This window comes from Streptomyces sp. NPDC050997 (assembly GCF_040660135.1).
Classification (GTDB): Bacteria; Actinomycetota; Actinomycetes; order Streptomycetales; family Streptomycetaceae; genus Streptomyces.
In genome coordinates this window covers 225,989-283,659 of sequence record NZ_JBFAGK010000009.1, presented here as the reverse complement: position 1 = coordinate 283,659, position 57,671 = coordinate 225,989, and the positions used below count along the sequence as shown (strand labels likewise).

50 protein-coding genes (2 of these 50 running past the window's edge) are annotated in these 57,671 nt (G+C 71.1%); 40 read left to right on the top strand and 10 right to left on the bottom strand.

Going from position 1 to position 57,671, the window contains the following annotated elements:
• The 10 genes from AB0H86_RS22540 to AB0H86_RS22495 all read left to right on the top strand — a co-directional run.
• Nucleotides 1-397, top strand: the 3' portion of a protein-coding gene (locus AB0H86_RS22540) for an ABC transporter substrate-binding protein (RefSeq protein ID WP_362441595.1). 698 nt of this gene lie to the left of the window's left edge; only the last 397 of its 1,095 coding nucleotides appear in the window; its start codon lies off the left edge, out of view; its stop codon occupies nucleotides 395-397.
• A complete protein-coding gene (locus tag AB0H86_RS22535; RefSeq protein ID WP_362441377.1) occupies nucleotides 390-1,574 on the top strand; it encodes an ABC transporter ATP-binding protein in 1,185 nt (394 codons plus the stop codon). The genes AB0H86_RS22540 and AB0H86_RS22535 overlap by 8 nt, the downstream gene beginning before the upstream one ends.
• Before the next feature lie 3 nt (nucleotides 1,575-1,577).
• A complete protein-coding gene (locus AB0H86_RS22530) occupies nucleotides 1,578-2,513 on the top strand; it encodes an ABC transporter permease (RefSeq protein ID WP_362441374.1) in 936 nt (311 codons plus the stop codon).
• A complete protein-coding gene (locus AB0H86_RS22525) occupies nucleotides 2,510-3,376 on the top strand; it encodes an ABC transporter permease (RefSeq protein ID WP_362441371.1) in 867 nt (288 codons plus the stop codon). The genes AB0H86_RS22530 and AB0H86_RS22525 overlap by 4 nt, the downstream gene beginning before the upstream one ends.
• Nucleotides 3,373-4,764 (top strand): aminotransferase class III-fold pyridoxal phosphate-dependent enzyme, encoded by a 1,392-nt coding sequence (locus AB0H86_RS22520; RefSeq protein WP_362441369.1) that lies wholly within the window; start codon nucleotides 3,373-3,375, stop codon nucleotides 4,762-4,764. Before AB0H86_RS22525 ends, AB0H86_RS22520 begins: the two co-directional genes overlap by 4 nt.
• A gap of 37 nt (nucleotides 4,765-4,801) precedes the next feature.
• Nucleotides 4,802-5,755: a M14 family metallopeptidase gene (locus tag AB0H86_RS22515; RefSeq protein ID WP_362441366.1), complete on the top strand. Its 954-nt coding sequence runs from the start codon at nucleotides 4,802-4,804 to the stop codon at nucleotides 5,753-5,755.
• Nucleotides 5,752-7,425, top strand: coding sequence for an aldehyde dehydrogenase family protein (locus AB0H86_RS22510; protein WP_362441363.1), 1,674 nt, complete (start codon nucleotides 5,752-5,754; stop codon nucleotides 7,423-7,425). Before AB0H86_RS22515 ends, AB0H86_RS22510 begins: the two co-directional genes overlap by 4 nt.
• Nucleotides 7,426-7,491: 66 nt before the next feature.
• Complete coding sequence (locus tag AB0H86_RS22505; protein WP_362441360.1) at nucleotides 7,492-8,430, top strand: aldo/keto reductase; 939 nt, start codon at nucleotides 7,492-7,494, stop codon at nucleotides 8,428-8,430.
• A 45-nt stretch (nucleotides 8,431-8,475) separates the two neighbouring features.
• Nucleotides 8,476-9,141 (top strand): haloacid dehalogenase type II, encoded by a 666-nt coding sequence (locus tag AB0H86_RS22500; RefSeq protein ID WP_362441358.1) that lies wholly within the window; start codon nucleotides 8,476-8,478, stop codon nucleotides 9,139-9,141.
• A 41-nt stretch (nucleotides 9,142-9,182) separates the two neighbouring features.
• A complete protein-coding gene (locus AB0H86_RS22495) occupies nucleotides 9,183-10,466 on the top strand; it encodes an FAD-binding oxidoreductase (RefSeq protein ID WP_362441355.1) in 1,284 nt (427 codons plus the stop codon).
• 59 nt (nucleotides 10,467-10,525) lie between these two features.
• Here AB0H86_RS22495 and AB0H86_RS22490 read toward each other — a convergent pair whose 3' ends face one another.
• Together AB0H86_RS22490 and AB0H86_RS22485 are read right to left on the bottom strand one after the other, a co-directional pair.
• Nucleotides 10,526-11,107, bottom strand: a complete 582-nt coding sequence (locus tag AB0H86_RS22490; protein ID WP_362441352.1) for a carboxymuconolactone decarboxylase family protein — start codon at nucleotides 11,105-11,107, stop codon at nucleotides 10,526-10,528.
• Entirely contained in the window at nucleotides 11,104-12,429 is a 1,326-nt protein-coding gene (locus AB0H86_RS22485; protein ID WP_362441349.1) for a hypothetical protein, read from the bottom strand. Before AB0H86_RS22485 ends, AB0H86_RS22490 begins: the two co-directional genes overlap by 4 nt.
• Nucleotides 12,430-12,637: 208 nt before the next feature.
• Here AB0H86_RS22485 and AB0H86_RS22480 point away from each other — a divergent pair, with 208 nt between their 5' ends.
• The 9 genes from AB0H86_RS22480 to AB0H86_RS22440 all read left to right on the top strand — a co-directional run bounded on the left by AB0H86_RS22480 (nucleotide 12,638) and on the right by AB0H86_RS22440 (nucleotide 21,752).
• Nucleotides 12,638-13,462, top strand: coding sequence for an SDR family oxidoreductase (locus AB0H86_RS22480; RefSeq protein ID WP_362441346.1), 825 nt, complete (start codon nucleotides 12,638-12,640; stop codon nucleotides 13,460-13,462).
• Complete coding sequence (locus AB0H86_RS22475; protein ID WP_362441343.1) at nucleotides 13,455-14,369, top strand: amidohydrolase family protein; 915 nt, start codon at nucleotides 13,455-13,457, stop codon at nucleotides 14,367-14,369. The genes AB0H86_RS22480 and AB0H86_RS22475 overlap by 8 nt, the downstream gene beginning before the upstream one ends.
• 99 nt (nucleotides 14,370-14,468) lie before the next feature.
• Nucleotides 14,469-15,836 (top strand): FAD-binding oxidoreductase, encoded by a 1,368-nt coding sequence (locus AB0H86_RS22470; protein ID WP_362441340.1) that lies wholly within the window; start codon nucleotides 14,469-14,471, stop codon nucleotides 15,834-15,836.
• Nucleotides 15,837-15,869: 33 nt separating this feature from the next.
• On the top strand, nucleotides 15,870-16,877 hold the full coding sequence (locus AB0H86_RS22465) for an ABC transporter substrate-binding protein (RefSeq protein WP_362441338.1): 1,008 nt from the start codon (nucleotides 15,870-15,872) through the stop codon (nucleotides 16,875-16,877).
• A 2-nt stretch (nucleotides 16,878-16,879) separates the two neighbouring features.
• Nucleotides 16,880-17,647 carry an ABC transporter permease subunit gene (locus tag AB0H86_RS22460; RefSeq protein WP_362441335.1) on the top strand — a complete coding sequence of 256 codons (768 nt, stop codon included), beginning with the start codon at nucleotides 16,880-16,882 and terminating at the stop codon, nucleotides 17,645-17,647.
• Between the two features lie 4 nt (nucleotides 17,648-17,651).
• Entirely contained in the window at nucleotides 17,652-18,470 is an 819-nt protein-coding gene (locus AB0H86_RS22455; RefSeq protein ID WP_362441332.1) for an ABC transporter permease, read from the top strand.
• The gene (locus AB0H86_RS22450; protein WP_362441329.1) at nucleotides 18,467-19,273 is read left to right on the top strand and encodes an ABC transporter ATP-binding protein; all 807 of its coding nucleotides are present in this window, start codon (nucleotides 18,467-18,469) and stop codon (nucleotides 19,271-19,273) included. Before AB0H86_RS22455 ends, AB0H86_RS22450 begins: the two co-directional genes overlap by 4 nt.
• Complete coding sequence (locus AB0H86_RS22445; RefSeq protein WP_362441327.1) at nucleotides 19,270-19,683, top strand: VOC family protein; 414 nt, start codon at nucleotides 19,270-19,272, stop codon at nucleotides 19,681-19,683. The genes AB0H86_RS22450 and AB0H86_RS22445 overlap by 4 nt, the downstream gene beginning before the upstream one ends.
• An 80-nt stretch (nucleotides 19,684-19,763) precedes the next feature.
• On the top strand, nucleotides 19,764-21,752 hold the full coding sequence (locus AB0H86_RS22440; protein WP_362441324.1) for a hypothetical protein: 1,989 nt from the start codon (nucleotides 19,764-19,766) through the stop codon (nucleotides 21,750-21,752).
• 150 nt (nucleotides 21,753-21,902) lie between these two features.
• On the opposite strand, the gene AB0H86_RS22435 is transcribed toward AB0H86_RS22440, so the two are convergent.
• Together AB0H86_RS22435 and AB0H86_RS22430 are read right to left on the bottom strand one after the other, a co-directional pair.
• Nucleotides 21,903-22,682: an SDR family oxidoreductase gene (locus AB0H86_RS22435; protein WP_362441321.1), complete on the bottom strand. Its 780-nt coding sequence runs from the start codon at nucleotides 22,680-22,682 to the stop codon at nucleotides 21,903-21,905.
• A gap of 52 nt (nucleotides 22,683-22,734) precedes the next feature.
• Nucleotides 22,735-23,472: an SDR family oxidoreductase gene (locus tag AB0H86_RS22430; RefSeq protein WP_362441318.1), complete on the bottom strand. Its 738-nt coding sequence runs from the start codon at nucleotides 23,470-23,472 to the stop codon at nucleotides 22,735-22,737.
• Between the two features lie 107 nt (nucleotides 23,473-23,579).
• Between AB0H86_RS22430 and AB0H86_RS22425 the strand changes: the two genes are divergently transcribed.
• Genes AB0H86_RS22425 through AB0H86_RS22405 form a run of 5 tightly spaced genes read left to right on the top strand, consistent with a single transcriptional unit; the run spans nucleotide 23,580 to nucleotide 28,497 of the window.
• Nucleotides 23,580-24,476 (top strand): fumarylacetoacetate hydrolase family protein, encoded by an 897-nt coding sequence (locus tag AB0H86_RS22425; RefSeq protein ID WP_362441315.1) that lies wholly within the window; start codon nucleotides 23,580-23,582, stop codon nucleotides 24,474-24,476.
• Between the two features lie 6 nt (nucleotides 24,477-24,482).
• Entirely contained in the window at nucleotides 24,483-25,301 is an 819-nt protein-coding gene (locus AB0H86_RS22420; protein ID WP_362441312.1) for a fumarylacetoacetate hydrolase family protein, read from the top strand.
• On the top strand, nucleotides 25,298-26,518 hold the full coding sequence (locus tag AB0H86_RS22415) for an amidohydrolase family protein (protein ID WP_362441308.1): 1,221 nt from the start codon (nucleotides 25,298-25,300) through the stop codon (nucleotides 26,516-26,518). Before AB0H86_RS22420 ends, AB0H86_RS22415 begins: the two co-directional genes overlap by 4 nt.
• On the top strand, nucleotides 26,515-27,978 hold the full coding sequence (locus tag AB0H86_RS22410; RefSeq protein ID WP_362441305.1) for a carboxylesterase family protein: 1,464 nt from the start codon (nucleotides 26,515-26,517) through the stop codon (nucleotides 27,976-27,978). Before AB0H86_RS22415 ends, AB0H86_RS22410 begins: the two co-directional genes overlap by 4 nt.
• A gap of 27 nt (nucleotides 27,979-28,005) precedes the next feature.
• On the top strand, nucleotides 28,006-28,497 hold the full coding sequence (locus AB0H86_RS22405; protein ID WP_362441302.1) for a carboxymuconolactone decarboxylase family protein: 492 nt from the start codon (nucleotides 28,006-28,008) through the stop codon (nucleotides 28,495-28,497).
• Nucleotides 28,498-28,503: 6 nt separating this feature from the next.
• On the opposite strand, the gene AB0H86_RS22400 is transcribed toward AB0H86_RS22405, so the two are convergent.
• On the bottom strand, nucleotides 28,504-29,475 hold the full coding sequence (locus AB0H86_RS22400; protein WP_362441300.1) for an alpha/beta hydrolase: 972 nt from the start codon (nucleotides 29,473-29,475) through the stop codon (nucleotides 28,504-28,506).
• A 194-nt stretch (nucleotides 29,476-29,669) separates the two neighbouring features.
• On the opposite strand from AB0H86_RS22400, the gene AB0H86_RS22395 reads away from it, so the two are divergent.
• Complete coding sequence (locus AB0H86_RS22395) at nucleotides 29,670-30,413, top strand: GntR family transcriptional regulator (protein WP_362441297.1); 744 nt, start codon at nucleotides 29,670-29,672, stop codon at nucleotides 30,411-30,413.
• Between the two features lie 20 nt (nucleotides 30,414-30,433).
• Here AB0H86_RS22395 and AB0H86_RS22390 read toward each other — a convergent pair whose 3' ends face one another.
• Together AB0H86_RS22390 and AB0H86_RS22385 are read right to left on the bottom strand one after the other, a co-directional pair.
• The gene (locus tag AB0H86_RS22390; protein WP_362441295.1) at nucleotides 30,434-31,207 is read right to left on the bottom strand and encodes an SDR family oxidoreductase; all 774 of its coding nucleotides are present in this window, start codon (nucleotides 31,205-31,207) and stop codon (nucleotides 30,434-30,436) included.
• A 211-nt stretch (nucleotides 31,208-31,418) separates the two neighbouring features.
• A complete protein-coding gene (locus tag AB0H86_RS22385; protein ID WP_362441292.1) occupies nucleotides 31,419-34,271 on the bottom strand; it encodes a M4 family metallopeptidase in 2,853 nt (950 codons plus the stop codon).
• 373 nt (nucleotides 34,272-34,644) lie between these two features.
• On the opposite strand from AB0H86_RS22385, the gene AB0H86_RS22380 reads away from it, so the two are divergent.
• The 13 genes from AB0H86_RS22380 (at nucleotide 34,645) to AB0H86_RS22320 (ending at nucleotide 53,205) form a co-directional block, all read left to right on the top strand.
• Entirely contained in the window at nucleotides 34,645-35,172 is a 528-nt protein-coding gene (locus AB0H86_RS22380; protein WP_362441289.1) for a hypothetical protein, read from the top strand.
• A gap of 407 nt (nucleotides 35,173-35,579) precedes the next feature.
• Nucleotides 35,580-37,727, top strand: a complete 2,148-nt coding sequence (locus tag AB0H86_RS22375; RefSeq protein ID WP_362441287.1) for a hypothetical protein — start codon at nucleotides 35,580-35,582, stop codon at nucleotides 37,725-37,727.
• 98 nt (nucleotides 37,728-37,825) lie between these two features.
• Complete coding sequence (pelF, locus tag AB0H86_RS22370) at nucleotides 37,826-39,334, top strand: GT4 family glycosyltransferase PelF (RefSeq protein WP_362441284.1); 1,509 nt, start codon at nucleotides 37,826-37,828, stop codon at nucleotides 39,332-39,334.
• Nucleotides 39,331-40,746, top strand: a complete 1,416-nt coding sequence (locus AB0H86_RS22365) for a hypothetical protein (protein ID WP_362441281.1) — start codon at nucleotides 39,331-39,333, stop codon at nucleotides 40,744-40,746. The genes pelF and AB0H86_RS22365 overlap by 4 nt, the downstream gene beginning before the upstream one ends.
• 88 nt (nucleotides 40,747-40,834) lie before the next feature.
• Nucleotides 40,835-41,836 carry a GDP-mannose 4,6-dehydratase gene (locus AB0H86_RS22360; protein WP_362441278.1) on the top strand — a complete coding sequence of 334 codons (1,002 nt, stop codon included), beginning with the start codon at nucleotides 40,835-40,837 and terminating at the stop codon, nucleotides 41,834-41,836.
• Between the two features lie 43 nt (nucleotides 41,837-41,879).
• Nucleotides 41,880-42,593, top strand: a complete 714-nt coding sequence (locus AB0H86_RS22355; protein WP_362441275.1) for a nucleotidyltransferase family protein — start codon at nucleotides 41,880-41,882, stop codon at nucleotides 42,591-42,593.
• Between the two features lie 7 nt (nucleotides 42,594-42,600).
• On the top strand, nucleotides 42,601-43,494 hold the full coding sequence (locus AB0H86_RS22350) for an NAD-dependent epimerase/dehydratase family protein (protein ID WP_362441272.1): 894 nt from the start codon (nucleotides 42,601-42,603) through the stop codon (nucleotides 43,492-43,494).
• Nucleotides 43,491-44,153, top strand: coding sequence for a spherulation-specific family 4 protein (locus tag AB0H86_RS22345; RefSeq protein ID WP_362441269.1), 663 nt, complete (start codon nucleotides 43,491-43,493; stop codon nucleotides 44,151-44,153). The genes AB0H86_RS22350 and AB0H86_RS22345 overlap by 4 nt, the downstream gene beginning before the upstream one ends.
• Entirely contained in the window at nucleotides 44,150-45,091 is a 942-nt protein-coding gene (locus tag AB0H86_RS22340; RefSeq protein WP_362441266.1) for an endo alpha-1,4 polygalactosaminidase, read from the top strand. The genes AB0H86_RS22345 and AB0H86_RS22340 overlap by 4 nt, the downstream gene beginning before the upstream one ends.
• Before the next feature lie 136 nt (nucleotides 45,092-45,227).
• Nucleotides 45,228-46,577 carry an alpha/beta hydrolase gene (locus tag AB0H86_RS22335; protein ID WP_362441263.1) on the top strand — a complete coding sequence of 450 codons (1,350 nt, stop codon included), beginning with the start codon at nucleotides 45,228-45,230 and terminating at the stop codon, nucleotides 46,575-46,577.
• A 71-nt stretch (nucleotides 46,578-46,648) separates the two neighbouring features.
• Nucleotides 46,649-47,683, top strand: coding sequence for a trypsin-like peptidase domain-containing protein (locus tag AB0H86_RS22330; RefSeq protein WP_362441260.1), 1,035 nt, complete (start codon nucleotides 46,649-46,651; stop codon nucleotides 47,681-47,683).
• A 4-nt stretch (nucleotides 47,684-47,687) separates the two neighbouring features.
• A complete protein-coding gene (locus tag AB0H86_RS22325) occupies nucleotides 47,688-48,815 on the top strand; it encodes an effector-associated domain EAD1-containing protein (protein WP_362441257.1) in 1,128 nt (375 codons plus the stop codon).
• On the top strand, nucleotides 48,793-53,205 hold the full coding sequence (locus AB0H86_RS22320; RefSeq protein ID WP_362441255.1) for an AAA family ATPase: 4,413 nt from the start codon (nucleotides 48,793-48,795) through the stop codon (nucleotides 53,203-53,205). The genes AB0H86_RS22325 and AB0H86_RS22320 overlap by 23 nt, the downstream gene beginning before the upstream one ends.
• A 26-nt stretch (nucleotides 53,206-53,231) precedes the next feature.
• Here the strand turns inward: AB0H86_RS22320 and AB0H86_RS22315 are convergent, their stop codons facing one another.
• Nucleotides 53,232-53,459: a YbdD/YjiX family protein gene (locus tag AB0H86_RS22315; RefSeq protein ID WP_362441252.1), complete on the bottom strand. Its 228-nt coding sequence runs from the start codon at nucleotides 53,457-53,459 to the stop codon at nucleotides 53,232-53,234.
• 30 nt (nucleotides 53,460-53,489) lie between these two features.
• Here AB0H86_RS22315 and AB0H86_RS22310 point away from each other — a divergent pair, with 30 nt between their 5' ends.
• Complete coding sequence (locus AB0H86_RS22310; RefSeq protein ID WP_362441249.1) at nucleotides 53,490-54,422, top strand: YihY/virulence factor BrkB family protein; 933 nt, start codon at nucleotides 53,490-53,492, stop codon at nucleotides 54,420-54,422.
• An 88-nt stretch (nucleotides 54,423-54,510) separates the two neighbouring features.
• Here AB0H86_RS22310 and AB0H86_RS22305 read toward each other — a convergent pair whose 3' ends face one another.
• Nucleotides 54,511-55,977 carry a glyceraldehyde-3-phosphate dehydrogenase gene (locus tag AB0H86_RS22305; protein WP_362441246.1) on the bottom strand — a complete coding sequence of 489 codons (1,467 nt, stop codon included), beginning with the start codon at nucleotides 55,975-55,977 and terminating at the stop codon, nucleotides 54,511-54,513.
• 222 nt (nucleotides 55,978-56,199) lie between these two features.
• Between AB0H86_RS22305 and AB0H86_RS22300 the strand changes: the two genes are divergently transcribed.
• On the top strand, nucleotides 56,200-56,601 hold the full coding sequence (locus AB0H86_RS22300; RefSeq protein WP_362441243.1) for an SseB family protein: 402 nt from the start codon (nucleotides 56,200-56,202) through the stop codon (nucleotides 56,599-56,601).
• Between the two features lie 160 nt (nucleotides 56,602-56,761).
• Here the strand turns inward: AB0H86_RS22300 and AB0H86_RS22295 are convergent, their stop codons facing one another.
• On the bottom strand, nucleotides 56,762-57,671 hold the 3' portion of the coding sequence (locus AB0H86_RS22295) for an FAD-linked oxidase C-terminal domain-containing protein (protein ID WP_362441240.1). The gene runs 467 nt beyond the window's last position; the window shows 910 of its 1,377 coding nt (coding positions 468-1,377); its start codon lies off the right edge, out of view; it ends in the stop codon at nucleotides 56,762-56,764.

The window sequence follows — 57,671 nt, the reverse complement described above, 5'->3', positions numbered from 1 at the left end:
CGGCGTCCTGCTGGGCCGCCAGGAGGTCGTCGCCTCCAGCGTCTGGCACGGCCGCCTCGACGACCTGATCAAGGGCGGTTCGCCGCTCGCCTACCAGTGGAACGGCGCACGTCGGCAGAGCAACGCCCTGGGCATCCCCAAGGGCACGGCGAACCTCGACGCCGCCTACCAGCTCGTCGACTTCGCGCTGCGCCCCGAGGTGCAGGCGCACTTCGCCGAGCTCTACCCGATGGGCCCGAGCGTGCCCGCCGCCTACAAGAAGCTCTCCGCCACCACCGCGGCCAACCTGGCCAGCTCTCCCGGGCACCTGGACTCCGGCTTCGACCTGGACGTCGACTGGTGGATCAAGAACCAGGACGCCGTGTCGAAGCGCTGGCAGGAGTGGACGCATGCCTGAGCTGAACGTGATGTCCGAGCCCTCGGTGCGCCCCCCGATGACCACCGGTACCGGGAAACCCCTCTCCGTGACCGCGCTGCGCAAGACCTACGGCGGGGTCACCGCCGTGGACGAGGTCTCCATGGAGATCGCGGCCGGCGAGTTCGTCACCTTCCTCGGGTCCTCCGGCTCCGGCAAGACGACCACCCTGATGATGATCGCCGGATTCTGCGAACCCGACTCCGGGAGCATCGTCGTCGGCGGCCGAGACGTGACCCGGCTGGCCCCGCAGAAGCGCGGACTGGGCTTCGTCTTCCAGCAGTACCTGCTCTTCCCGCACATGTCGGTGTGGGAGAACGTCGCCTTCCCGCTGCAACTGCGCGGTGTGCCCAAGGCGGAACTGCGCCGCCGGGTCGGCGAGACGCTGGAGATGGCCGGGCTGTCCGCCATGTCCCGCCGGCGTCCACGCGAACTGTCCGGCGGCCAGCAGCAGCGTGTCGCGCTGTGCCGGGCCCTGGTCTACCGCCCGCCGGTGATCCTCATGGACGAGCCGCTCGGCGCCCTCGACAAGAAACTGCGCGACCAGCTCCAGACCGAGATCAAGCGCATCCAGCGCGAACTCGGCCTGACCGTCATCTATGTGACGCATGATCAGGAAGAGGCGCTCGTCCTCTCGGACCGGATCGCGGTGATGCGGGACGGCCGGATCGACCAGTTCGACACCCCGCAGGAGCTCTTCGAGCGCCCCCGCACCCCGTTCGTCGCCGACTTTCTCGGTGCCGCCAACTTCCTCCCGGGACGTGTGGAGGAGCAGACCGCGGACCACACACTCGTCCGGCTCGACAGCGGCGGCCTGCTGAAGGCCCGCCCCCAACCCGCGCCGCCGCCCCCGCCCCAGGCCGCCTCCCGGAGCGCGTCCCAGGCCGCCCGGGTACGCGCAGCCGTCCAGCCCGGCCGACTGGCCCTGTGTCCGCCCGAGCACGGGTTCTGTACCGGGACCGTGGAGGCGGTCACCTACGTGGGCACGCTCGTACGGGCCACCGTCCGCCCCCTGGGCGGCGCACCCGGTGACCTCGTACGGCTGGAACTCCCCGCCGGACACGCCCCGGCCCTCGGCGAGCGCGTCGGCGTGACCGCGGCCCCCGCGAACGTCAGCGTCTTTCCCGACGTCGTTCCCGACACGGAAAGCGGTGGGTGAACCATGGCCGGATCCGTACTCGCACCGAACCCGGCGCCCGCCGCGCCCCCCACACCCGCACGGCGCCCACGTCGCCTGGCACGCGGGCTCTCCGACCGGCGCACCCGCTTCGGACTGCTCAACGCCACCCCCGTCATCGTCTACCTGCTGATCCTGTTCGTCTACCCGATCTTCAGCACCCTGCTCCTCAGCCTCAAGGGCGAGGACGGCGCCTTCACCCTGCACTGGTACGCCGACGCCCTCCGCGGCGCCAACCTGGAGATCCTGCTCACCACCCTGCGCATCTCCGCCGAGACCTCCCTGCTCAGCCTCGTCATCGGCTTCCTGCTGGCGTCCGCCGTCTCCCGTCTGAAGCCCCTGTGGGCCGGCCTGGTGATGCTGGTGGTCGTCGTCCCGCACTTCATCAGCGCGCTGGTGCGCACCTACGGCTGGATCATCCTGCTCGGTGAACACGGCGTCATCAACAACGTCCTGACGGACCTTCATGTCCCGGGCGCGCCCTTCCCGTTGCTCTACAACGAGCTCGGGGTCGTCATCGGCACCACCTCCGTGATGCTGCCGTACACCGTCCTGCTGCTGTACGCCGTGATGCGCGGCATCGACCGGCGACTGCTCGCCGCCGCGGCCGGCATGGGCGCCGGACGCGTCACCATCTTCCGTCGGATCTACCTGCCACTGGTCGCCCCCGGCCTGGTCAACGCGGGCGTCCTCTGCTTCATCCTCTGCCTCGGCTACTACCTCACCCCCGCCCTGATGGGCGGCCCGAAGCAGACCATGGTCGCCTCGCTCATCGACGAGCAGGTGATGAAGCAGAACCAGTGGAACGGCGCCTCCGCGCTCGGCATCATCCTGCTGCTGCTCACCTTCGCCGGACTGCTGCTCCTGCGGCTGCTGAAGTCCGCCGGCGACGCGTACCGCGAGCGGGGTGCCACCTCGTGATCCAGCTCCGCTCCACCCTCGCCGGACGCATCGCCCTCACCGTCTTCGCCACGCTGATCCTGCTGTTCCTGGCCCTGCCGATCGTCGTCATCGTCGTCACCTCCTTCGGCAAGGACGCCTTCGGCGACTTCCCGCCGGACGCCTGGACGCTCGGCTGGTACCAGCGGCTCTTCGCCACCGGCAGCAAGTGGCCGGCCGCGCTGTCACTGAGCGCCCTGGTCGCGGCCCTGACCACGCTGTTCTCCCTCATCCTCGGCATGACCGCGGCCACCGCCCTGGTCCGCAGCGAACTGCCGCTGCGCTCGGCGGTCTACGGCCTGGTCCTCGCCCCCCTGGTGATCCCGCAGGTCGTCATCGCGCTCGGCCTGTTCCTCCTCTTCGAACCGGCCTCGATGCTCGGCAGTCCGGTCGCCATCGCGCTCGGCCACACCGTGCTGGCCTCACCGATCGCCGTGATGATCCTCGTGGCCGCCCTCAAGGGCATCGACGAACGGCTGGAGGACGCCGCCGCCAGCATGGGCGCGAGCCGCTTCACGGTCGCCCGGCGCATCACCTTCCCGCTGGCCATGCCCGGACTGGTGGCCGCCGCGATCTTCTCCTTCATCACCAGCTTCGACGAGTTCTTCATCTCGCAGTTCCTGTCCTCCGTGGACACCGTGACCCTCCCGGTCGAGGTGTTCAACGTCCTTCAGTACGACGTCGATCCGTCGGTGACGGCCGTCAGCGCCATCCTCATCGCCGTGGCCGTCGTGGCCCTCGCGCTGGTCGGCGTGGCGCGCCGGCTCAGCGGCTTCGGCAAGCAGGACGGCCTGCTGCCGACCGAGCCAGCCGTGGGCCTCCCCGCCGGAAGTGAGACCCCATGACCACCAGCACCCGCACCCCGTCCGGCGCGCTCTCCGCCACCGCGGCCAGACACCTCCTGCTGAACATGACCCCCAACGGCTCGCTCGGACCGGAGGGCGAGCACCTCTTCGTCGTCCAGCGAGGAGAGGGCCCGTACGTCGAGGACACGGACGGCAGACGCTACATCGACGGTCTCTCCGGCCTGTACTGCTGCCAACTCGGCTATTCCTACGCCCCCGAGTTCGCCGAGGCCGCCGAACGGCAGCTGCGCGACCTGTGCTTCAGCCCGCTGTGGTCCTCCTCCGCGCACCCGACGGCCATCGACCTCGCCGAACGGCTGTCCCGGATCGCCCCCGTGGACGTCGAGCACACCTTCTTCTCCGGCGGCGGTGCCGAAGCCGTCGAGACCGCCTGGAAGGTCGCCCGCCGTTACCACGCCCTGCGCGGCGAGCCGGGCCGCGTGAAGGCCATCGCCCGCCGCGGCGCCTACCACGGCCTGACCATCGGCGCCCTGGCCCTGACCGACGACCCGGGCCTGAAGGAACCGTACGGCCCCCCGGCGATCGACACCCGGTTCGTGTCCAACACCAACCGCTTCGGCCTGGCCCCCGAGTACGTCGACGACGACGTGTACACCACCCACCTGCTCGCCGAGCTGGAGGCCGCGATCCTGGCCGAGGGCCCGGAGTCGATCGCCATGCTGATCGCCGAGCCGGTGCAGAACCGGGGCGGCTGCATCGCCCCGCCCGACGGGTACTGGCCGGGTCTTCGGGCTCTGGCCGACCGCTACGGTTTCCTGCTCGTCGCCGACGAGGTGATCACCGCTTTCGGGCGGCTGGGGGAGTGGTTCGGCGGCGACCGCTACGGCGCCCGCCCCGACATGGTCACCGTCGCCAAGGGCATCACCGCCGGATACGCCCCCATGGGCGCCACCCTGGTCAGCAACCGGGTCACCGAGGTCATCAACCGGCCCGGGGCGGTCCTCAACCACGGCTACACCTTCGCCGGGCACCCGCTGAGCGCGGCCATCGCCCTGCGCAGCCTGGAGATCATGGAACGCGACCGGATCCTGGACCACGTCCGCGGACTCCAGGACCACCTCGCCCGGCGGATGGCCTCCCTCGCCGACCTGCCGATCGTCGGCGACGTCCGGGGCGCCGGGTTCTTCTACGCCTGCGAGCTCGTCGGCGACCTGGAGGGCGGCGGCTTCAGCGACACCGCCCGCGCGGCCCTCGTCGCCGACCTGGTCCCGCGCCGCCTTCGCGAGGCCGGGCTGCTCGCCCGCGTCTACAACCGCGCCGCCCCGCTGGTGCAGATCGCGCCGCCGCTGATCAGCGACCGCCCACTCCTCGACCGTATCGCCGACATCCTCGCGGAGACCCTCGACGAGGCGTCCGCCCGCCTGTGAACCCCCGCACTTGTCCAGCATTGAAGGGAACCACCGCATGTACTCCATCGGTCCGCTGACCGTCGCCCCCGGCGAGCGCGCCCAGGGCCTCATCGCCGTCGGCACCAGCAGCTACGGAGTGGAGCTCGGCATACCGCTGATCGTCGTCAACGGCGCTGAGCCCGGCCCGGTGCTGTGCGTGGACGCGGGCGTGCACGGCGACGAGTACGACGGCCAGGAGGCGATCCGGCGCGTCCTCGCCGAGACCGACCCGGCCACCCTGCGCGGCACCGTCGTCGGCATCCCCTGCCTGAACACCCCCGCCTTCGAGGCCGCCGCCCGCACCAGCGGCCTGGACCACCTCAACCTCAACCGGATCTTCCCGGGCGACGCGGACGGCTCGTACTCCCTGCGCCTGGCCGCCACCTTCGTCGAGCAGGTCGTCCCCGCCGTCGACGCGCTCGTCGACCTGCACACCGGCGGCACCTTCGGTGAGATCGCCCCGCTCGTCATCCTCCAGGGCGGCTATGAGGAACTGGCCACGGACCTCGCCCTCGCGGCCGGGCACGAGCTGGTCTGGAAGGGCGGCAAGTGGGGCGGCACGGTCCGCCACCCCACCCTCGCGGCCGGCAAGCCCGCCATCACCATCGAGGCCGGCGGCGGCACCTACCGCGAGGCCAACGTCGAGCTGCACATCGGCTCGATCCGCAACATCATGCGGCAGCTCGGCATGACCGACGGCGAGCCGGAGCTGCGCGAGACGTACACGACGGTCTCCGGCACCTTCGCCCGCTCCGCCGCCGGCGGCTTCTTCGTCGGGCACGCCGATCCGGGCGAGACCTGCAAGGAAGGCGACCTGATCGCCCACATCGTCGACCACTACGGCAACACGCTGGAGGAGGTCCGCGCCCCGCAGGACGGCATCGTGCTCTGGGTACGCAGGATCCGCACGGTCCATCCGGGCGACGAGGTCGTCATCTTCGGCGAGGTGCAGGGAGAGATCCAGCCATGAACGGCGAAGCCCCGCGGACCGAAGCCCCGCGGACCGAAGCCCCGCGGACCGAAGCCCCGCGGACCGAAGCCCCGCGGACCGAACCCCTGCGGACCGAACCCCTGCGGACCGAAGCCCCGCGGACCGAACCCCTGCGGACCGAAGCCCCGCGGACCGAACCCCTGCGGACCGAAGCCCCGCGGACCGAAGCCCCGCGGACCGAACCCCCTCTGGCCGAACGCCCGTTGACCGTGCTGCTCATGATCGACGGCAAGCAGGTCCCCGCCGCCGACGGCCGCTCCTTCACCGTCCTCGACCCGTCCGACGGCACGGCCCTCGCCGAGGTCGCCCTGGCCGGTGAGGCGGACGTGGACCGTGCCGTCGCCGCGGCCCGGACGGCGTTCACGGCACCCGAGTGGGCGCGGCTGCGCGCCGCCGACCGGGGGCGCCTGCTCCATCGCATCGCGCAGGCGATCCGGCGCGAGGGCGAGTGGCTGGCCCGGCTGGAGAGCCAGGACGTCGGCAAGCCGCTCAGCCAGGCGAAGGCCGACGTCGAGTCCGCCGCCCGCTACTTCGAGTTCTACGCGGGCGTCGCCGACAAACTCGGCGGCACCACCATCCCGCTCGGCCCCGGCCTGATCGACTACACCGTGCGCGAGCCGATCGGCGTCTCCGGCCAGATCATCCCCTTCAACTACCCGCTCCAGAACACCGCGAGGGGCTCCGCCCCGGCACTGGCCGCGGGCTGCACGGTGGTGCTCAAGCCCTCCCCGGAAGCTCCGCTCACCCCGCTGGAGATCGCCAGGATCGCGCTGGAGTGCGGACTGCCGCCAGGGGTGCTGAACGTCGTCCCCGGCGACGCGGAGACAGGGGCGGCCCTCGCCGGACACCCGGACATCGACCAGGTCACCTTCACCGGCTCGGTGCCGACCGGCATCAAGGTCGCGCAGGCGGCCGCCGCCAACGTGGTGCCCTCGGTGACGGAACTCGGCGGCAAGTCGCCGTTCACCGTGTTCGCCGACGCCGACTTCGACCTGGCACTGGGCGCGGTGCTCGGCGCGTCGTTCAGCAACGCCGGGCAGATGTGCTCCGCGGGAACACGGCTGCTGCTCCAGCGCGGCGCCGAGGGCTTCCTGGACCGGCTGGTCGAGAAGGTCGCCGGCCTGCGTGTCGGTCCCGGGCTCACCGACCCGGACATCGGTCCGCTGATCTCCGCCCGGCAGCGCGACCGGGTCCTCGGCTACCTGGACCTGGCCCGGCAGGAGGGCGCCACGGCCCGGACCGGGGGCGGCGCGCCGTCGGATCCCGCGCTCGCCGACGGCTACTACGTCGAGCCGACCGTCCTCACCGGCCTGACCAACCAGGCCCGTTGTGCCCGCGAGGAGATCTTCGGCCCGGTCGTCACGGTCATCGGGTTCGACGACGCCGACGAGGCCCTGGCGATCGCCAACGACAGCCCGTACGGCCTCGCCTCGTACGTGTGGAGCCGGGACATCGACAAGGCGATGCGGATGGCCGAGGGCATCAGGGCCGGCCAGGTGTATGTCAACGCCACCGGCGTCGGCACCGGCGTCGAACTGCCCTTCGGCGGCTACAAGCACAGTGGCTGGGGCCGGGAGAAGGGCCTGGAGGCCCTCGCCAGTTACACCCAGACCAAGAACGTGTGCATCGGATTCGGGGACCGGTCATGAGTTCGCGGAGAGCGGCGACAGGAGCTCGGTCATGAGGTACCGGAGAGCGGCGACAGGAGCCCGGCCATGAGGTACCGCACCCTCGGCGAGCGCGGTCCCACCGTCTCCGTGGTCGGCCTCGGCGGCAACAACTTCGGCTCCCGCCTCGACGAGGACGGCACGAAGGCCGTCGTGCACGCGGCCCTCGACGCGGGGATCACCCTGTTCGACACCGCCGACACGTACGGCGGGTTCGGCGAGTCGGGCGGCTCGCGCGGCGACGGCGAACGCCTCCTCGGCGCGGCGCTGAAGGGACGCCGTGAGGAGGTCGTGCTGGCCACCAAGTTCGGCATGGAGATGGGACCGGAAGCGGACCTGTACGGCCGACGTGGCGCGCGCCCCTACATCCGGTACGCCGTCGAATCCTCACTGCGCCGGCTCGGCACCGACCGGATCGACCTGTACCAGTACCACGAGCCGGACGGTGTCACCCCGTTGGAGGAGACCCTCGCCGCCCTCCGGGAACTCGTCGCCGAGGGCAAGATCGGGTACATCGGCTGTTCCCACCTCCCCGCCGAGGACCTGTCCGACGCCTTCGTGTCCACGCAGGCCCGCTACCACCTGCTCGACCGCGGTGCGGAGCACGACGTGATCCCGGCCTGTCTGCGCGCCGGCGTCGGTCTCCTGCCGTTCTACCCGCTCGCCAACGGCCTGCTCAGCGGCAAGTACCGGCGCGGCGAACCGCCGCCGCCCGGCAGCCGGCTGTCCTGGCGGCAGGGCTGGCTGACCGACGCCGCTCTCGACCGCGTCGAGGCGCTCACCGCGTACGGCACCGAACGCGGTCTGACCCTCCTGGAGGTCGCCGTGGGCGGGCTGGCCGGCCTGCCCGCCGTCGGGTCCGTGATCTGCGGAGCCATGAGGCCCGAACAGGTCACCGCCAACGCGGCGGCGGCCCACTGGACACCCGACGCGACCGACCTGGCCGCCCTCGACGCCATCGTGGCCCCCGGCGAGCAGGTCGTCTGACCTCCCCAACTCCCTTATCGGCACCCGGAAACGAGGCTGAACACCATGCGAGAGATCGTCACCTTCGACGCCTACGGCACCCTGGTCGACTTCCAGCTCGGCCCCACCACCCTGAAGGTCCTGGCCGACCGGCTGGACCTGGACGGACTGGACGTCGACGAGTTCCTCGACGACTTCCGCGTCATGCGCTTCCAGGCCGTTCTGGAGGCCTACCGCCCCTACCACGAGGTCCTGCACTCCAGCCTGCGGACGGCGATGCGTCTGCACGGTCTGGAGTACCGCCCCTCGGACGGCGACGCCCTGGTCGAGGCCGTCCCCACCTTCGGCCCCTTCCCGGAGGTCCCGGACGCCCTGCGCGCGCTGAAGAGCAGGTACGAGATCGCCATCATCACCAACAGCGACGACAACCTCATCGCGCGCAACGTGGGGAACATCGGCGTCGAGTTCGACCACGTGATCACGGCCGAGCAGGCGGGCGCGTACAAGCCGGACCGCCAGACCTTCGAGCACGCCTTCAAGACGATCGGTGTCGACGCCTCCCAGGTCATCCACACCGCACAGGGCTGGGAGTACGACCACATCCCGACCCGCGACCTCGGCCTGCGGCGCCGCGTGTGGATCAACCGCTACGGTCGCCGCGGCAGCGCGGACTACCAGCCGTACGACGAGCTGCCCGACCTGTCCGGGCTGCCGGACCTGCTCGGCTGCTGAACCACGGCGACACAGGACAGAGAACGCAGAGGACGCACGCCATGAAGCAGATCCCGTACTGGCTCGACACCGCCCCGCCGCTGCCCGACCGCTCCGGAAGGGAGCTGCCCGACGAGGCGGACGTGGTGGTCATCGGCGGCGGACTCACCGGCCTGTCCACCGCGTACCACACCGCCCGCAAGGGCGCCCGGGTCGTCCTCGTGGAGAAGGACAAGATCGGCTCGGGCGCCTCAGGCCGCAACGGCAGCATGTGCACCCAGGGCCTCACCATCGGCGTCGGCGAGGCCCGCAAGCGCTACGGCCAGGAGCGCGCCCGCGAGCTCTACGACTCCTTCCGGGAGGCCGTGGACGTGGTCGAGGAGCTGACGCACAAGGAGCGGATCGACTGCGACTTCCACCGCTCCGGCCGCCTGGGCGTGGCCTTCAAGCCGCGGCACTTCGAGGCGATGAAGGCCACCCGGCGGGATCTCGCCGAGAACTTCGGCCACGACACCGAGCTGCTCTCCCGGGGCGACCTCAGGTCGGAGCTGGGCTCGGACCACTACCACGGCGCCCTGCTCGACCCGCTGAGCGCGGGCCTGCACGTGGGCAAGTACGTGCACGGCCTCGCCGAGGCCGCCGAACGCGCCGGCGCCGACATCCACGAACGCAACGCGGCCACCGGCCTCACCCGCCTGCCGGACGGCGGTTTCCTGGTCGAGACACTGCACGGCACGCTCCGCGCCAAGCAGGTCATGGCCGCCACCGACGCCTACACCGACAAGGCGATGCCGTGGTTCCGCAAGCGGCTGATCAACGTCGGCAGCTTCATCATCGTCACCGAGCCCCTGGGGGAGGAGCGGGCACGGGAGTTGATCCCCCGCGCCCGCCTGGTGGTCGACTCGAAGAACATCGGCCACTACGTCCGCCTCACCCCCGACCATCGCCTCGCCTTCGGCGGCCGGGCCCGCTTCGCCCCGTCCAACCCGGCCTCCGACCTCAAGAGCGGGGACGTCCTGAAGCGGGAGATGACGGAGATCTTCCCGCAGCTGGCGGACGTCCGGGTCGACTACGTGTGGGGCGGCATGGTCGGCTTCTCCTGGGACCGTCTCCCGCACGCCGGTGAGGCGAACGGCCTGTACTACTCCATGGGTTACTGCGGCCACGGCGTCCAGATGGCCACCTATATGGGCCGGGCCGTCGCCGAGATGATGGACGGAAAGCCGGAGGCCAACCCGCTGCGCGGCCTCGGCTTCCCCAAGGTCCCCGTCCCCTTTTACAACGGCACGGCCTGGTTCCTGCCGTTCGGCGGCGCCTACTACAAGGCCAAGGACCGGCTGCGCTGAGGCGCCGGGGACGCGCACGCGTCGCGGGGCCCTCCGCCTACGGCGGAAGGCCCCGCCCCTCACCCAGGCGTGGCATGGACCGGCACCTCGAACAGCCGCAGTTGGAGGGCGAGGGTGCTGTAGTAGCCCACCAGCGTGGACAGTTCGAACAGGGTCCGCTCACCCAGTGCGTCCCGCGCCGCGCTGTACTGACGCTCGTCGAACACGCCGGACCGGCCGATCAGTGCGCGGACGAACGCCCAGGTCGCCCGTTCGACGGGATCGGAGAACCCCGGATCCCGCCCCTCGCGCAGGGCCAGCAGCTCGTGGTCCGTCAGTCCGGCGGCGGCGCCGACACGTTCGTGCGCGTGGCGTTCGAAGGCACTCTCCCAGACCTGGGCCACCACCAGGATCGCGATCTCCCGTTGCCGTGCCCCGAGACCGGTGCGGTAGCGGATGGCGGCGCCGAGCTCCTGGAGGGCCCGGCCGAGGCCGGGGCTCAGCAGCATGGCGTTGAACGGGCCACGCAGGGACCCCTGTTCGTCGGTGAGGGGGAAGTGACGCGGGCCCTCGGCGCGTGGCCCGCCGGTGATCTCCTCGTACAGCGCCCGCTGTTCGGCGTCGAGTTCGGCCGGGACGAGCGGCCGCAGGCGGGGGTTCACCGCTCCGGCTCGGTCAGCGCGACCAGCTCGGCGTCCGTGAGGAGACGGCCCTCGCGCTCCATCAACTCGCGTGCCCGGCCGAGTACGGCGTCGACCTGGGCGGGGCTGATCTCGATCCCCAGGGCCGTCAACTTGTCGGCCAGGGTGTAGGGGCCGCTGTCGGGTGTGAAAGGAACGTTGCGGGAGTTGCCGACCGCGGTGGGCTCCAGGCAGTTGTGGAGAAGCGGGTCGATCTCCGCCTCCTGGGTGATGAGATCCATGCCGCCCCAGCAGAAGGCGTGGGTGCCGGTGACCGGATGGTTCCAGGGAATGTGATAGCCCGTCAGGTCCTGTCCGGCGCGGGCGAGTTCGGTGAGTTTTTCGGTGCTGATGCCGGTCCGTACGCCGTACAGGGCCTCGAAGGCGAGCGCGGTCGCCGCGAGGTCGGCGTTGCCGGGTCCTCCGCAGTAGCCGTTGACCGACAGTTCGACGACGGTGGCGCCGGCGCGGACGGCGGCCACGGCGCAGCCGACCGCCAGGCCGAAGGTGTTGTGCGGGTGCAGTCCGACCGCCACGTCCGGCGCCAGGCTGGTCGTGAGCCGGACGAGATGGGCGTACGCCTCGGGGCTCATCGCGCCCGGCCCGTCGAACAGGGTGAGTTCACCGGCTCCGGCCGCGGCGAGCACGCGGACCGATTCCTCGTGGGTCTCCTCGGTGGCGTACGAGACCATGAGCAGCGGCACGATCACGTCGAGGCCTCGGCCGCGGGCGTGCTCGATCAGGCGGGCCGCGCGGGCCAGTACGGCGGCGCGGTCGCGCGGGGTGTCGGGGGTGCGCCACTCCTCGCCCCGCCAGGCCCGGCCATAGGCGGGGGCCTGGTAGATCAGCGAGGTCTCGCCGAAGCCCTGGACCCACACCTGGACGGCGTCGTAACCCGCCGCGGCGGCCCGGTCGATGTCGTCGGGGGAGCGCATCAGCGGGCACACCACCCGGCATTCCGGGTTCTCGCCCTTGACCAGCCCGACCTCGGCCTTCAGAGCCGTGGCGTCCCGGCCGCCGAGTCCCGCCGTGACGACTTCGGCCACTTGGCAGGAGACGAGCTGCCGCAGGAACGCCTCCTTCGCCTCCGGCGAGGCCACGACACCCGGCAGCGTCTCCACCGACCGCAGGGTCGCGTCCCGCAGCCGAACGCTCCTCGGCAGTGAACCCGTCACATCCGTACGCCGGTTGAGAGGGCTGACCGACCAGCGGCCGGGCCGGTAGGCGCCCGGCGCGCGCCGCGCCGCCAACTCGGCACGGAAACGGGCGATCTCGTCAGGAGTGAACACCGGCGGCTTGTCCATGGGCCTCCTTCGGGAGTTCTTGAACCTCGCGAACGAGCCCCATCCAAGCAACCTGTCGACACTGATGGCAATACCGACGGCGTTCAGCCTTAAATGTTTACTTTCTGTCGACACTTGGCTAAGACTGTCGACAGGCTCGGCGGCCGTTCCCACCGCTTCGGAGCCCTTCGCGCCGTCCGTGCGCGTCACCCGACCGAGGGAGAGCCCCGTGACCCAAGACCTGCCCGACAAACGGGCCGGCCGTCTGGCCGGCCGGATCGCTGTCATCGGTGGTGCCGGCAGTGTCGGTCCCGGCTGGGGCAACGGCCGTGCCACCGCCGTGATCTTCGCTCGTGAGGGCGCCACCGTCTTCCTGGCCGACCGGGACGAGGAGTCCCTGGAGGTCACGGCCCGACTGGTCCGCGACGAGGGCGGCACCGCGCACACGGCGGTACTCGACGTGACCGAACCCGCCGCCGTCCGGGACTACTTCGCCGAGTGCGAGCGCCTGGCGGGCCGCGTGGACGTCCTCGTCAACAACGTCGGCGGTTCGCACCCCGGGGGTGCGGTCGAGCTGAGCCCGGAGGACTGGGAGAGCCAGTTGCGCACCAACCTCACCAGCGCCTTCCTCGCCTGCAAGTACGTCATCCCGATCATGCGGCGCGGCGGCGGGGGCTCCGTCGTCAACACCGCCTCGGCGTCCGGGCTGCGCTGGACCGGCGCCGCCCAGGCGGGCTACGCGGCGGCCAAGGCGGCGGTCATCCAGCTGTCCCGGGTCACCGCCGTCGAGTACGGGCCGGACCGCGTCCGCGTGAACACCGTCGTGCCCGGTCAGTTGCACACTCCGATGGTCGAGGCCCGCCTCGCCGGTCAGCGGGCCGGCGGTGACGTGACGAAGCTGCTGGCCCAGAGGCAGGCACGGATCCCGCTCGGTTTCATGGGCGACGGCCGCGACACGGCGTACGCGGCGCTCTTCCTCGCCTCCGACGAGGCCCGCTTCGTCACCGGTACGGAGATCGTCGTCGACGGCGGAATGACGGCGCGCTGTGACTGAACGCGCCGTGCACGAGACGCGGTCGGTGCCCTCCCCGGGCTGCCCGCCTCCGCATCCCGCCCCGCGTGTCCCGTCCCTGCCCCTCCCGCCGGACAGCTGCGACGCCCACTGCCATGTCCTCGGTCCCGCCGCTGTCTTCCCCTATGCCCCGGACCGCACGTTCACCCCGTACGACGCGCCCAAGGAACAATTGCGCGCCCTGCACGCCCACTTGGGCATCCGCCGGGCCGTGATCGTGCAGTCCTCCTGCCACGGTCGCGACCATGCGGCGTTGCTGGACGCGCTCGGATCCGACACCGGCCGACTGCGCGGCGTGGCCCTGATCGGCGAGACGACGACGCGGGAGGAGATCGAGGAACTGCACCGGGCGGGCGTACGGGCCTTCCGCCTCAACTTCCTTCCCCATCTGCGCACCCCGCCCACCCGCGACGAGATCGACTCGGTGCTCGAACGCGTCGACGGACTCGACTGGGCGGTGCAACTGCACGTCCGAGGCGAGGAGATCGCCGCCCTGGAAGGCCTGGTACGCGCCCTGCCCGGGCGGGCGGTCGTCGACCACATCGGGCGGGTCGACCTCGCCACCGGGCGGGACGGACCGGCCCTGCGCAGCCTGCGCGCTCTGCTCGACACCGGTCGGGTGTGGGTGAAGGCCAGCGGGGTCGACCGGATCTCCCGGCAGGGTCCGCCGTACGCCGACGCGGTGACCCTGGCCGCCTCTCTGGTGGCGTACGCGCCGGAACGCGTCGTCTGGGGGACCGACTATCCGCACGTCAACATCGTCGGCGAGGCCCCCGACGACGGGCTGCTCGTCGACCTCGTCGAGCGGATCGCCCCCGACCCCGCGCACCTGCGCAGGCTGATGGTCGACAACCCGGCGGAGCTCTTCGACTTCCCACCCACTCACTAGTGTCGGCAGAGACGGCAGTTATTTCGCTGTCAGATCCCTTGAAGGGGCAAAGTGTCGACAGTAGTGTCCGGACTCGAACCCCCGTGTGAGGAGAACGGCATGGTCCAGTTGTCCCGGGAGCGCCTGCTCAGGCGTGGCGACGCGGCGTACGAACAGGCTCGGCGAGACGCGGTCTGGAACGAGCGCAAGCCCGACCGGTTCCCCGACGTCATCGTGCTCGCCGACAACGAGCGGGACGTGGTGGCCGCCGTACGGCTGGCCCGCAGCGAGGGGCTGTCCCTCGGTATCCGCTCGGGCGGCCACAGTTGGGTCGGCAACGGCGTGCGGGACGGCGGCATGCTGCTCGACCTCTCGCGACTGCAGGACATCACCGTCGACCCGAAGGCCCGGACAGCCGCCGTCCAGCCCGCGGCCAAGGGGCCCGAACTGCTCGCCCGACTCGCCCCGCACGGCTTGTTCTTCCCCACCGGCCACGCCCCCACCGTAGGCATCGGCGGCTTCGTCCTCGGCGGCGGCTACGGCTGGAACTCGCGCCGCCTCGGCCCGGCCTGTCTCAGCGTCGAAGCCATCGACGTCGTCCTCGCCGACGGCACCCTCGTGCACGCCACCGACGACACACACCCCGACCTGCTGTGGGCCGCCCGCGGCAGCGGCCCCGGCTTCTTCGGCGTAGTCACCCGCTTCCACCTCGCCGCGCACGACCGGCCGCGCCGCGTCCTGCGCACCGTCCACAGCTACCCCCTCGACCTCCGCGACGACGTGCTGACCTGGTCGTACGACCTCCTCGAAGACCTCTCGCCGGCCGTCGAGTTCTCGGCGAAGGTGGGCTTCTCTCCATGGCTCGACCGGCAGACGGTCACCGTCACGGCCACCGCCTTCTGCGAGACGGACGACGACCTCCTCGCCCCGCTGGAGGACGCGCCCTTCCGGGACCGGGCGATCCGCGCGGTGGTCGCGCAGGAGACCGGCATGGCGGAGCTGTACGACTACGCCGACCGCATGACCCCGCCCGGCAGGCGCTGGGCGCTGGACGGGATCTGGACCGACGAACCGGTCGAGAAGATCCTGGACGCGGCCCGGCCGCTGTTCGACTCCATCCCCGACACCACCAGCCATGTGCTGTGGATGCTGTGGGGCGGCCACCCGGAGAGCGCGAACGCCTGCTGGTCCAGCCAGGCGAAGGTGTACCTCTCGCCCAACGCGGGCTGGACGGACCCCACCGAGGACCTCGCCCACGAACGCTGGGCGCACGGCCGGCTCGCCGAACTCCAGCACCTTTCGAAGGGCCTGCAGTTCTCCGACAACAACCTCGCCGACCGTTTCGACCACGGGCTCAGCCCCGCCAACTCCGCACGCCTGGAGCAGATCCGGGCCCTGTACGACCCCGAGGGCCTGTTCCGCACCTACATGACCCCTCAGGAGTCCACGACCGCCTATGCCGCCGCTGGACACACGCGGACGCAGTAGTTCGTACTCAGGAAGCTCAAGGAGAGCCGTTTCATGGAGACTTCGAGAACCCCGCGGCGTCGTACCCTCATCGTCCTGTCCGCCCTGGCCGTCACCGGATCCCTCACCGTCACCGCCTGCGGAGGCGACTCGGCCACCGCCACGACCTCCGACGGCAAGGCCGAGGTCACCGTCCTGCGCTCCAACGGCGCCATCTTCGAGCCGCTCTACATAGCCCAGCAGCAGGGCTACTTCGAGGACGCGGACCTCGACGTCACCATCAAGGCCGGCGCCCAGGACACCTCGCAGAACGCGCCGTCCGTCCTCAACGGCGAGGCACAGTTCGCGATGACGGACAGCTCCGGCTTCCTCAAGGGCGCCGCCCAGGACATGCCGATCCGGATCGTGACCGGACTGCAGTCGGCGACGACGAAGACGGACCCCACCGACGGGCTGCTCGTCAAGAAGGACAGCTCGATCACGTCGTTCTCCGACCTGGAGGGCAAGACCGTCGGGATCTCCGCGCTCGGCGGCACCATCCAGTTCATCTGCGAGTACCTGGTCCAGAAAGACGGCGGTGACCCTGAGAAGGTCAAGTTCGTCGCCCTGCCGACGACGTCGCTCACCGACGCCGCCACATCCGGCAAGACGGACGCGATCTTCTCCTTCGGGCCCTTCTACTTCGCCGGCAAGGACAGCGGACTGCGCTCCATCGGCAACGGCATGAACGACGTGCCCGGCATGGTCCAGGGCCTGCTCTTCTCCAGCGAGCAGTACCTGTCGAAGAACGCGCCCGCGGCGAAGAAGTTCGTCGACGCGGTCGCCAAGGCCATCACCTACGCCAACGAGCACCCCGAGGCCGTCAGGGCGATCGACAAGAAGTACACCCAGGTCCCCGCCGACTTCATCGACAAGCACGACACCAACCACTACGACAAGAACCTCGACACGACGGTCATGCGCACGGTCATCACAAAGATGCACGAGTTCGACCTGCTCGACAACGAGCCGAAGGACGACGCGATCTACTGGGACCAGGCCCCGACCGCGGGCGGAGAGTAATCATGGTCAAGCTCCGACTGCTACAACTCGGCGCACTCGCCGCCGTGTTGGCGCTGTGGGCGGTGATCGCCGCGGCGGGCGTGGTCAGTTCCACCGCGCTGCCCGGACCGCGTGCCGTGGCCGTCGCCCTGGGGGAGCTTCTCGGCAGCGCCGGCTTCTGGCAGGCGGTGGGGGAGACCCTGCGCGGCGCTGTCACCGGACTGGTCGTGGCGATCGCCGTGGGCATTCCCGTGGGCCTGGTGACCGGGGTGTACGCGGCGGCCGAGGAGTCCTCGCGGCTGCTCGTGGAGATCCTCCGCTCCTTCCCGGTGATCGCTCTGCTGCCGGTGTTCCTGCTGGTCCTCGGCTCCACCCCGAGTATGAAGGCCACCGTCGTCTTCATCGCCTGCGTCTTCCCGGTGCTGCTCCAGGCCCAGTACGGGGCCCGCAGCGTGAGCCAGGCCGTACACGAGACCGTGCACGGCTACCGCATCCCGCGCCTGCTGCGGCTGCGCCGGGTGTTCCTGCCGGCCGCGGCACCCTCGATCATGACGGGACTGCGGCTCGCGGCGACGACGGCGGTCCTGGTGTCCATCGGCGTGGAAGTACTCACCACGCTCCCCGGCATCGGCCACATGATCATGGAGTCGCAGCAGGCGGGCGCGTCCGCGCGGGCGTACGCGTACATCCTCACCGGCGGGGCCATCGGCTACACGATCACACTGCTAGCGCAGGCCGCCGAGCACCGCCTGATGCGCTGGCGCCCGCCCACGCGGGCCGGAAGGGAGTAGCGCCATGGCCTGGAAACCGATCCTGCGCCAACTGTGGCTGCCCGCCCTGGTGTTCCTGATCCTGCTCGTGTCGACCGCGGGCAGCACGAACTTCTACTTCCCGCCGCTCACCGAGGTCCTCGCCGCGCTGTGGCACGAACTGCTGCACGGCGATCTCGTGGAGGACCTGCTGTTCAGCCTGAGCAACATCGTGCTCGGCCTGGCCCTGGCCACCGTGGTGGGCGTGGCCGCCGGGCTCGTCATCGGGGAGAGCCCCACTCTGCGCCTGGCGACCGGCCCGCTGCTCGACTTCGCCCGTGCCACCCCGACCGTCGGATTCGTGCCCGTCATCATCCTCACCCTCGGCATCGGCTCCGGTCCGAAGATCTTCCTGATCTTCCTGGGGTCCGTGTGGCCGATCCTCCTCAACACCGTCAGCGGAGTGCGCGCCATCGGCCCGGCCGTGCACGAGACCGCACGCGGCTACCGCATCCCCTGGCCGCTGCGTCTGCGCCGGGTGACCCTGCCCGGTGCGCTGCCGCAGATTCTCGCTGGCATCCGGATCGCCCTGGCCGTCGCCGTCGTACTGATGGTCGTCAGCGAGATCTACGGATCACCCGTCGGGCTCGGCAACTTCATCCTGCGGAGCGGATCCAGCTTCCACGTCGCCGAGACCTGGGCCGGCACCATCCTGATCGGGATCGTCGGGTACGGCCTGAGCGTGCTGCTCCTGCTCGTCGAGCACCGTCTCCTGGGCTGGTACCACCAGCGCGCACCCCGGGTGCGCTCCCCGCGTCCGGCCGCCCTCGGCGAGGGCGTCAAGAGCAACGGAGTCGCCGTATGACCCGCGGATCCAGTCTGCACGTCGAGGACCTCCGCATGAGCTTCGGACAGGGGCCGCGGGAACACCGGGTGCTCGACGGTCTGTCCCTGCGGGTGGACCCCGGGGAGTCGGTGTGTGTGGTCGGTCCGTCCGGCGCGGGCAAGACGACGCTCCTGCGCTGTCTGGCCGGCCTGACCCCGCCCACCTCGGGCCGGGTGCGCTACGGGGAGGAGCCGCTCACCGAGCCGCACGCCGACATCGCCGTGGTCTCCCAGGACTACCGAGGCTCGCTGCTGCCCTGGCTGCGGGTGTGGGACAACGTCGCCTTCCCGCTCCAGGGCCGGGGAGTCAAGAAGGCCGTCCGCAAGCGGCGCGCCCTGGAGTGCCTGGAGGCGGTCGGCCTCCCGGACGTCGGGGACAAGTATCCGTGGCAGCTCTCCGGCGGCATGCAGCAACGGGTGGCCATCGCGCGCGGCCTGGCGTACGACGCCCCGGTGCTGCTGATGGACGAGCCGTTCGGATCGGTCGACGCCCAGTCCCGCTTCGACCTGGAGGACCTGACCCTCGAACTGCGTCGCCGACTCGGCATCACGGTGGTCGTGGTCACCCACGACATCGACGAGGCCGTCTACCTCGGCGACCGCGTCATCGCCCTCGGTGGCACACCGACCGTTGTCCTCGACACGATCACCATCCCGCTCGGCACCGACCGCGACCAGCTCTCGACCCGGGCCGATCCCCGGTTCGCCGAACTGCGGACACGGGTGCTGGCGCTGATCCGCGGGGAGAAGCTGCCGGCCGGTCCCGAGGTGGCACGTCAGTGAGACTCGACCATGTCGGTATTTCCGTACCGGATCTGGAAGCCGCCGTCACCTGGTACCGCGAGGCACTGCGTCTCACCGAGGAGCACGCCTTCTCCGTCCAGGGGACCGGACTGCGCGGGGTGATGCTCCGTCACTCCACCGGTTTCCGAGTCGAGTTGCTGCACCTCCCCACCGCCGGAGCGGGCTTCGTCGCCGACGGCCCGCTCCAGGCGGCGGGCACGCTCGGCTACGGCCATCTCTGCCTCGCCGTCGACACACCCGAGCAGGTCGACGCGGAGTTCGCACGGCTCGTCGCCGCGGGCGCGGGCGTCCGGATGAGCCCGCGGCCCGCGCCGCGGCCGGGCGCGCGGATGGCGTTCGTGTCCGACCCGTACGGCAATCTCATCGAGCTGATCGACCGGGATGCCTGAGGCGCGGAGTCGAGTCCCCCCTTTGCTGCCGCGCCGCGGTCAGCCATGCCTGAAACCCATGGAGAACAAGGGAGTTCACTGTGTCACGCACCAGCAGGACAGGCCCTGAGGTCACCTACCGGGCCCGCCCCCGCGCCCTACTCGTGGCGGTCGCCGCCGCCTTCGCACCCACACTGACCGCACCGGCTGCCGCCCATGCCGCGAACACCAGGTCCGGCAAGGCCGGCACCCGCATCACCGTTGCCTCCGGCGAGACCCTGGAGCTGACCGGGACCACCACCGCGAGTGTCCTCACGATCGAAGAGGGCGGCGTCATCACCGTCCCCGACGGCCACAGCCTGTCCCTCACCGTGAACGGCGTGGAGACCGGCAGCAAGCTCGCCGAACTCACCGACGGCCTCGGCGGAGAGGCCACCGCCATCGCCGCCGGCACCTACCGCGGCACGGTCGTCCTCACCGTCGCCGAGGCCAACGACCTCGCCTTCAGCGACCTCACCTTCCCCTTCCGTCAGGCCCTCTACGTCGACGCGGACGGCGTCGACGAAGCCAAGTCGGTCCCCTCGGCGGTCCTCCGCGGCACCGTCACCGACACGGCGGCCGGCAACATCAGACTGCTGTCCGACGGCGAGGCCTTCAACGGCGTCTACGTCACCGGGGGCGGCACCTACACCCTCACCAAGCCGCGGATCGCCTACAGCGGCAACGGCCGCTGTGACTTCATCGGCTACGGCGCCTCCGTCGTCGGCACCGGCGAGGGCACCACCCTGGTCCTGGACGGCGCCACCATTCGCAACGAAGGCGTCGTGCGCACCGCGGTCATCGCCGACGCCACCGCCAACGTCGTCGTCAAGAACTCCACGCTGCACTGCGCCGACGGGACCGTCCCGGACGCATACCCGGCCGCGGGCACGGGCGACACCCGGTACATGATCACCGTGCCGTGGATGCTGGGGCTGTCGGGCAACGTGCGGACCACCAACCTTCTCGGCGCGAGCACCAGGGCGTCGTACATCAACTCCACGATCTCGTCCGAGAAGTGGGGCGCCCTGTCCGTCGACGGCGGCAGCAACTGCACGCTCACCGCCATCAACAGCACCATTGCCAACACCGGCGGCCAGGGCTACGGCTCGTACGCCATCGGCAACGTGACCGAGCACTTCCTCGGCTGTACCTTCGACGTCGGCGACTACGCCCTCATCCACTGGGGTGCGTCGGCGCACTACGGCGACAGCACGAAGGACGCCGTCGCCGACCTCAACGAATCGCTCGAACTCGGGCTAACCATCGCCGAGTTGAAGAAAATCCCGGTGAAGTCGACCGTCGTGAACGCCGGGCGCTTCATGGTGCTGTGGTACGCGGCCGGTTCCGTCACGGTCGACGGCGGCACCGAGGTCAACACCGGCGAGACGGCGTTCATGTGCAAGGCGGTCGCGGGCTCCGTCACGGTCGACGGCTCCGAAGGCGCCGCCATCAACCCCGGCAACGGCATCGTCTTCCAGCTCATGGACACCGACCGGCCGAGCAGCGTCACGGTGTCGGGCAAACCGTGGAAGACGGAGACCATCGGCACCTACACCGAGCCCACGGGATCCCCCGCCAAGTCGTCGACCTGGGTCACCACCGGCGCCCAGTCCACCGACGCCAAGGGCACCTTCACGGACATCGACCTGAAGGGTGACTTCTACAACTCGGTACGGGGCGGCGGCAACGCGGGCCTCCAGGGCCAGAACCTGGTCCTCACCTTCACCGGCTCCTCCGTCGAGGGCGTCATCTCCGCCGGCACGACCAAGCACCGGGTCTCGACGATCACTTCTGCCGAGTACCGGGAGATCAGCGAGGTCACCAACACCCCGAGCGCGGTCCTCAACAACGGCGTCATCGTGACCCTGGGTGCCGGTTCGAGCTGGACGGTCACCAAAACCTCGTACCTGAGCGCCCTGACCCTGGCGCCGGACGCGACGGTGACGGCCCCGTCGGGCAAGACCGTGACCCTGACAGTCGACGGCACAGCCACGGACCTCAGGGCAGGCAGCACATACACCGGAGCACTGACTTTGACGGTGGCATAGCGCAAAAGAAGCCGGCCCCCTGGAAACCGAATTCCCAGGGGGCTGGAACTTTGAAGCGAACGGCTCGACAACGTCCCTAAGGGGCGCGGGGAACTGCGCGACAAGCCCCCACGCACCCGCAGACAAAGAACAGCCAAGCCCGCGCAGCGACTACGCGCCGATCATGTTGAACCCGCCATCGGCATTGAGATACACACCGGTCATGTGCGAGGCGTCATCCGTCGCCAAGAACAGCGCGGTCCCCGCAACCTCGGCCGGCCCGGGAATCCGTCCCATCGGCGTCTTGGAGATCATGTCCTCCCGCCGCCCGGACTTCCAGTCCGCCCGATCCAGCAGCGTCTCGGTCTCGATGAACCCCGGCGCGAAGGTGTTGACCCGCACAAGAGGCGCAAACGCCTGGGCGTAGGACTTGGTGATGCCGAGGATGCCGTACTTGGCGGCGGCGTACTGCGGAGCCCGCGCGCTCCCGCGCACGATCACGGTGGAGCCGATGTTGACGATGGCGCCATGGCCCTGCTCCAGCATCCGGGACCCGAACTCGTGCACGCACAGCATGGTGCCCTTGATGTCCACGGCGAGCACGTGGTCGATGGACTCCTCGGTGAGCTCCCGCCAGGACATCTGGTCGCCCGCCACATCGCCGACATTGTTGACCAGCACGTCCAGCCCGCCGAAGTGGCCGAACACCTCCTGGGCCATGCGGATGACGTCGGCGTGGACGGCGATGTCGCCCTGCACGGTGAAGGCCTCGCCGCCGACGTCCTTGATGCGCGCGACGGTCTTCTCGGCGCCGGCGGCGGAGCTGCGGTAGTGGACGGCGACCCGCGCCCCCTCCTGCGCGGCCCGTACGGCGATCTCGGCGCCGAACCCGGTACCCGCACCGGTGACGAGGACGGTTTTACCGGCGAACCGTTCAGGGACGGGAGTCATGCGGTCTCCGTTCGTGAAGTCGTTGCGCTCAGAGGGGGGTTCACACGGGGGTTCATACAAGGGTCCGCCCGCCGTCCGCGTACAGCACCTGCCCGGTGACGAACGCGGACTCGGCGGAGGCGAGGAAGAGCGCCGGGCCGATCAGGTCTTCGGGCCGGCCGAGGCGTCCGGCCGGGACCAGTGACTCCAGGGACGCGCGCACGCCGGGCCGGGCGAGGTGGTCGCGGGTCAGGCCGGTCTCGGTGTAGCCGGGGGCGACCGCGTTGACGGTGACCCCGTCGGCAGCCCACTCCCGTGCCATCACCCGCATCAGCTGGTTCACGCCGCCCTTGGTCGCCGCGTACGGCGCGTGGTCCTTGTGGGCGAGCAGCCCGGAGACGGAGGAGAGGTACACGATTCGCCCGTAGCCGCTCGGTACCAGCACCGCCCCCACGGCCCGGCCCAGCCAGAACGCGCTGTTCAGGTTGACGGCGAGCAGCCGTGCCCACACCTCGTCCGGTGTCTCGAGGACGGGTCTGCGGTCGTTGACGCCCACCGCGTGGACGAACACATCTAGCCCGCCGAGGAGTTGGACTGCCTCCTCGACCGCACCACGGCAGGCGTCAGCGGAGGTGAGGTCGGCCGCGAGGCCCGTCACACCCTCCGCGATGCCCGCGAGCCTGTTCTTGTCCACGTCCAGCACGACCACGGTCGCGTTCGCCTCGGCGAGCGCCCGGGCCACCGTCGCGCCGATTCCGCCGGCTCCGGCGACCAGGGCGCGGGTACCCGTGAAGTCCCACGTTGTCCGCATGCCCGGACCGTAAGCCACTTCCAGGTTTTGTGTCCACACTTTGCGCGCGTCTTGACGGCCCTGACCCGGATCGGCAGGCTGAGTGTCGACAGTTAGGGAGAGACCTGATGAAGCTGGTGACATTCGACGCGGGGCCGGACACGGGGCCGGGCACGGGGTTGGTGGGGCGGCTCGACGGAGAAACCGTGGTGGGTCTCGACGTGCCCTCCACCCGTGCGTTCTTCGAGCGGGAGGGCCAAGTCGGTGAGACGGGGCGGACGTTCGCGCTCGCCGACGTCCGGCTGCGCGCACCCATCAGGCCGAAGAAGTTCTTCCACACGGCCGGCAACTTCCGCGAGCACCACGAGGATCTGGTCCGTGTGGACTGGTCCCATCCCGTGAACAAGGGCATCGTCTTCTTCCAGAACGTGGACGCGATCATCGGCCCCGACGAGCCGATCGTGTATCCGGCGAACCTCACCCGGGAACTGGACTACGAACTCGAACTCGCCGTCGTCATCGGCCGACCCGGCAGGTTCTTCACCGCCGAGCAGGCCGTCGAGCACATCGCCGGGTACCTGGTCTTCAACGACATCACCGCCCGCGACATCCAGCGCAAGGAGATGGAGTCGGGGGTGTTCTCCTTCTCCAAGGCCATCGAGACGTTCTGCCCGATCGGCCCGTACATCGTCACCGCCGACGAGATCGACGACCCGCACGACCTCGACATGGAGCTACGGGTCAACGGGGACGTCCGCCAGAAGTCCAACACCGCCCGGATGTCGGTGTCGATTCCCCAACTGGTCGCCTACCACTCCCCGCAGACCTACAGCTCAGGAGATCTCATCACCACCGGCACCATCGCCGGAGTCGCCGCGAGCACCGAGGACCCCTTCGCCAACTACCTCAGGCCCGGCGACGTCGTCGAGGCCGAGATCGAAGGCATCGGGGTGCTGCGCAACCCGGTCGTCTCCTGGCGGGACGCGCACGGCACCGAAGAGCCGTCCGCCGAGCAGTGGGTGTGATCGTCCATGCGAATCGCCCAACTCATGGGTCACCCGGTCCTGTTGACCGATGACCGAGCTGTGGACATTCCGGCCGAACTCGCAAGCGATGTCTTCGCCCGCTGGGACGACCTGCTCGACTGGTCCACAAACGCCACCGGAGGGCGCCCCTACAGCGAGGCCGACCTCGAAGCGCCCGTCCCGTCGCCCCGCCAGATCTTCGCCGTCGCCCTCAACTACCGGCCTCACACCGCGGAGGCGGGCCACGAGGAACCCGAAGCCCCCCTGGTATTCACCAAGTTCCCGACCTGCCTCACCGGTCCGCGCACCACCATCGACCTGCCGCCCGGACACGTCGACTGGGAGCTGGAACTGGTCGCGGTCATCGGCCGTGAGGCCCGCCGGGTGCCGGTGGAGAAGGGCTGGGAGCCGGTCGTGGCGCTCACCGTCGGCCAGGACCTGTCGGAGCGGGTCGCCCAACTCGCGGGCCGACCCGCTCAGTTCTCGCTTGCCAAGTCCCACCCCGGCTTCGGCCCGATCGGCCCCGCCCTGGTCAGCCTGGACGAGCTCGACGACCGCGACGACCTGGAACTGACCTGCGAACTCAACGGCGAGATCGTCCAGCACGACCGTACGGCCGGCATGATCTTCCCGATCCCCTATCTGGTCGCGTATCTCAGCGAGTTCTGCACCCTCCTGCCGGGCGACCTCATCTTCACCGGCACACCCGCGGGCGTGGGCAACCGCCGTGTACCGCAGCGCTTCCTGACCCCCGACGACGTACTGGTCAGCCGCATCGAGGGAGTCGGCGAGATGCGGCACCGTTTCCGGAGGACGACCCCATGAGCCGCACGCTCTTCACCGACGTCCAGGTCTTCGACGGCACCGGACGCGACCCGTTCCCGGCCCAGGTGCTCGTCGAGGGCAACCGCATCACCGCCGTGGCCGACCGGATCCCGCGCGACCGGCGCACGGGGGCCCGGGTGATCGACGGTGGCGGCGGCACCCTGCTCCCCGGACTCGTCGACGCGCACGCCCACCTGGGCTTCGGCTCCACCGTCGAACACGTCTCGAAGCGCCGCGACGAACCCGACGAGGAGAAGGCGCTACTCGTCGCACACGCCGGACGCGTCCTGCTCGACCACGGCATCACCAGCGCCTACTCCGGCGGGAACCGGCTGCCCCGCACGGAGATCGCCGCCCGCAAGGCCTTCGCCGAGGGCTGGATGCCCGGACCACGTCTGAAGGCCGCCTCCTGGGAGGGCAGCGCGGGCATGGTCGAGCCCGGCGTCTACGACTTCCCGGGCGTCGACTCCCGCGCCTGCGACCCGGACTCGGTGTCCCGCTTCGTCACCGACATGGCCGAACTCGGCGTCGATATCGTCAAGTTGTCGCTCTCCGGAGAGAGCGCGGTCGTCCAGGGCACCTCGCGGATCGTGCAGTTCACGGACGAGGAGGTCGCCGCCGCGGCAGGGGCCGCCGACAAGCACGGTGTCTGGCTCACCGCGCACGCGCACGCCGCCGAGTCGATCAAGATGGCGGTACGGCACGGCATCAGAGCCGTCTACCACTGCACCTTCGCCGACGAAGAGGCCCTGGACCTCCTCGAAGCCGCTCGCGACCGCGTCTTCGTCGCCCCGACCCCCGGCATCATTCACGCCAACCTGCACGAGGCCGGCAGCGAACCCGAGCCGGGCATGGAGGTCGAGGCCACCGCGGAGGCGGTACGCCGGGTAGTGCCCGAGCTGGTCCGGCGGGGCGTGCGTGTCGTCCCCGGCGGGGACTACGGCTTCGCGTGGAACCCCGTCGGCCGCAACCTCCGCGACCTCGAACTCTTCGTCGACTGGTTCGGCTTCACCCCGGCCGAGGCGCTGCGCGCCGCGACAATGTACGGCGGCCAGATCATGGGCATGGAGGACGAACTCGGCCTGATCCGGCCGGGATTCCTCGCGGACCTGGTACTCGTCGACGGCGATCCGCTGGAGGAGATCGGCATTCTCCAGGACCGCGACCGACTGGCGGCGATCATGAAGGACGGCACTCTGCACAAGGCCCGGTCGTGATCCGGGCCCGTACGAGCGCCGGACGGGTCGTGGGGGAGCGGGACGGCGAAGTGGCGGTCTTCCGGGGCATCCCCTTCGCCGAGCCGCCCGTCGGCGAGCTCCGCTGGCGGCCGCCCCGGCCCGCCGCCCGCTGGGACGGCGAGCGGTGGGCGTACGACTTCGGACCCGCGCCCCTCCAGCCGCAGCCGCCGCGCGACTCGATCATGTACCAGACCAACTTCGCCGACCGGCGGGCGCTGGTGATGAGCGAGGACTGCCTCTACCTCAACGTGTGGACCCCCGACCCGGCACGCGCGGCCGGACTGCCGGTCATGGTCTGGATCCACGGCGGCGGCAACCGCTACGGCCATGGCGGCCAGGAGATCCACAACGGCCACGCGATGTCCCGACGCGGACTCGTCGTCGTGACCCTGAACCACCGGCTCGGCTCGCTCGGCTTCCTCGCCCACCCCGACCTGGCCGCCGAGGACGACCGGGGCGCGTCCGGGAACTACGGGCTGCTGGACATCGTCGCCGCCCTGACCTGGGTCCGGGAGAACATCGCGGCGTTCGGCGGCGACCCCGACCGGGTGACCCTCGCCGGCAACTCCGCCGGAGCCGCCCACATCTGCCACCTCATGGCCTCGCGGGCGGCCCGACCGCTCTTTCGCGCGGCCGTCGGGCAGAGCGCGTCGGGCGTCGGGCGCGCCGAAGGGCCACTCGTCGAGCAGGATGACGCACTGAAGCAGGGGCTGCGCTGGGCCGAGGCGTTCGGCGACCGTGACATCGGGGGACTGCGGCGGCTCGACGGCGTCGAACTCGTGCTGCGGGACCACTTCGGCCCTGTCGTCGACGGGCGTGTGCTGACCGAGGCCAGCGACGAGGTCTTCGACGCCGGGCGGCAGCATGCCGTACCGCTGCTGGTCGGCAGCAACACCGACGAGGGCTCCGTGTACGCCACCCCGGATGCTCTCCGTCGCCTGCCGGTGGAGCCCGGCACCGACGAGCTGTATCCCGTACGTGACCTGGAAGAGGCCCGGCGGACGGCACGGCGTTTCACCGGGGAGAGCCGCTTCACCCACCCGGTGTGGCGATGGGCCATGGCGCACCGGGAGACCGCACCGACCTGGCTGTACCACTTCACCCGCACGCCCCCGCTGCCGCCCGGCCTGGAGCTGACGCCCCCGCGCGACGGACTTCCGGACTACGGCGTGTTCCACACCGCCGAACTGCCCTACGCCCTGGACAACTTGGACCGACGTCCCTGGCCCTGGAGCGAGACCGACCGCGAACTCGCCCGCACCATGGCGGACACCTGGGCCCGCTTCGTCGAGACGGGTGACCCCAACGATGGCGCGCTGCCCGTGTGGCCCGTCTTCACCAGCAGCGAGGCGATGGTCTTCGGAGAGACCGTGCGCACCGGCCAGGTCGAACGGCTCGACGCGATGCGGCTGCTGGCCCGCTGCCCCCGCCCTCTGTGACCCCTCGTGATCCCGGAAAGGTCTCGCATGGCACGACTCCCCGACACCGAAGGCACCGGCGACATCGCCCACCGCATCCGCGACCGCAGGGGCGGGGCACTGCGCCCCCTCGACCGCATGCTGCTGCACAGCCCGCAGCTCGCCGACGGCTGGAACAGCCTGCTGGGCGCGGTGCGCGGCCGTATGGAACTCCCCGCCGACATCCGTGAGTCGGTGATCCTGCGGATCGCGGTGCTCAACCGCGCCCCGTACGAGTGGACGGCACACGAGCCCGAGGCACGCAGGGCCGGAATCGACGACGACCAGCTCGCCGAGCTGCGCCGCCCGGCGCCCGACCTCGACGAGCGGCTTCGGCGGGTCATCGCCTACACCGATGCGATGACCCGCGACATCCACGTCCCCGACGAGTTGTTCGACGCCCTCCGTGCCGACTTCACCGACGCCGAACTCGTCGAACTGACGGCGACCGTGGCGGCGTACAACATGGTGTCCCGCTTCCTGGTCGCCCTGGACGTCTGAGCCGCTCTAGGAACGGCCCGCGCGGTGCCGCCCGACGAAGCTCAGCAGTAGCCGGTTCCACACCGCCGGCTGCTCCCAGTGCGGGTTGTGGCCCGCCTCGCGAACGACGTGGGTCCTGACGTCCCGGAGGTGTCCGGCGTTCAGGCGCATGATCGAGGGCGGGCTGTACAAGTCCGCGTCCCCGGTGATGAGTTGGACGGGCAGGGTCAGTGTCTCCAGCGCCGACCAGGTGATCGTGTGCGCGAGGGACTGCGCGAAGGCGTCGGAGGTCCTGGCGCGGGAGTTGATCTCCAGCCAGGCCGCGACGCCGCTACGGTCACCGCCGCGGTAGGAGGGGCCGAGTTCCTTGAAGTCGACCGGCATGTCGCCGAACGGGTCGGGCTGGAGCGCCGAGGTCAGCTCCTCGTACTCCGTGTCCATGACGCCCATGACGCTGCCGGAGACCGTGAGGCTGTGCAGCCGGTCCTCGTACGAGAGCGCGTAGTCGATCGACACCGGGCCGCCGGCCGCCGAGCCGGACAGATGGAAGCGGTCCAGGCCCAGGTGATCCGCGAGGGTGTTGAGGTCCCCGGAGGCGGTGTCGGCCTCCGCCTTGGTGCCCGCCACCGAGTTGTACGCCCCGCGCCGCGAGTAGCCGATGACCCGCAGACCCGCGCCGGCGAGCACCGGCTGCTGGTGCGGCCAGCTCTCGCCGCTGCCGGATCCGGGGTGCAGCAGCACGACGGGCTCGCCGTCGCCACCGGTGTCCCAGCACCACAGGCTGCCGCCCCCGGACACCGGTACCGAGTACTCGGTGACCGGGACCTGCTCAGGTATCGGCACAGGCACCCACGGCTCACCGGCGGAGGCGGAGGCGGACGCGGTCGCGGCCTCGGCCGTCCCGCGGAGCGCCCCGGTCGACGCGATCGTGGCCAGCGCGGCGCCACCGACCACGGAGCGTCTGGTGAGGGCCGACCCGTTCGTGTGACCGCGCCTCATGGATCCTCGTTCCTTCATGATTCCTCGTTCCTTCGGTGATTCACGCGGAAGATCTTGAGCTCTGTCGACAGGAAGCAGGATTCGCCCCCGAAGCCACCCACTGGGCTGGGTCAAGGGGTGAGATAGTGTCGACACCGTTGCATTGCCTGTGAGTCCGGATCAGGCAGCCCCGATCAGGCAGGGAGAAGCGCCGCATGACCGATCAGGACACGCACTTCGTGCTGGAGCGCCTCCTGCGGTTGCGGGACCGGCGCGAGCCGCTGGTCGCGCAGATCGCCGAATGGGTCGGTGCCGGCATCATCGAAGGGCGGCTGGAGCCCGGGCAGGACCTCAACAGCGTCGACCTGTCACGCCGGTTCGACACCAGCCGTACGCCGGTCCGGGAGGCGCTGATGCTTCTCGAACAGGAGGGCCTGGTCGAGATGAAGGCGCGCCGCAGGCCCCGCGTCGCCGCGCCCTCCCTGCAGGACATCCGAGACATCTACCAGGTGCGCAAGCAGCTTCTGTCGATGCTCGCCGGCCTGCTGGTCGAGCGCGCCGGTGACGAGGAGCTGTCCGAGCTGCGCACCCGGGTCGAACGGATGCGGAAACTGGCCGACGGCGGTGACGTGGACTCGTATTTCTGGAGCCATGTGCTGCTCCAGGAGCGGATGACCGAGATCGTTGGCAACGCCACCCTGAAGCAGATCCTGGATTCGCTCGCCCTGCGCACGCTGATGCTGCGGCACCTGAGCCTGACCCGGGTCGGCCGGCTCGCCTACAGCATCGACGACCAGGAGCGGCTGCTGCAGGCCTGCGAGGAGCGCGACGGGGAGCTCGCCTCCGCACTGATCGCGGGAGCGACCGTGCGGGCCCTGCGGGCGGTCGAGGAGCAGCTGGAACAGGATGTGACGGCACCCGAGCGCAAGCCCGCCCGCAGGCGCCGGGCCGCTTCCTGAGCGACGCGTCCGCACCTGGCTCACCTGGCCAGCACCCCGCCGTCCACGGGGAAGTCGGCGCCCGTCACCCACGCCGCCTCGTCCGACGCCAGATAGACCGCGCACCAGGCGATGTCCTCGGGCGTCCCGACCCGCCCCAGGGGGATACGGGCGAGCAGTGCCTGCCGGGCCGGCCCCTCGTGGGCGCCGGCGGACTCGGTGGCGGGTGTGCGCACCATGCCGGGCGACACGGTGTTGGCGCGGATGCCCGACGGGCCGCCCTCCACGGCGAGTTGGCGGGTCATCCCGAGGACGGCCGACTTGCCCGCACAGTGCGCGACCATCCCGAAGGTCCCGCTGCCCCGGAAGGCGTTCACCGAGGCGAAGTTGACGATCGAGCCGCCTCCCGAGGCCTCCATGTGCGGCCATACGGCCTGTACGGGCAGGAACACCACATCGATCTCCCCACGCAGGGTGGGCGCCCACTGCGTACCGAAGTCCATCGCGGCGGCCGTCGCCAGGTGCGGGGCGATGGCGCCCGCCGTCACCAGGACGTCGATCCGGCCGTGCCGTTCGTGCGCCTCGTCCGCGAAGCGCCGGGCGTCGGCCGGGACGGTCATGTCGAGCGGCGCGAGCACCTCGACGGCGAGCCCCCGGTCGGCGGCCGCCTTGCGCGTGCGTTCGGCCGCGGCCGGGTCGAGGTCGCAGCCGACGACGGTCGCGCCCTGCTCGGCGAAGAGCAGAGCGCATCCCTGGCCGATCCCGGCGCCCGCGCCGGTGACGAGGGCGACTTTCCCGGAGAGCCTGCCGGTCACATGGACCCCCTTGATGAGGCAGTCGTACGCGACCGCGACGCGGCTCGCCCCTCCTTCCTAGTGTCGACACTATGGGCTAGTCAAGAGTTATGGAGCGTCAGAAGGTCTCTCCTGTCGACAGTTTGCTGGGTTGGTGCATGAGTGACTCTCCAGAGAGGTGCTCGGCCCGCCGGGCGGACGCCCGGCGGGCCGCCGTCCGTATCCGCTCGGTTCAGTCGCAGGTGCCGCTGGGCCGTGTGCGCGTCACCACGTTGCTGATGCCGGTGGTCGCGTCGAGCCACAGTACCTGGGTGCCGGCCGCCGCGGCCGCCGACAGCTGCTCGCCCCGGTTGCAGGAGACCCGGCTCCTGCGCACGTCGTCGCCGCTGCCCGTCGGCGCGAACTGCCAGAGCTTGGCCAGGTACTCGTTGCGGTACTCGGGGACCGGCGTCCGGGCGACCATCGTCACGGCCTCCTCGGAGGCGGTCACAGCGGAGACGTTCAAGGCCTGCGGGCCGGTCTCCGGGCTGAGGTCCGTGACGCCCGAACCGTCGAGACCCGCACGGCGCAGGGCCGTCACGCCGTTCTGCCCGATCTCGTCGAGCAGCCAGTAGACATGCTTGCCGGTGACGGCCGTCGGGCCCAGGCTGGTGCCCGCGGCGGCCTGCTGGATCACGCTTTCCACGCCGGTCGCCACATCGACCACCCTGGTGGTCGACTCGTACACCGCGCGGACTCGCTGCCTGTCCTGGTAGACGACCTTGCCGTTGCTCAGCGAAGGGAAGGTGGCCTGATGGTAGGTGCCGCCGCCGATCGAGACCTTGTTCGCCGGGTCCTTCAGGCTCAGGTAGGCCACGCCCGCTCGTGAGCCCTGGTTGCTGTAGGCGAAGACCACGACGTCACCTTCGACGTCCAGCGAGCTGCCCACGCTCCGGCCGTGCCACAGGACCTTCACCGGCCCGCCCGCGAGGGGCCGCGCGAGGATGTCCACTCCGGCCGCCCCGTGCGCCTGCCACACCACCGTCTTCCCGTCGGTGGCCGGATTGGTGTGATAGCGGCCGTCGTTGGGGCTCATCAGCTTCAACTGCCCCGTGCCGTCCGTGCGTCCGGCCCACACCGAGTACGGCTCGGAGCCCTTCTCGTCGGACGTGGCGGCCGCCCACCAGCCGCCGCCGGCGCCCAGATGCGAGCCCGTGGTGTTGACGCGCTCGATCAGCAGGTCGGAGTCGAGGCCCAGGGCCAGCTCCCAGTTGGGCACGATGCCGTGGGCGTTGAAGGCCCGCTGGACGGCCGTGAGGTCCTGGCCCGTCACGTTCAGGGCCTTGGCGGCGGCGATCACCGCGGCCCGCCCCTCGGTGAAGCCGTCGATCGGGGTGAGGTACTCCGTGAGCGCCTTGTACACGATCCGGTCGGCGAGCGCGGGGTCGAGGTCCTCGCGGATGTCCCACAACGCGCCGGAGAAGAGGGTGGAGTTGAGATGGACGCCACCGTTGTCGGTGCCGAATCCCACACCGAGGAAGGACTTCGCGGTGGTCCGCCCGTCGTTCATGTCACGGATCGCGCACTCGCGCGGGGACTTGGTCCGGCACAGCGTCTCGCCCAGCAGACCGGTGTCCGGGTCGTCCATGGGCAGGCCGTACGCGTCCGCCTCGATGGCGTTGCCGAAGTAGTCCGCGATCGCCTCGTTCATGGCCCCGGACTGGCCCGCGTAGACGAGGTCGGCGGAGTGCTCGATGACGCCGTGGGTCATCTCGTGGCCGACGACGTCCAGTCCGGCGGCGAGCGGACGGTACTCGTCGTCGCCGTTGCCGTAGACCATCTTCTGGCCGTCCCAGAAGGCGTTGACGTACGGCTGCCCGTAGTCGGTCACGCCGACGAGGGAGTTGATCTCCATGCCCCGCCCGTCGAGGCTGTCCCGGCCGTGCTCGGCCTTGTAGTAGTCGTACACCTGCCCGGCGGCCCAGTGCGCGTCCACCGCGCCCGCCTCGGTCGCCTCGGTGCCGAAGGCCGGGGTGGGCGAGGCGAACTCCTGTATGTCCCCGGGCCAGACGCCCGACACCTCACTGGCCCACTTGCCGCGCGCGTCCCAGGTGGCGAGGACGTGCTCGGGGTCGCTCTGGATGCGGGAGCGGTCACGCAGGACGTAGGCGCCGCGCGTCTCGTCATGGGTGACTTGCAGTTCTACGGTCCTGCCGTCCAGTTTCACGCCGGAGCCCACCTCGGCGGGGGCGGGTTCCTGGGCCAGGCGGCTCGCCGGGTTCGGGTCGCCGGCCGTCGTCCCGGGTGCGCCGAACGTCCGGATACCGCTGTACTGGAGGACCGGATACCCGGCCTGCGCGTCGATGTAGACCTCGCGCAGCACCGGCTCGCCGCGTCCCGGGTCCTCGCCCCGCACGGTGATGTGCCGGGCGAGAACGCCCGTACCGGTGGGCAGGACGACCAGGCCGTGGGAGGTGCCGGTCAGATTCGGCTCGTCCTCCGGGTCCGTTCCGCGGGCCGTGAAATCCCGCTCGCCGAGCTCGGTCAGCACGGCGTCGACCGCCCGCTCGACCGCGAGCGCGTCGTCGACCTCGGCCGTCGTGCCGGTCCGCAACCCGGTGAAGTACTTGCCCGAGGTGCCGGTGACGACCCGTGCGCCGTCCCGCTTCTCCATCCGTACGACGTACTGGCCGCCCAGGACAGGGACGCCGTGGTGCTTCTGCCGCAGCCGCACGGTCTCCCGGCCGTCGGACGTGGTGGTTCCCACGGGCTCCAGGTCACGCCCCGGGTCGGCGATCCGGTAACGGTCCTGCCGCGCGTCGAGGTAGGCGCGTGCCGCGCCCGCCGCGTCCCGCGCCGTCGGCGCTTTCTCCCGGATGCCGTCCACCAGCGCGGGTGTCGCGGTCTGTTGGCCCGGTATGACCTCTCCCGGGCTCGGCGGCGGTGCCGCTTGTCCCGTGGCCGCTTGTCCCGTGGCCGCGTCGGCGGGGACCGCCGAGACGACGAGTGCGGCGACGCCGATCAGCGCCGCCGCACCCGAAATGCCGCTTCTTCGTGCTCTGGATAACCCTGTCGGTCTCTGCGAACTCGCTCTGGACTGACGCACAGTCCCCCCATCCCCGAAGGATCCGTACCGGCGGCGGTCCGCCGCCGGGCAGGGCCATGGAACCTGGCGATGCGTCGAAACATCAACGGGGCGAACGTTTCCACAGATGACTTCCGGCCCTCGGCCGGGGAGGGAGCCGTCGGGTCCGATACGCGCCATTAGCATCCGCCCGCACCACCCGGCCGTCGCGCACCACCGGCCCCGTCGACCCATCCCGGCACACCCCCGTTGCCGTGCGCCTTTACGGGCACCCCGGCGGCCGCACGAGTTCATCACGCGGCCTTCACGGGGCGCACACTTTCGGCCGGGCGGTGTCGGGTACGCCGCCGCCGGGGCAGACGGTGTGCTCGCCGGATGCCTAGCCTTCCAGGCCATGCGATCACCACTGATGAGGCGCTTCGGCCTCGGCGCCGTCCTCGCCCTCGCCCTCGCCGTGTTCGGTCTGGCCCCCAGTGCGAGCGCGGCCGACCCGGCACCGGCCGAGCTGACGTTCGCCACCGACAGCGCCACCACCACGCCCGGCGGCACGGTGAACCTGTCGATGACGATCACCAACAACAAGACCTACGACATCTGGTTCGTGTATCAGACCATCGAACCGACATGGCTGACCACCCAGCGCCCCGACCTGAAGTACAGCTTCACCGGCTGCAGCCTGGCCACGGCCGCCGGCCCCACCCCGTGCTCCGGAACCGGCCCCGCCAACCTCGGCACCAACTACGGCGCCACCGTCCCGCCCGGCCAGAGCCGCACCGTCACGCTGACGCTCCAGGTGGCCGCCGACTCCGGCTGCAACGGCAACATCGCCTTCTACTCGTACTACTACGCCGAGTTCAGCGACACCACCAACGCCAGCGGCGGTCCGGTCTACACGCCCGAAACGCGAGTACTGTGTGCCTGACGGCTCGCAGAGAGCATGTTCGAGCGTAGTCAGTGTGACCTAAAATCGGCCTGTGACCAGGTGTGCACTCCGGTATGGACCACTGGCACTCCGCCCGGCGGGCCCCAGCGGTCCGCCGGTGCGCCGCGCCTTGCCCGACCAGCGCTCAGAGCCCTCGCGTCCAGCGGGCCACACCTGCCCCCCTGATGGAAAAGCGCCCAACTTGGTTGCGTAATCGACCTGTTGAACGCCTGCGCTTTTCCGTCATGTTTCGCAGCATGACCACGAAAGCCACACATCTGCATCACTATGTGACGCGACGGATGCGTCGGCGACCGGCTCCTGAGGGGGATGCCGGCGTCACGCGAGGGGGTGCCTCCGCTCCACGGAGCCGTGCTCACCCCTGCCCGGGGAGGGGACTTCACCGCATGAAGCGGAGCATACGTACGACCGCGCTCACGGTGGGCGCGCTCGTCGCCGCGGTCGGCCTGCCGGCCGGCGCGGCCCAGGCCGCCGACGCCACACCCCGCATCGATCTGCGGGTGCTGGTGGTGAGCGACGGCGGCCCGTCCACCGACGCCATCGCGGAGGAACTGGCCACGGCCGGAACGCCGTACACCGAGATCGACCTCACGCAGTCCGGCCGGCCCGTGATCGACGCCGGCTTCCTCGCGGACACCGTCGACGGCCGGCCGCGCGCCAAGTTCCAGGCCGTCGTGCTGCCCAACGACAACCCGTTCACCGCCGGTTCGACCGAGATGGCGGCGCTCGCGACGTACGAGCAGACGTACGCCGTCCCCCAGGTCGACGCCTACACCTACGCGCGTCCAGAAGCGGGTTTGCAGTACCCGGCCTTCGGCGGCTACTCGGGCAGCGTCGACGGAGTGCAGGCCTCGGTGACCTCCGCCGGCCGGGCGGGCTCCTTCGGCTACCTCGACGGCACGGTGCCCTTCGAGGACAACGACCCGGCCGTGGGCGAGAGTTACGCCTATCTGTCGACGCCCGTGACGGGCGCCGACTTCACCTCGTACGTCGACGCCCCGATCCCCGGGCGGTCGACACGCGGCTCGCTGGTGGGCGAGTACCGGCACGACGGGCGACGCGAACTCGTCGTCACGTTCGTCTACAACCAGTACCAGCAGCAGTTCCGGCTGCTGGCCCGAGGCATCGTCGAGTGGATGACCGGCGGCGTCCACCTCGGCGCCTCCCGCAACTACTTCGCCGTGCACGTGGACGACGTGTTCGCCGCCGACGACCGCTGGAACAGCACCCTCAACTGCACGCCCGGCGACGTCGACTGCACCGACCCCGACGTCACGCCCGACCCGATCCGCATGACGCCCGCGGACGTCGACCAGGCCATCTCCTGGCAGAACAGCCGTGGCCTCACCCTCGACCTCGCCTACAACGCCGTCGGCAGCGTCAACCAGCGCGAGGACAACAACGGCGTCGACGAACTCGCCGACAAACTGATCGCGGACCGCGACGCGTTCCGCTGGGTCAACCACACCTACTCGCACCCCTTCCTGGGCTGCGTGCAGGACACCACGGTGGTGCCCTGGAAGTGCGCCACCAACGCCGACGGCAGCACCCAGTGGGTCAGTCGCACGGAGATCTCCGACGAGATCGCCACCAACCGGGTGTGGGGCCAGACCGCCGGACTCCCCCTGGAAAACGACGAGTTGGTCACCGGCGAGCACTCCGGCATGAAGGTGCTGCCGCAGCAGCCCGAGGACAACCCCAACCTGGCGCTCGCCCTCGACGACAACGACATCAGCTGGCTCGGCTCGGACAACTCCCGTGACCCCGCCCAGCGTCAGCTCGGCCCCGCCACCACCGTCCCCCGCTACCCGATGAACATCTTCTACAACGCGGGCCGGGCCGCCGACCAGGTCGACGAGTACAACTGGATCTACACCAGCCGCGCCCAGGGCGGCAGCGGCATCTGCGAGGACAACCCGGCCACCACGACGTGTCTGTCGGCACCGCTGGACACGGCCACCGGCTACACCGACCACATCGTGCCCCTGGAGAAACGCATCGCCCTCGGACACGTCCTGGCCAACGACCCCAAGCCGCACTTCATCCACCAGTCCAACCTGGCCGAGGACCGCATCGCCTACCCGGTACTGGACGGCGTCCTCGACGGCTACGACGCCCTGTTCGCCGACAACACCCCCGTGGTGAACCTGCGGATGAAGGACATCGGCACCGAACTCCAGCGCAGAGCCGCCTGGCAGGCCGCCCTGAACGACGGCCAGATCACCGCCTACCGCATCGGTGACGCGGTGACCGTCGAGGCACCGGACGGCCTCGCCGTGACCGCGACCGCGCCCACCGGCACCACCCTGGGCGGCGCCGCCTTCGGCTCGGCGTACGCGGGCGGGACATCCGGCTGGACGCCCTCCGCGGGCACCCCGCTCGACCTCACCCTGCCGGCGTCCGCCACGGCACCGGCCACCGAAACCGTCGCCCCCACCGAGGCCGTCGCCCCCACCCCGGCCACCGACCCCGCGCCGGACACCCGCGTCCCGGCCGGCGTGATCGAACAGGTTCCGTACCCCGCGGACAACTGAACGGCGCACCTCCCCAAGGACCGAACCGCGGTCCCGGCCGCCGACCGTGGCCGGGACCGGTACGAACCACCCCCACACCTCGGCCGTGGAGCACATCGATGCACGTTCCCCACGGCGCGCGACGCCCCGGCGCAACGCGCGTCACCCTGCTCACCGAAGGCACCTACCCACACAGCCATGGCGGCGTGAGCGTCTGGTGCGACCAACTCGTCCAGGGCATGCCCGACTTCGACTTCGACGTCCTCGCCGTCACCGGCACCGGACGCGAACCCGTCGTCTGGGACCTGCCCGCCCAGGTGGCGCGGGTCCTGTCCGTCCCCATGTGGGGCGCCCCGCCCGAGGGCCGCGCGCCCCGGGGCCGCGCCCGCTCCCAACTCGCCGCCGCCTACGAACAGTTCCTGACCGCGCTGCTCGACCCGCGCGCCGAGGACGGGTTCCCGCCCGCCCTGTACGCCATGGCGCGAGCCGCGGCGGACGGCACGCTGAGCCCGTTCCTGCGCGGCGACCGGGCCGTCACCATCCTGGCCGAGGTGTGGAACCGGCCGGGCCTCGCGGTGCGTGAGGCCGGTCCCACGCTGCACGACGCGCTCACCGCGACCGCCCTGCTGGAACACGCCCTGCGCCCGCTGGCCGCACCGCTGCCGCGGAGCGGGGTCGCGCACGCCGTCAGTGGCGGGGTCGCCGCCCTGCCCGGCCTCGCCGCGCTCGAACAGCACGGGGTACCCCTGCTGTTGACCGAGCACGGCGTCTATCTGCGCGAGCGCTACCTCGGCTACCGCACCGCCCCCTACCGCTGGCCGGTGAAGGCCGTCGTCCTCGGCTTCTTCCGGCTGCTGGCGGAGGAGAGCTACCGCCGGGCGGCCCTGATCACGCCCGGCAACCGTTACAACCGGCTGTGGGAGGAACAGGGCGGCGCCGACCCGGAGGCGATCCGCACGGTCTACAACGGCGTGGACCCGGCCGCGTTCCCGCCGGCCGGCCCCGAGCCACAGTCGCTCACCCTCAGCTGGGCGGGCCGGGTCGACCCCATCAAGGACCTGGAGACCCTCATCCGGGCCTTCTCCCTCGTACGGGCCCAACTACCGGGCACCAGGCTGCGGTTGTTCGGCGGGACACCACGCGGCGGAGAGGGCTACCGGGAACGCTGCGAGGCGCTGGCCGCCGAACTCGGGCACGCGGACGCGGTCACCTTCGAAGGCCGCGTCGACGACATCAAGGACGCCTACGCGGCCGGCAACGTGGTCATGCTCTCCAGCATCAGCGAGGGCTTCCCGTTCACCCTGATCGAGGCCATGTCGTGCGGGCGGGCCACCGTCTCCACCGATGTGGGCGGAGTACGGGAGGCCGTCGGCGACACCGGGCTCGTCGTACCACCGCGTGATCCGGCGGCGATGGCGGCGGCCGCGCTGGAACTGCTCCGCGATCCCGCACGGCGCCGGGCGATGGGGGAGGCGGCGCGGCTGCGGGTGATCGAGCAGTTCACCCTGCGGCAGACCATCGACACCTTCCGCGCCATCTACCTCGAACTGCCCACGCTCGAACGGCGGTCGAAGCCCACGGCGGCCACCTCTCAGGCGCTCGCGCCGGTGACCACGGTGGCCGGATGAGCGGGCCGATATCCCTCGAACCCGGCGGCGCCGAACAGGACACCCTGGCACTGCGGCTGGCCGAGCCCCGCCCGCCGCGCCGCCGCCCGCGCTGGGCCCTCGACGACACCACGCTCGCCATCCGGCTGCCGGGGCACGGCCCCGACGAGGAGGCGGTCAGCGCACTGGCCGCCGAACTCGCCGACCGTGTCGGCCCCGCCGTCCACCCCTACGAGGTCGCCGCACTGCTGGAGGCGGAGGGCCTGTCCGCCTCCGTCATCAATGAGCGCTACGGCCACCCGAACCTGTTCTCGCTGGCCTCCGCCCTGTACGAACGGGTACCGCGCACCTTCCCGGAGCCCGCGCCGACGGCCGACCCCTGGCGCCCGGACACCGTGCGCTGCCTCCTGCGCGGGGTGCTGTTCGCGCTGCCCGGGCTCGCCTACGTGCTGACCTCGCCGCTCTGGAACTTCGAAGGACACTCCTCGGCCCTGATCGTGGCCGGACTCGTCTCCTGGGCCTGGGGACAGGCCCTCGGCCACCGGGCCCACCTGCGGATGGCCACCGGCAGACGGGAGGCGGGCCGTACGCTCCTGGCCGGCGCGCCCGCGGGCGCGGCGGTGGCCACGGCCGTCGCCGCGCTGCCCGCCGGGGGCGGCCCGGTGACGCTGGTGGCGGCCGCGCAGTCGGCGTACCTCGCGGCGGCCGGCGTCCTGCTGGTGCTGGGCCGGGAACGGCTGCTGCTGGCCGCGCTCAGCCCTCTGGCCGCCGGCACCGCCGTGCTGCCGTGGTGGGAGCCGGGCTCCCTGCTGCGGGCCGGGCTGCCGCTGCTGGCGCTGCTCGCCACACTCGCCGTCACCGGCCGGGCCCTGTGGACCGTCCTCGCCGTCCCCGCTGCCTCCGGTGCCACCCGGCCAGGCCTGCTGTGGTCCCTGCCGTACGGCCTGTTCGGGCTGGCGGCGGGGGTGCTGGTCCTGCTGGAGGGGCGACAGGAGCCGTACGCGGTGATCGTGCTGACCGTGAGCATGGGGCCGGCCGAGTGGCTGCTGTACCGCTACCGCGGCCTGTCGGTCGCCGCCCTGCGCGCCACCGCGACGCCCGCCGGGTTCCTGCTCCGCTCGGCCGGCATCCTCGCCCTCTGTCTTGTCGGCTACCTCCTGCCGCTGCTCCCCGCGGCCCTGCTCACCGGCGCCGAACCGGCCACCCTGCTACTGCTCGCGGCAGCCCTGTGGACCGCGCTGCTGCTCCAGGCGTTCGGGGTGGCCTGGCCCTCGGCCGCGATCTCCCTCACCGCCGCCGGCGGCGCAGGCACGGTCACCCTGCTGCACCTCCCACCGGGCCCGACGGCGCTGCCGCTGGCCTGCGCCGCGGCGGCGCTGTGTCTGTCGGGGTGTGCGCTGTGGTTCCTCGGACGGCCCGCCCCGCACGTCTGACCCCCCGGTCGACAGCCCCGACCTCCCGGCCGAACCCCGCACGATCCCCTGCTCCACCCACGCGCAACCAACCGGAAGGACACCCGAGTTGACCTCCGCACCGCTCGCCGCCGTCACCGGAGCCGAGGGTTTCATCGGCTCACACCTCACCGAGGCACTGGTCGCCTCCGGACACCGGGTCAGAGCCATGGCCCAGTACAACTCGTTCTCCTCCTACGGCTGGCTGGAGACCCTGCACCCCGACGTCCTGGACCAGGTGGAGATCGTCCTCGGCGACGTCCGGGACCCCGGCTCGGTCCGCGGCCTGCTCGAAGGGGCCGACGTCGCCTACCACCTGGCCGCCCTGATCGCGATCCCGTACTCGTACCAGGCGCCGCACAGCTATGTGGACACCAACGTCACCGGCACCCTCAACGTGCTGGAGGCGGTACGCGCGCTCGGCACGCCCCGGCTGGTGCACACCTCCACCAGCGAGACGTACGGCACCGCGCGGACCGTGCCCATCACCGAGGACCACCCCATCAACACCCAGTCGCCGTACGCCGCTTCGAAGGCGGGCGGGGACCGGCTCGCCGACAGCTACCACGCCAGCTTCGACACCCCCGTCGTGACTCTGCGGCCGTTCAACACCTTCGGGCCCCGCCAGTCGATGCGCGCGGTCATCCCCACCGTGATCGGCCAGGTGGCCGCGGGGGAACGCACCATCACCCTCGGCGACCTGCGTCCCACCCGGGACTTCACCTTCGTCAAGGACACCGCGCAGGCCTTCCTCGCCGTCGGCACCGCGCCCGCCGAACAGGTCGTGGGCCGCACCCTCAACGCCGGTACGGGCGGGGAGATCTCCGTCGGCGACCTGGTCGCGCTGATCGGCAAGGTGATGGACACCGCCCTCGACGTCCGCGCGGACCCCCAGCGCATCCGGCCCGCCAACTCCGAGGTGATGCGGCTGGTCGCGGACGCGAGCCGGCTCACCGCCGCCACCGGCTGGCGGCCCGCCCACACCCTGGAGGAAGGGCTCGCGCACACCGTGGAGTTCTTCGGCGACCCGGCCAACCTGGCCCGCTACAAGACCGGCATCTACAACATCTGACCTCGTCCGGCACGTCTGCGCACGTACACGAAGGAGGAGCCCCATGCACGCAGTGATCCTGGCGGGAGGCAAGGGCGTTCGGCTGCGGCCCTACACCACCGCACTGCCCAAGCCGCTCGTCCCCATCGGAGACCAGCACGCGATCCTGGAGATCGTGCTGCGGCAGCTCAGCACGGCCGGCTTCACCAGCTGCACCCTCGCCATCGGCCACCTCGGCGAGATCATCCGCGCCTACGTCGGCGACGGCTCCCAGTGGGGCCTGACCGTCGACTACGCCACCGAGGAGAGCCCGCTGGGCACCATGGGCCCGCTGCTCACCCTGCGCGACAGACTGCCCGAGCACTTCCTGGTGATGAACGGTGACGTCCTGACCGACCTCGACTACGCCGACGTCCTGCGCACGCACCGCGACTCGGGAGCACCGCTGACCATCGCCACGTACGCCCGCAAGGTGCAGATCGACTTCGGAGTGCTGACCACCGATGCGAGCCGGGTCGTGGGGTTCACCGAGAAGCCGAGCATCGACTACCGCGTCTCCATGGGCGTCTACGGCCTGTCCCGCTCGACCCTCGACGGCTACACACCCGGACTCCCGCTGGGCTTCGACGAGTTGGTGCTTGACCTGTTGGCCGCTCAGAACCAGCCGCACGCCTACGACTTCGACGGATACTGGCTGGACATAGGACGCCCGGACGACTACGACCGGGCCAACGCCGAGTTCACCACCCGCAAGTCGCATCTGCTCAAGGGAGCCTGAGCACCGCATGCGTATTCTCGTCCTGGGGCACACCGGCTATCTGGGTGCCCATGTCGTCGCACGGCTGCGCGCCCTGCCGGGCGCGCTGGTCCTCGTCGGCGGCCGCTCGTCCGCCGACGAGATCCCCGTCGACCTGGCCTTGGTCCGCCCCGAGCGGCTGGCCAAGACCCTCGCGGCCGCCGCGCCCGACACCGTGATCAACTGCGCGGGCGCGACCGGCGGTGACGCCGTGACCCTCGCGGAGGTCAACGCCCGCGGCCCCGCCGTGCTGTGCGCCGCGCTGCGCGAAGGGGCGCCCGCGGCGCGTCTGGTGCACCTGGGCTCGGCCGCCGAGTACGGCCCCGGCACCCCGGACACCCGGGTGCCGGAGTCGGCGGCCACCCGCCCGGTCGGCCCGTACGGCGCGACCAAGCTCGCGGGCACGGTCGCGGTGACCTGCTCCGGCCTGGACGCGGTGGTGCTGCGGGTGGGCAATCCGGTGGGGCCCGGGGCACCGGCCGGCGGGCTGCCCGGCCGGATCGCCGGACTGCTGCGCGCGGCCGGCCCGGACCCGGACGCGGTGCTGCGGCTCGGCGACCTGTCCGCGTACCGCGACTTCGTCGACGTACGCGACCTGGCACGGGCGGTGGTCCTCGCGATCACCGCCCCCGGCCCGCTGCCGCCCGTCCTCAACATCGGCGGCGGACGGGCCGTCCAGGTGCGCGACCTGGTGCGGGGCCTGGCCGACAAGGCCGGTTTCCGCGGACGGATCGAGGAGAACGCGGCGGGGTCCGCCCGCGCGGCGGAGGTGTCCTGGCAGTGCTCCGACATCACCGCCGCCGAGCAGGCCCTGGGCTGGCGCCCGGCCCACACCCTCGACGACGCGCTGACCGCACTGTGGGAAGGCGACGGTACGCCGTGAGCCTGCTGATTCCGCTCTACGTCCACCCGGCCGAGGACCCGGGTGCCTGGCACCGCCTGATCACCGCCGCCACCCGCACCTACGGGGTCGTCCTCAACCCCGCGAACGGCCCTGGCGACGGCCCCGATCCCGCGTTCACCGCCGCCGCCGGGGCGCTGCGCGCGGCCGGCGCACGGCTGCTCGGCTACGTCGACACCGACTACGGGGTGCGTGACCTCGCCGAGATCGCGGACGACGTGCGCCGGCACCAGGAGTGGTACGCGGCCGACGGCTGCTTCCTCGACCGGGTGACGGCGACGCCGGAGGGCCTGTCGGCGTGCCGTCGGCTGGTGCGGACCGTCCGCCGGCTGGGTGCGGGGACGGTCGTCCTCAACCCCGGGGTCCATCCGGCGCCCGGGTACGCCCGCCTCGCCGACCTCACCGTCACCTTCGAGGGCCACTGGTCGACGTATGTGTCGGCGTTCAGCAGACCGGCGTGGACCGCGCGTCACCCACCCGAGCGAATGTGTCACCTCGTCTACGGCGTGCCCGAGGCTCTCGTCCCCCTCGCCGTCCGTACCGCGCACGACCGGGGCGCGGCGGTCTGCGGCCCCGTGACCGGTGAACCTCCCAATCCGTGGGCCCGGTTGACACCCGCGCTGACCGGGACGCAGCGATGAGGAACAGGGCGCCGGCCTACGCGACGCTGCTGGCCGTGCTGGGAGCCCTTGCGTCGGCGGGCTGCTCCGACGTGGACGGGACGACGACCCCCGCGGCCCACCCGACCACCGACGCACGCGCTCCCGCAACCGGCACCCCGGGCACCACGACCCCCCGGCCCCCGTCCGAGGCCACGAGCATTCCCCCGGACACCGGCAACTCCCCGTCCCCGCCCCGCACTTCGACGCGTCCCGCCAAGGCGCGCTGGAAACCCCGGCCCGGCCTCGCCTGGCAGTGGCAACTGGACGGAAAGGTCACCCCCTCGGTCGACGTACCCGTCTACGACATCGACGGCTTCGAGAACTCCGCGGCCGACGTGGCCCGACTGCACCGCGACGGCCGCAAGGTCATCTGCTACGTCAACGTGGGCGCCTGGGAGAACTTCCGGCCGGACAAGGACGCCTTCCCGCGCTCGGTGCTCGGAGAGACCAACGGCTGGGCGGGCGAACGCTGGTTGGACATCCGGCGGCTCTCCGTCCTGAAGCCGATCATGGAACGCCGCTTCGACATGTGCCGCGACAAGGGCTTCGACGCGGTGGAGCCCGACCTGGTGGAGGGCTACGGCAACGACACCGGCTTCCCCCTCACCGCACGCGACCAACTCGACTACAACCGCATGATCGCGGCCGTCGCCCACGAGCGCGGACTGTCGGTCGGACTGAAGAACGACCTCCCCCAGATCCCCCAACTCCTCGCCGACTTCGACTTCGCCGTCAACGAGGAGTGCGCCCAGTACGACGAGTGCGCGGAACTCGCCCCCTTCATCGCGGCCGGCAAGGCCGTGTTCCACGTTGAGTACACAGAACCCACCAGCGGCTTCTGCGCCGAGTCCCGCCGACTGAGGCTGTCCTCGATGGTGAAGGAGCCGGAACTGGGGGTGTGGCGTCAGCCGTGCTGACACCGGGGCGGACGCGGTGGCCGACTAGTCGGACGACGGCGCCCCGGGTATCGGAAGCCCTATGCTTCGAGGGAGTCGTCGCAGTCGGCCGGCCCGCGATCCCGATCGCTGTACGGCATTCCCTGGGGGAGGGAAAGTGGAGGAGTGGGGACCGCTGGTGGCGGCGGTCGCGGGGATCTGGCCGAAGGTCACGGACCAGCTGTCGGACCCTGAACTCGGGGAGTTCGAGGGCCAGTTGCTCGCCCCGCTGCGGGTCTTCGACGAGGCGCGGGAGAGCGTGGTCAGGGACGCGTCCACCGACGCCGAACCCCCCTCAGGAACCGTCGATTCCACGGATCCTTCCGAGGCCGTCGACAGCGCGGCGCGCGCTGTCGCCGCCGTCTTCAGGGCGCGGCCGCCGCTGGGCGAGTGGCTGACCGAGGAATTCGACCGGCTCTCCGGCGAACTGGAGCGGTTCGGCCCGGCGGACCCGCCGCCGTTCTGGCCCGTCCAGCTCCGTTCCCTGCAGATCCCCGTCATGTACGCCACCGACCGCGCCGGACGGACGTCGAAAACCGCCCCCCTCACCTACGGCTCCGAGCGGGGCCGGCTCTCCTACGGCCAGGCCACGGTGAGCGTTCCCGACGAGCACCGGGTGGGCGCCGTCGACAAACCCCGCTGGTGGCGGCTGCGGTTCCGCCCCGACCCGGTCAGGGACGTGCTGCTCGCCTCCACCGCCGCGATGACCGCCGACGACTTCGCCGACGGTGTCCGCCGTCAGCTCGACCAGTGCGCCGCCCGGCACGCGCTGGTGTTCGTGCACGGCTTCAACGTCTCCTTCGCCGACGCGGCCGTCCACGCGGCCCAGTTGGCCTACGACCTCAACTTCACCGGCCCCGTCCTGCTGTACAGCTGGCCGTCGAAGGGCAGCGTCCTCGACTATCCCGCCGACGGCGACGCTGCCCGCCGTTCCGTGCCGTACTTCCAGGAGTTCCTGCGCCGGCTGCTGACCGGCACCGGCGTGGACGAGGTGCACGTCATCGCCCACAGCATGGGCAACAGGGTGCTCACCGACGGCCTGGCCGGACTGGACACCAGGGCGCTGCCCGAGGGCTCCGGACGGCTGGGGCACGTGGTGTTCGCGGCACCGGACGTGGACGGAGACGTCTTCCGGCAGTTGCTGCCCGGCATCCTGCGGCAGGCCGGCCACTCCACCCTGTACGTCTCCGCAAGGGACCGCGCCCTGGCGGTGTCCCGTAACCTCGCCGACTTCCCGCGGGCCGGCCAGGCGGGCGACTCGGTGATCGTCGTGCCAGGTCTCGACACCGTCGACGTCACCGAACTGGGCACCGACCTGCTGGGGCACTCGTACGTGGGAAACCACCGCAACGTACTCGCCGACGTCTACGGCCTGCTACACCATGGCCGTACACCGTCGCAGCGCTACGGACTGACCCGTGTGTCGCACGCCGACGGCGACTACTGGTCCTTCCAGCCACAGAAATGACCTCGGCCGGGGCGAGAAGAATGGTGAGAACAACGGTGGGAGAACGACGACAGGTACCGAGTGATGCGGCGATGACACATTTCCTGGACAGGCCGCACTTCGAGTGGGACGCACCCGGCGCGCTCGAACTGCGCGACTTTCTGGCCTCGGTGTACTACCGCACGGCTCAGATCGAACAACTGGCCCTGCAGGCAGGCATATCGCCCGCCCACTTCACCTTGGAGGGCACCGCGACGTCGGTGTGGTTCGATCTCATCCGGGTGGCGAGCAACCAGGGAAAGCTGCGCACCCTGCTGCAGCAGATCAGCTCCGGTCCCGACCAGGCGGTCGCCGGACGACTGGAGGAGCTGCTCGCCGAACAGCCGGTGGTCGAGGCGCCCGAGGAGCACACACGGCCCGGCGCCTTCGCCGCCTTCAAGGACCCGGACGAGCAGGAGCGGCAGATCTTCCGCGCCAACACCCTGCAGGACGTCGCCTTCCTGCGTCGCGGCACCGAACTGGCCTCCGCCGTCTGTCGGTTGCGCGTGACCGCGCACGACGGCGCCCGGTATCACGGCACGGCCTTCCGCATCGGAGAGGGCCTGCTGCTGACCAACCATCATGTGCTGTACGACGGCGAGGGACGCGGGCCCGTGGCGGTGGAGGCCTGGTTCGGCTACGAGGCCGACCTCAACGGGCGGATCAGGGAGCACCTCGTCGTGCCCTGCGAACCGGGATCGGTCGCGGGCGACGCCGAACTGGACTGGGCCGTGATCCGCGCGGCGGCCCCGCTGCCCGACGACGCCGTACGCGTCCCGCTCCCCGACAGCACGTCCGTGGCCCTCGACGACCGGGTCTACATCATCCAGCACCCGCACGGAGAGGTGAAGAAGCTCGCGGCGCGCCACAACGTCGTACGGCACGTCGACGACGTCGTCATCCAGTACTGGACCGACACGGAACGCGGCTCCTCCGGCTCACCGGTGTTCGACGAGCACTGGCGTCTTGTCGCGGTGCATCGCCGCTGGCGCAGGATCGGGCAGCTCGGTGGAGCGGACGAGTTCCGCAACGAGGGCGTACGGATCGAGCGGGTCCGCGAGGACCTCGTCCGACGGCAGTTGGTGTGAGCCCGTGCGCCCCCTGCTCGACGAGTCCGTGTTCCCCTTCGACGACGCACGCGCCCAGATGCTGCTCAAAGGGCTGGCTACCGTCTACGCGAACAAGCGCACCGCGCTACCACTCGCGCTCAGCGCCGGCATGGAGGAGGCCGAGGCCTACTGGGACGACGGAATGCTCGACGTGTGGCCGCAGGTGCTGGAGAAGGCGGCGCGCCGCGGCAGACTGCGCCGACTGGTGGAGAACGCCGCCCAGGACCCCAACACCCACACATGGCCGGTCTTCCGTTACCTGGCGGCGGAGGAGCCGGGTGTCGCCGATGCCGACCCGTGCGCCGCGTACCTGATCAACGGCAGGCAGCGGGCGTTCTTCGACCGTCGTACGCTGCGCGCTGTCCTGCAGGAGATGCTCAACGGCCAGGGCAATCGTGTCCTCGCGGTGCGCGGGGACCGGCGTTCGGGCAGAACGTACACCTGGTACCTGATCCAGCACGTGCTGGCCTGCCGCGGCGTCGACTACTGCCGGATCCAGATGGGCAAGTACCTCGCACCGGTGTCGGTGACGGACATCGCGAACACCCTCAGCGAACAGTTCCGTGAGTGGAACGTCTCTGTCGACCAGTACACCTCGGAGGACAGTCAGGCGCTCAGCCTCGTCAACCAGATCAAGGGGCTGATGCGCGAGGAACGACGCAACGGGCGGGCCCACAGCGCGCATTGGCTCGTCCTCGACGACTCGGAGTCGGTCCGTTTCACCGAGCCCGCCCTGAGAGCCGTGGCGGAGCTGGTGACCGCCGTCGTGGAGGAGGAGATGGAGGACCAACTGCGTATCGTCCTGCTCGCCTACGACGGCTGGCTGTCCGCCGATCTGCATCCCTATGTCTCCTGCGAGGACCTCGAACCGATCAGGGGCAAGGACCTGCACGACTACTTCCTCGGGGTCGCCGAGGAGACGGGCCGCCCCATCGACGCGGACCAGGCCGACCGCATGGTCGCGGACCTGACGGGCCAGGCCCACGACGGCGCCTTCGCTCCCGACGCCCCGCTGCGGATGATCGAGGAAATCCAGCGGCGCGCCGCCTGGTGGGCCCGCGACCGATACGGGAACGGCGGTGAGAACGGTGACCGAGCCCAGTTCGCCTGACCACGGCGCTCACCCGCCGTACACCTCGGGACGGGCCGACCCGTACGACCCGTCCGACGACCGCCGTGCCCTGCGTGAACGGACGGCGCTGCTCGGCTCGTTCGTCGCCGGCGACCTGCTGCCGCACGGTGCCGAGGACGCCGACGCCGACCCGGTGCTCCGGGACTTCCTGATCGAGGAATGTGAGCGTGTCACCACCGCGGACGGCCGCCGCTGGAGCCTGGACCCCCGCGTGCGCGCCCGGACCCTGGACACACTGGGTACGCCCGAGAAGTTGCTGGGCGCCCTGGAGGCGGCACCCCGGGCGGGCCGCGACACCGCACGCGACTGGGCCCGGCGGCTCCTCGCGCACGCCAACCCGCCCCTGGACGAGCACAGCTTCGAGGACCTGTACGCCGCGCTGACCGTCGTCGGCTGGTTCCAGGACGCCCCCCGCGCCCGGGAAACGCTGGCACGCAGCGCGATGCCCCTCCCCGGGCTCGACGAGATCCAGAACGGCATCAAGCGGGCCCGGTTGCTTCAGCCCCTACGGGCCCTCGCCGACGCGACGTTCACCGGACGGACCCGTGAGCTGGCCATGCTGAACCGGCTCACCGACGTGTCGCTGGACGACATCGAGCGGCCCGACGGCGCCGGCGAAGCCCTGGCCGCGACGGGCCACGGGCCGTGCCCCTGGGTGATCGTTCACGGGCCCGGCGGCGTGGGGAAGTCCACGCTGGTGGCCCGGTTCGTCCTGGACCACACCGATCGCCCCGCGGCGGCGCCGGACCGCCGGATGCCCTGCGTGTACCTCTCCTTCGACCGGCACGACCTCGTCCCGGACCGACCGCTGACCCTGATCGCGGAGGCCGTCCGCCAGCTGGGCCTGCTGCGTCCGGACCTCATCCGGCAGACCGGGGAACTGGAACGGGGGCTGCGTGCCACACTGACCGCCGACCGGCTCACCGGCACGGAGCGAGGCCTGCACAGTGGCCGGTACGCCCGACAGCGCGACGAAAAAGCCCTGATCGCCGCCTTCTCCGCACTTGCCGTCTCGGCCACCGGCGGTTCCGCGCGCCCCTTCCTGCTGACCCTGGACGCCTTCGAACAGGTCCAGCGCCGCGGTCCGATCGCCCTGCACCGGGTCCTGAAGTTCCTGCAGACACTGCAGGATGTCCATCCGGGCCTGCGGATCCTGGCGGCCGGCCGGGCTCCCGTCGACGACGCGCGGTTCCGACGCCTGCCCCTGAAGGGCTTCGACCCCGCCACCGCCCGGGCCTTCCTGCGTCGACAGCTGACAGCCGGGGACACCGGAACGGGCGACGACGGTGCCGGTCCCGCGGCGAGTCGCGCCGCCGCCGCGGCCACCGACACCGACGCCGAGGAGATCATCCGGATCGTCGGCTCCAACCCGCTCAACCTCAAACTCGCCGCCGCCCTGGTGCACCGCGAGGGCACCCACGTCCTCCAGGACCCCCAGCTGCGCCGACAGCTCCATCTGAGGCTGGGGGACGAGACCGTCCAGGGTGTGCTCTACCGGCGCATCCTCGATCACCTGCACGACCCGGACCTGCGCCGCATCGCCAGCCCCGGCCTCGTCGTCCGCAAGCTCACCCCCGACGTGATCCGCGAGGTGCTGGCCGGACCCTGCGGACTGGGCCACGTCGACGAACAGCGCGCGCGGACACTGTTTCGCCGCTTCCGCGACGAGGCCACCCTGGTCGAGGAGGTGCCCGGTGAGGCCGCGGTCGTGCACCGCGGCGACGTGCGCCGCGTCATGCTGCCGCTGGTACGTCGTGGTCACACGGACGTCGTCGACCGGATCCACCGCAAGGCCGTGCGCTACTACTCACTCCTGGACATGCAGCGACCGTCCACCGAGAGCCGCGCGGAGGAGCTGTACCACCGGCTGTCGCTGGCGCAGACGACACGCACCCTGGACGAGCGCTGGACGGACGAGGCCGGCGCCCTCCTGGAGGACACGCTGGACGAGCTGCCCGCCCCCTCACAGGTGTACCTGACCGAACGGCTCGGCAACACGGTCGACGCGGAGCTGCGGGCCCAGGCGGACGACGAGACCTGGAGCCGTCAGGCGCTACGGGCCGGAACCGACCTCCTCGCCGGCGACAGCCCGGCCGAAGCCCTGGACCTGTTGGACGAACGCCCGCACCAAGTGGACGACGACCTCGCCCTCATGTCGCTTCGCATGCGGTCGCTGGCCGCACTCGGCCGCCATGACGAGGCCCGCAGGATGGTCGACCACGCCCTCGACCTGGCGGCCGCGGCCACGGACCCGACGGTCTTCAGCGAGCTGGCCCTGTTCGGGGCCCGCATCTGTGAGGACCTCGGGCGCTTCGCCGACGCGCACGACCTGCTCATCCAGGCCCGCAGGGCGGCTCAGCGACCGGCCGCCGACATCCAGCTGCTGTCCGTTGCCGCGGCGCAGCTGCGGCTGCACCGGCGCGGCGGCACCCTGGACACCGCCGAGGCGCGTGCGCTGCGCGCCGACACGCTGGCCCGGGCCCGGAACCTCAGCAGCAAGGCGTACACCCGCCACCCGACCCTGCTGCGGGAACTCGCCGCCGAGATCGGTGACGACATGCCGGAACTGGTCTCCCACACGGCCAGGTCCCTCGGCGTCGACCTCGCCGAAGGCTCCGGCGAACTGCTGCGCGCCTCGCTGACCGACGAGGACGTCGCCGACTTCGTGGCAACCTCGGAGGACCCGAGCGAGGCCGACCCGGAGACCAGGAACTTCCTGACCGAGAACACCAGCGTCAGTAGGGGCTCGGTCATCAGCGACTTCCTGGACAGCGCGCCGCCCGAACGTGCCGAGGGCTGGAACACGGCCCTGGTCACCACCTACCGACGCGAGGTGGACCGCCCCCAGGGTTCCGGCGGCGTGGCACGGGACATGACCGACGACGCCGTGATCGTCCTGCCCGGATTCGCGGGCAGCACCCTGGTGGACAACGAGACGGGCAAGATCGTCTGGGGGACGCAGGGCTTCCCCGATCTCACGCGCTTCTGGCGGCGGAGCGCCACCGCGCCGCTAGCCGTGACCGAGGACGAGCGGTCGGGCCGGTCGACCCGGCTCCGGCCCACGGAACTGCTGTCCTCGGGCTTCGCCTGGGTTCCCCTGGTCGGAGGTTTCTCGCCCTACAACCAACTGTGGGACGCCGTCACCTCCGTCACCCGGCACCGCGACGCCGTCCTGCGCTTCCCCTACGACTGGCGTCTGTCGGCGGAGGAGTCCGCACGCCGGCTGGCCGATGCCGCCCTGTGGCACCTGGCCCAGTGGCGGCACCACCCGGCACGGCAGGCGGCCAGGCGTGACCGCCCGGAGCCCAGGCTGGTGTTCGTCGCGCACTCCATGGGTGGTCTGGTCGCGCGCGCGGCCTTCGCCATGCATCCCGTACTGTGCGAGGTCACCCGAGACCTGATCACCATCGGGACGCCGTTCCACGGCATTCCGCGGGTCATGGACTTCATCGGCGGAGGCAGAGCGACGCCCGCCGGCCTCGCCCAGGTGGCGCGGACCATGCCCGGCGTCTACGACCTGCTGCCCGACTACCCGTGTGTGCGGACCGAGGACGGGGGAGTGCGGCATCTGACGCTCCAGGACGTACGGGACATCGGCGGAGACGTCGAACTGGCCGAGGCCGCGATGGCGGCCCGGCAGAGGCTGCAGGGGACGAGGACGCTGCCACGCGTACGCGCCGCGGTCGGTGTGTCGCAGCGGACGCCGGAGAGCCTGGCGATCGTGCACGGCAGGGTGCGCCTGTTCGCCGACACCCCGCGCCTGCACCGCGACGGGACGTTGATGCGGAACGACCGTGGCGGGCCGGTGTTGTGGAGTCGGGCGGGAGACGGCCTGGTGCCGAGGGACTCCGCCGCGCCGGAGCCCTCCAACGCCGCCGCCTTCGTCTCGGGCGTGCACGGCTCGCTCGTCATGGAACCCGCCGTCATCGACTTCGTTCGAGCGGTCCTCACCGAGCAGCCCGTGGACAGTCCGATCCGCAGCGCGGTTCCGCAGCCCCCGGAGATCACCGGGGGCCCGCCGACCGGCCGACCCCACCACCCCGAGGGCGCCGGAATCGGACTGCCCGGAGCCGACACCGCCCCCCTCGGGCTGACCACCCCGGCCGAGGTCAGCACGGGAAGGCCGTGGACGCTGACGGTGTGGGGCGTCGGCCACACCACCGCCGCCGGCGTCGTCGTCTGCCGGATCCGCGACGCCCAGGGCGGCCTGTCGACGGTCCGCCCCAGGCTGCGCCCCGGCGAGGAACCCCACACCCTGGTCGCCGAGGTGGTGCTGCCGACCCCCGGGTTCTACGAGGTCGTCGTCACCAGCGCGGCGCAGTCGGCCACCGCCCTGGTGGTGGCCGCCGACCTGGAGACCGAGGACTGAGCGCCCGGCGACCGGTCGGCGGGCGCTCAGCAGCAGCGGCTCTGCGGGTGGGTCTCCCGGTGGCGGGTGCGCCGCGTCTCGTACTCGCGGCGGGTCGGTACCGGCGCGAGCGGATGGTGGCGTCGCTGCCGCTCGCAGTAGCGGTCGTACTCCGTCTCGCCGGTCAGTTCCCGCGCCGGAGCCGACGGCCGGCCGGAGGTGACGGCCGGCCGTCGGGACGGTCCCCGCCTCTCGAAAGGGGCCGGTTCGTGCATGTCCCCGTCACAGGGGGTACTCCCGGTCTCATGGCGCCTACATCGACATCCTGGCCGGCCGTGCTCAAGGGCACGGTGAAGGAGTTCAAGGACGACGAACTCACCGATCGGGCCGCGGCGTTGACGTACTACGGAGTGCTGTCGTTGTTTCCGGCACTCCTCGTGCTGGTCTCGCTGCTGGGCATCACCGGGCGGTCCGCGACCGATCAGGTCCTCGACAACCTGCGGAAGCTGGCGCCCGGCTCGGCCCGGGACATCATCGGCGACGCGGTGCGGCAGCTCCAGGGGCGGGGCGGTATCGGCTCGGTCATGGCGATCGTCGGTCTGGTGCTGGCCGTGTGGTCGGCCTCCGGCTACATCGGGGCCTTCATCCGCAGCGCGAACGCGGTGTACGACATGCCCGAGGGCCGTCCGGTGTGGAAGCTGCTGCCGGTCCGGGTGGGAGTGACGGTCGTGCTGCTGGTGCTGGCGGTGATCAGCGCCCTGATCGTGGTGTTCACGGGCGGGCTCGCCCAGCAGGCCGGCGCGGTGCTCGGCATCGGGGACTCGGCTCTGACGGCCTGGTCGATCGCGAAGTGGCCGGTGCTGATCGTGCTGGTCACCTTCATGATCGCGATCCTCTACTGGGCGGCGCCGAACGTGCGGGGCCAGGGCTTCAAGTGGGTCACCCCGGGCAGTCTCCTCGCGCTGCTGGTCTGGCTGGTCGCGTCGGCGGGGTTCGCGTTCTACGCGGCGAACTTCAGCTCGTACAACAAGACCTACGGCACCCTCGCCGGCGTGATCATCTTCCTGGTGTGGCTGTGGATCAGCAACATCGCGATCCTGCTGGGCCTGGAGTTCGACGCGGAGACGGCCCGGCAGCGCGCCGTCGCCGACGGGCTGCCCGACGACGAGGAGCTCTACGTCCCGCCCCGTGACACCCGTGCCTGGAGCGAGGAGGACCACCACCGTATGGAGGACTGAGGCCGAGGCCCTCGCGAGGGTCCCGCGCCGATCGCGCCCACCGCCGGCGCCCCGTCCGAGGGGCGCCGGATCGGGTGGTCCGGCCGGGTCAGACCGCCGGCACCGGCGCCGGGGCCGGGTACGTGGGGTACTCCACCCCGGAGACGTGCTGGACGACGCGGATGACCTGGCAGGAGTAGCCGAACTCGTTGTCGTACCAGAGGTAGAGGATCGCGTTGTCGCCGTCGACCTTGGTCGCGCCGGCGTCGACGATCGAGGCGTGGCGGGAGCCGATGAAGTCGCTGGAGACCGCGTCGGGTGCGGTGGTGAAGTCGATCTGACGCTTGAGCGGCGAGGTCAGTGAGACGTCGCGGAGGTGGTCGAGGACCTCCTCGCGGGTGGTCTCGCGGCCGAGCCGAAGGCTGAGGATCGCGATGGAGACGTCCGGCACCGGGACCCGGATCGAGCTGCCGGTGATCGGCGCCTTGAGGTCGGGCAGCGCCTTGGCGACGGCGGAGGCGGCACCCGTCTCGGTGATGACCATGTTGAGCGGCGCGGAGCGGCCCCGACGGTCGGCCTTGTGGTAGTTGTCCAGCAGGTTCTGGTCGTTGGTGAACGAGTGCACGGTCTCCACGTGCCCCCGCAGGACGCCGTACTCGTCCGCCATCGCCTTGAGCGGCGGCACGATCGCGTTGGTGGTGCAGGACGCGCAGGACAGGATCCGCTCGCCCGGCTTGATGGTGTCGTGGTTGACGCCGTGCACGATGTTCGGGACGTCGCCCTTGCCCGGCGCGGTCAGCACGACCTTGTCGATACCGGGACGCAGGTGCTCGGACAGGCCCTCGCGGTCCCGCCACTTGCCGGTGTTGTCGATGAGGATGGCGTCCTTGATGCCGTACGCCGTGTAGTCGACCTGCGACGGGTCGTCGGCGTAGATCACCCTGATCTCGTTGCCGTTGGCGACGATGGTGCTCTTCGCCTCGTCGACGATGATCGTGCCCTGGAACTGGCCGTGGATGGAGTCGCGGCGCAGCAGCGAGGCCCGCTTGACGAGGTCGTCGGCGGCCCGGCCACCGTTGCCGCGGACGACGATGGCGCGCAGCCGCAGGCCGTTTCCGGAGCCGGTCTTCTCGATGAGCAGGCGGGCGACGAGGCGGCCGATGCGGCCGAAGCCGTAGAGGACGACATCGCGCGGCTCACGGCGCTCGACCCGGTCGGCGCCGGTGGCACCGGCGACCGCCTCGGCGGTGAACTCCGCCACGGAAAGACCGCGGTCGTCGGTCCGGTACGTCGCGGCGAGCATGCCGAGGTCGATCTGCGACGGGCCGAGATCGAGGGCGGTGAGCGTCTGGAGGAACGGCAGCGTCTCGGTGACGGACAGTTCCTCGCCGGCTATCTGGCGGGCGAAGCGGTGGGTCTTGAGGATGCTCACCACCGACTTGTTCACCAGGGAGCGGCTGTGCAGCAGGACCGTCACGTCCCGCTCGCGGTGCAGCTTCCCGATGAGGGGGATCATCGACTCCGCGATCTCCTCGCGGGTCTTCCAGTTGGTGAACGAGTCGTCCTTGACAGTCACGAGTATCTCTTTCGAGCTAGGTGGCGCTCATATGCTAAACCCCCGCCCGAACCGGCCCGAGCGCCGGGTCCGTCCCTGACCTGCTCCTCGTCCCGGAAACCCGTGTGAACTCCAAGAGCTCAGAGGATTGCTCCGGCAACCGTCGGGTACGCGACCAGAACCGCGCCCGGGGCCATCTCGCGCCGGGCGGGCCGCAAGACCGCCGCTATGTAGGGATCAGCCATGGACACACCCGCGAACGACAACACCGTCACACCGGCCCGGCGGGCGCTGGACGCGTTGGCCGAGAACACCGAGGACACGGCGGCGCTGGCCACGCTCGCGAGCAGCGAGGTGCTCGTGCCCGTGCCCGATGACGCCGGCCAGGACGGAGGCAGCGACCCCAGCACGGTCGCACTGCCCGTCCTCGAACAGAAGGACGGCGCTCCGGTGGTGCCCGTGTTCACCTCCGAACCGGAGATGGCCGAGCTCCTCCCGTACGTCTCCCGCTACCGACTGGTCCCGCTGGGCGCGCTCGCCGCGCAGTGGCCGGCCGACGAGCTGTCCCTGACCATCGACGCCAGCTCCGAGCACCCGCTGACCCTCACCTCGGAGGGCGTGCGCACCCTGCTGGCCAGGCCGTAGGGACGACCGGATCGGGCCCGGCCACCATTGCGGAGCGGCCGGGCCCGGCGAGGGATGCGACGACGGGACCGATCCGGCTCCCGTCGTTTCGCGATGCCCGGACGAGGTGCGGGAGTCCCCACCGGTGGGCCACAGCCGCCACAGTGGATCGTGGCGGCTCTCACAGGCTCTTGCCCGGATTGAGGATGCTCCTCGGATCGAACACCTCCTTGAGCCTGCGCTGCAGGGCATGAGCTGCGGGCCCGAGTTCCTCGGCGACCCACTGCCGCTTGAGCAGGCCCACTCCGTGCTCACCCGTCAGGGTGCCGCCGAGCCGCAGCGCCAGCGCGAAGATCTCACCGGCCGCCTCCCACGCGGCCTCCGGCAGCCGGTCCAGGGACGGATCCACCACAATGATCGGGTGCAGATTGCCGTCCGCGGCGTGCGCGAGGGTGTACACGGGCACGTCGTGACGTGCGGAGATGGCCCGGATCTCGCGCACCGCCTCCGCCAGGCGGGAGCGCGGGACCGCGATGTCCTCGATGAGCGGGCGGCCCAGCCGCTCCAGTGCGGGCAGGGCCAGACGGCGGGCGGCCAGCAGGGCCTCCGCCTCGGCGGGATCCTCCGTCGTCTCCACCGTGGTGGCCAGGGGCGCGAGCAGCCGGGCGACCGCCGCCGCCTCGGTCGCCGCGCCCGCGCCGTCGCACTGCACCAGCAGCAGGGCCGCGCCCCGCTCCCGCAGCGCCGGGTCGACGGCCCGCAGCACGGGTCCGTCGACGAGCTCCGCCAGCGCCGGCTCGACCCCGGCCCGGGTGATCGCGTACGACGCCTCGGCCGCCGCCTCGAAGGAGGGGAAGTACGCGGCGAGCGTGGCCGTCGCCACCGGGATCGGCCGCAGCCGCAGCGTCGCCGAGGTGATCACCGCGAGGGTGCCCTCCGACCCGGTGAGCAGCGCGGTCAGGTCGTAGCCGGTGACGCCCTTGACCGTACGGCGGCCCGTGCGCACCACCGTCCCGTCGGCGAGGACCGCCTCCAGCCCCAGCACGCTGTCCCGGGTCACCCCGTACTTCGCGCACCTGAGGCCGCCCGCG

Excerpts from the sequence above, each read along its gene's own strand:
- AB0H86_RS22380 (WP_362441289.1), top strand. The coding sequence starts at position 34,645 with ATGCGATCACCACTGATGAGGCGCTTCGGCCTCGGCGCCGTCCTCGCC.
- AB0H86_RS22400 (WP_362441300.1), bottom strand. The coding sequence starts at position 29,475 with ATGAGGCGCGGTCACACGAACGGGTCGGCCCTCACCAGACGCTCCGTG.
- AB0H86_RS22430 (WP_362441318.1), bottom strand. The coding sequence starts at position 23,472 with ATGCGGACAACGTGGGACTTCACGGGTACCCGCGCCCTGGTCGCCGGA.
- AB0H86_RS22330 (WP_362441260.1), top strand. The coding sequence starts at position 46,649 with ATGACACATTTCCTGGACAGGCCGCACTTCGAGTGGGACGCACCCGGC.
- AB0H86_RS22495 (WP_362441355.1), top strand. The coding sequence starts at position 9,183 with ATGAAGCAGATCCCGTACTGGCTCGACACCGCCCCGCCGCTGCCCGAC.
- AB0H86_RS22415 (WP_362441308.1), top strand. The coding sequence starts at position 25,298 with ATGAGCCGCACGCTCTTCACCGACGTCCAGGTCTTCGACGGCACCGGA.
- AB0H86_RS22455 (WP_362441332.1), top strand. The coding sequence starts at position 17,652 with ATGGCCTGGAAACCGATCCTGCGCCAACTGTGGCTGCCCGCCCTGGTG.
- AB0H86_RS22485 (WP_362441349.1), bottom strand. The coding sequence starts at position 12,429 with ATGGACAAGCCGCCGGTGTTCACTCCTGACGAGATCGCCCGTTTCCGT.
- AB0H86_RS22315 (WP_362441252.1), bottom strand. The coding sequence starts at position 53,459 with ATGCACGAACCGGCCCCTTTCGAGAGGCGGGGACCGTCCCGACGGCCG.
- AB0H86_RS22425 (WP_362441315.1), top strand. The coding sequence starts at position 23,580 with ATGAAGCTGGTGACATTCGACGCGGGGCCGGACACGGGGCCGGGCACG.
- AB0H86_RS22375 (WP_362441287.1), top strand. The coding sequence starts at position 35,580 with ATGAAGCGGAGCATACGTACGACCGCGCTCACGGTGGGCGCGCTCGTC.
- AB0H86_RS22535 (WP_362441377.1), top strand. The coding sequence starts at position 390 with ATGCCTGAGCTGAACGTGATGTCCGAGCCCTCGGTGCGCCCCCCGATG.
- AB0H86_RS22505 (WP_362441360.1), top strand. The coding sequence starts at position 7,492 with ATGAGGTACCGCACCCTCGGCGAGCGCGGTCCCACCGTCTCCGTGGTC.
- AB0H86_RS22470 (WP_362441340.1), top strand. The coding sequence starts at position 14,469 with ATGGTCCAGTTGTCCCGGGAGCGCCTGCTCAGGCGTGGCGACGCGGCG.
- AB0H86_RS22365 (WP_362441281.1), top strand. The coding sequence starts at position 39,331 with ATGAGCGGGCCGATATCCCTCGAACCCGGCGGCGCCGAACAGGACACC.
- AB0H86_RS22530 (WP_362441374.1), top strand. The coding sequence starts at position 1,578 with ATGGCCGGATCCGTACTCGCACCGAACCCGGCGCCCGCCGCGCCCCCC.
- AB0H86_RS22350 (WP_362441272.1), top strand. The coding sequence starts at position 42,601 with ATGCGTATTCTCGTCCTGGGGCACACCGGCTATCTGGGTGCCCATGTC.
- AB0H86_RS22395 (WP_362441297.1), top strand. The coding sequence starts at position 29,670 with ATGACCGATCAGGACACGCACTTCGTGCTGGAGCGCCTCCTGCGGTTG.
- AB0H86_RS22520 (WP_362441369.1), top strand. The coding sequence starts at position 3,373 with ATGACCACCAGCACCCGCACCCCGTCCGGCGCGCTCTCCGCCACCGCG.
- AB0H86_RS22355 (WP_362441275.1), top strand. The coding sequence starts at position 41,880 with ATGCACGCAGTGATCCTGGCGGGAGGCAAGGGCGTTCGGCTGCGGCCC.
- AB0H86_RS22435 (WP_362441321.1), bottom strand. The coding sequence starts at position 22,682 with ATGACTCCCGTCCCTGAACGGTTCGCCGGTAAAACCGTCCTCGTCACC.
- AB0H86_RS22465 (WP_362441338.1), top strand. The coding sequence starts at position 15,870 with ATGGAGACTTCGAGAACCCCGCGGCGTCGTACCCTCATCGTCCTGTCC.
- AB0H86_RS22515 (WP_362441366.1), top strand. The coding sequence starts at position 4,802 with ATGTACTCCATCGGTCCGCTGACCGTCGCCCCCGGCGAGCGCGCCCAG.
- AB0H86_RS22460 (WP_362441335.1), top strand. The coding sequence starts at position 16,880 with ATGGTCAAGCTCCGACTGCTACAACTCGGCGCACTCGCCGCCGTGTTG.
- AB0H86_RS22310 (WP_362441249.1), top strand. The coding sequence starts at position 53,490 with ATGGCGCCTACATCGACATCCTGGCCGGCCGTGCTCAAGGGCACGGTG.
- pelF (WP_362441284.1), top strand. The coding sequence starts at position 37,826 with ATGCACGTTCCCCACGGCGCGCGACGCCCCGGCGCAACGCGCGTCACC.
- AB0H86_RS22405 (WP_362441302.1), top strand. The coding sequence starts at position 28,006 with ATGGCACGACTCCCCGACACCGAAGGCACCGGCGACATCGCCCACCGC.
- AB0H86_RS22510 (WP_362441363.1), top strand. The coding sequence starts at position 5,752 with ATGAACGGCGAAGCCCCGCGGACCGAAGCCCCGCGGACCGAAGCCCCG.
- AB0H86_RS22300 (WP_362441243.1), top strand. The coding sequence starts at position 56,200 with ATGGACACACCCGCGAACGACAACACCGTCACACCGGCCCGGCGGGCG.
- AB0H86_RS22450 (WP_362441329.1), top strand. The coding sequence starts at position 18,467 with ATGACCCGCGGATCCAGTCTGCACGTCGAGGACCTCCGCATGAGCTTC.
- AB0H86_RS22340 (WP_362441266.1), top strand. The coding sequence starts at position 44,150 with ATGAGGAACAGGGCGCCGGCCTACGCGACGCTGCTGGCCGTGCTGGGA.
- AB0H86_RS22500 (WP_362441358.1), top strand. The coding sequence starts at position 8,476 with ATGCGAGAGATCGTCACCTTCGACGCCTACGGCACCCTGGTCGACTTC.
- AB0H86_RS22420 (WP_362441312.1), top strand. The coding sequence starts at position 24,483 with ATGCGAATCGCCCAACTCATGGGTCACCCGGTCCTGTTGACCGATGAC.